Genomic DNA, 57671 nt, shown 5'->3' with positions numbered 1-57671 from the left:
AACGTTCCTAAACCATTCAGGAGGGGTGTTTGACGATGGCAAGAAACAAATTATTAGTGCCTGGTGCAGAAAATGCTCTGAATTCCATGAAACAGGAAATTGCGAATGAATTAGGGGTTGAACTTGGTGCCGATACGACAGCTCGTGCAAATGGTTCTGTAGGTGGGGAGATGACAAAGCGCTTAATCGCGATGGCTGAAAACCAACTTCAGAATCATACACATTAATTTTCCAAAGATTTTTATAAGGAGCCTCAATATAGAGGTTCCTTTTTAAAAACTAAATAATATTAGCCTTAGCCAAATCAAAAAAGTCTTCTCGAAATAGGCCACAATAAAAAGAAGTGCATTTAAAAGCAATTAAACACATGATGTTTTGCTGCTTTTAAGTGCACTTCTTTTATTTTTTAAAGTAAGTAATATCATACATTTACTTCTTTCGAATAGTTAAGAAAGAATTGATGTCTTCGTTTGGCTTGAGAAATAATCATTTTTATTTCGTTTTTATAAAAGTTCAAATGTGCAAGTGTTAGCGCGGAAAGCATTTCTGTTTCTAATTTAGCAACGATTTCTTGTTCTGCTTTTGTTAACAATCCTTTTTCAACATTCATCTTTTTCACCTCTTTTATCATTTGGCCAAAAAGTGTTTACAATAATATGTATTCGTTTGTTTGAATTGTTTTATGTCGGTATTACAATTTTGTCCCTTTATGAAAACGAAACCAGCCCATTTTGTAGAAAAACCAAATCATTGCAACACTAATGGCTAGCATGATGCCCAATACAATAAAATAACTATATTTACCCGCCAATTCGGGCATATAATCAAAATTCATTCCATAGACCCCTGCAATAAATGTTAAAGGTAAAAAGATCGACGACATCACTGTCAATGTCATCATTACGCGATTCATTCGATCTGAATTAATAGACAAATAACTATCCCTAATATCTGCAGACAATTCTCGATTAGCATCAATCATTTCAACAAGCTTTAATAGATGATCATAAATATCGTGAAAATAAACCTGCTTCTCCTTTAACGTATTCAATCTAGAGGATGAAATAATACGGTATAAGAGATCACGCATAGGGATTATCGTTCTTCTTAGTTTATTTAGCTCAGACCGAATGTCAAAAACCTGCTCCATTAATTCACTAATTGTTCGATCACTTGTATTATCTTCAATTTGATTAATTAAATCTTCTAATTTATAGATTGGTGGAAAATAATCATCAACAAGATGATCGATAATATGATACATTATTTGCATTGCGTTATTTTGTAAAGTTTTCTCTTTTTTTACACGGAACCAGATATTATTTATATCTCTGATTGGCTTTTTATGAAATGTCACAACATAGTTGTCTGAGACAAATAAATCTACCTCATCCGCTTCAAACGTTTTTTGATTAATGGCATGAACAACAATAAAAAGATAATGATCATAAAAATCCATCTTTGGTCGTTGGATATATTCTATACAATCTTCAATAGCTAGTGGATGAAAGTGAAAAAAATTTGATAAAAGCTTAACCTCTTCATTTGATGGCTCCTGAAAATCTACCCAATACCAGTGAATATGCTGTTTTTTTAGCGATTTTAGAGGTAAATCATAAACAACTTCATTGTCTGTTGTAATTGCTAATGTACGAATCAATACCTTCACTACTCTCTTTAACTATGTCTTTAAAACTATTCCCCCTTATTACGTTCACTAAACTTAGTGTAAATTTTTTAAAAAAAGCAGTATTCGAGAATGAATATTGTTATTCATTCATAGCTCTATTTCACGGCTTTAGCCTTTCTTTGTGATCTTTTCACTTATTAGTCGTATTCTTCCGAAATAGCATGAAGTAGCTTATAAGCAAACTTTTAGAAAAGAGCCTAGAAATATGATGACAACTGCACAGAAGATGGTAAAATAACACCTATATATTTATTTTAAGGATAATAATAACCAATTAACTTTTTAATAATGACAAAATCCGAGTGGTGGCTAAAGCACCCTCGAAAAATGGAGGTAATGATGGAACACTTAGTAAATTCACGTGTTAAACAAATTGAACTCTCAGGGATTAGAAAATTCTTTAATATGGTAGCAGATTATGAAGATGTTATTTCTCTCACGATAGGTCAACCTGACTTTGATACTCCAGGACATGTAAAAAATGCTGGAATAGAAGCGATACAACAAAATTTCACTACATATACTCACAATGCTGGTTTTATCCAACTTCGCGAGGCAGCCAGTCAATTCTTATTTAAGAAGTATGGTCTTACATACTCTCCTGAAAATGAAGTAATCGTGACAGTAGGGGCAAGTCAAGCAATCGATTGTACGTTTCGTACATTATTAGAAGAAGGCAGTGAAGTTATATTACCGAGTCCTGTTTATCCTGGTTATGAACCACTGATTAAGCTTGCTGGAGGGACACCTGTTTATGTGGACACAACAACTAATCAGTTTAAGCTAACGGCTGAATTACTTGCTCCATATATAACTGAAAAAACAAGGTGTATCGTACTCCCATATCCATCAAACCCTACAGGAGTCACGTTGGATGAGGATGAGTTACAAGAAATTGCTGAATTAGTTAGAGGTAAGAACATATTTATCTTATCAGACGAAATTTATAGTGAGCTTGTTTATGGAAAGCACCATCATTCTATTGCTCGCTTTTTACGAGAACAAACAATAGTGATAAACGGACTTTCTAAATCACATAGTATGACTGGATGGCGAGTAGGTTTATTATTTGCCCCAGAAGGTGTTGCCAAACACTTATTAAAGGTTCATCAATATAATGTGTCATGTGCAACCTCTATCTCACAAAAGGCCGCATATGAGGCACTTACTACAGGTATTGATGATGCAACAGTTATGAAGGATGCATATCAAGAACGATTAGAATATGTATATAATCGTTTGGTTACGATGGGTTTTGAAGTTGTTAAACCAGATGGAGCTTTTTATTTGTTTCCTTCTATAAAAAAATTCAAGCAATCTTCCTTCGATTTTGCATTATCACTTGTTAAGAATGCTGGAGTAGCACTAGTTCCTGGTAGTGCGTTTTCTGAATATGGAGAAGGCTATGTTCGACTTTCCTATGCATATGCCATGGAACAACTAATTGAAGCGATGGACCGGATCGAAAGTTATGTGAAAAGTTTATAAGATTTTAACTAAAACAGCGGCGAAAAGCCGTTGTTTTAGTATGAAGGAAAGGGTTTGAAGCCGCATAAACTAGTTATTTTGTTTTATTCAAGATCATCCACATGGAATTTCAACTGTAAACGTACTACCTTCCCCTAATTTACTTTCAACAAAAATGGTCCCATTATGATCCTCAATGATTTTATATGTAATCATTAACCCTAAACCATTTCCTTTTTCTTTTGTTGTCAAAAAGGGCTCACCTATGCGTTCAATTAGTTCAGAAGGTATTCCTTCTCCTTCATCTTTGACAACAATACTGACATTATTTTCATATCGTTTTGTGTGAACTGTAACCTTTCCACCCTTAGGCATCGCATCAATTGCATTTTTAAATAAATTGATGAATACTTGCTTAAGTTGATTTTGATCACAATTTATCATTATATTTGAATTCTCATGTTTCTGTTCAATCGAAACACTATTCAAATTAGCCTGTGTTTCCAAAAGCATCGAAACATCCTGCAGTAATGTTACTAGATTGGCTTGCTTAAATTTCGTTTCCTGTGGCTTTGCAAGCATAAGCAACTCACTCAATATCATCTCAATACGATTTAATTCTGAAAAAATAATATGAAAATATTGATTGTGATTTTTCAACTCAGGATGCATAATTTGTAAAAACCCCTTGATTGCAGTTAAGGGATTCCTGATTTCATGAGCAATTCCAGCTGCTAGTTGCCCAGCAATGGAAAGTTTCTCAGAGCGAAGCATTAATTCTTCAGTTTTTTTACGATCTGAAATATCTCGTAAAATGACTTGAACAGCTTGCTCGCCGAAATAGGTTGTTGGAATACACACCATTTCTGTATAAATTGTTTTATTCTTAGAAATCGTCCATGATTGATTTGTTACATTAACTTCTGATTTTCCCGTTAAAATACTTTCTAACGATTCCTTCATGTGCTTATGATCAGTTGGATGTAAATGTTCAAAAATATTTTTCCCAAGCATTTCTGGATAATCTCCAGCTTCGAAGAGCTTTACACCAGATTCATTCACAAACACCCATTTATCCTGGTGAATTACTGCAATTGTATCAATCGAATTGTCGATTAATCGTTGGTAACGTTCCCTACTTTTCTGGAGGATTTTTTGAAAGTTTCTCCTTGAAGAAATATCAGTTAATACGATTAATTCTGCTTTTTGATTTTTGAAGGTTGTTAGATTAGCTGTTACTTCAACACTAATCTCAGTACCATCAAGTCTTCTCCACATTTGTTCAATAATGCCTATTTTTTCGCCATTATGTAATCTTTGGATTCGATTTTTAACAATATCATGGTAACTTTTATCAATAAAATCAGCCGTATGCTTACCAATTAGTTGATCCTTAGAGCTTGCACCAAGTAAATCCTTAAACGCCTTATTTACATAGCAAATTTCACCAAAAATTGACAAATACAATGGACTAGGTAAATCCTCAAGTAAAAGATCACCATCCACATTACCAATTGTATGATCACTATTACTTTCAATACGATCACTTGATTGATTAATAACCAAATTAGTTTTCAACGCTCTCATTTTAAGAACAATTTCTTGCCCTTGCTTAGAGACATTACTTCGAATGAAATCCACAGTTGCTTCAAACCAAATATACCTTCCGTCTTCATGTAAAAAGCGAAATGTACAGGGGTTCAGATGATGCTCATTAAAAAAATAACTCTCAATTAAAAACAAATCCTCACTATGTATAAAATCTTTCATATATTTTCCGACTAAATCGTCATTTGGATAACCCATTTGTTCAATCGAATTTGAAGAAATATATTGGAAGCGTCCGTTTGATGAAACTACAGCATATACTTCTACATCCTGTATTACTGTATCTACATTTGTTGCTTTACGATCCATAGCTTCCCCTCCTTTTTCATTACCTCTTCACTAGGGAATAAGTATTAAATAAAGAACATATTAACTGTGAGACGAGATGGATGACGCCTTACGTCACCATTGATAGTAGAACGAACAATCTTGTACTTACGTACCTACCCCTTTAAGATAAGCGTGATGTGGCTAAGAAATTGGATTAAAGCTTGTACCAAACTAGCTTATCCCTTACCAAAAATGTAAAATGTTGCGTTACTATATTATTATTCAATTTCAATTATTAAAAATCCTTTTTTAGGATATTTTTGACTAATATTTAACATTCCTTGAGGTGAAGGCGTTAGTTTTATTTATTCGATTTTTCAAAAATATTGATTTTAATAGGTTAAATTTTATATATAAGTCTTAACGTTAATATTAAGTGTACGTTGTTATAGACTTTTGTCAATATAGAAAGCTTTATCCCTTTATAATTAGCGACCATTCTACCAATTGAATGTTCATCATTTAGCGTAAAAAACCCTTTATTACTCCTACTTTTTATCTACTAATCAAAACTGCAATGATTTTCACTTTAGAAAACCAAAATTAATTTTATTTCATTTTCCTATCTTTTAATGATAGAGACATATTTTCACGAAAAAGTCCTTAGGTAAAAATAATGCCAAACCTCAAAAAAGGTCTGACATTATTTTTACCTATCATTATTACAACAATCAACTAGACATGGCTGGCCGTATCTTAAAAGCCTTACTAATAGATTTATAGGCTTATTGCTTTTTAACCGTTTCATCTCTTAACGCTCTACGCAAAATCTTACCTACATTCGTTTTTGGAAGTGCTTCTCTAAAATCAATATATTTCGGAACCTTAAAGGCCGCTAAATGCTGGCGACAGTAAAGAATAATTTCATCACTTGTTGCTGTTTTTCCTGCTTTTAATACGATAAATGCCTTAACTGTCTCACCACGATATTGATCTGGCACCCCAATAACAACTGCTTCCTGTACGCTCGGATGCTCGTAAAGAACTTCTTCAATATCACGAGGATAAATATTATAACCACTCGCAATAATCAGATCTTTTTTACGGTCAACAATCGATAAATAGCCCTCTTTATCCATTCTTGCGATATCTCCTGTAAATAACCAACCATTACGAAGAGTGACTGCCGTTTCCTCAGGCATATTCCAATAACCTTTCATCACTTGTGGTCCTTTAATGATAAGTTCACCTAGCTTACCTATAGGAACTTCCTGTGTCCCTGTTCCAACATCAACGATTTTATATGCCGTACTTGGCATTCCCAAGCCAACAGTACCCGGTTTTCGTTTCTCGAACGCCGGATTGCAGTGTGTTATCGGTGATGCTTCTGAAAGACCATAGCCTTCCAAAATTTTCGCCCCAGTTTTCCGTTCAAATTCATTTAAAAGCTCAACTGGCATTGGTGCACTGCCACTATTACAAATTCGAATTGAATCAATACCATAGTCTTCAGCATTAGGGTGATTTGAAATTGCTACATACATTGTTGGTACACCTGGAAAGAGTGAAGGCTGCTCACGTTTGATCGTTTGAAGCACTTCATCCAAATCAAACCTCGGTAGCATAATCATAGAATTACCACAGAGAATTGATAGATTCATACAGCTAGACATTCCAAAAACATGGAATAATGGAATGACAGTTAAACACTTTTCTTTCCCTAGTACGATCTCATCTTTAAAAAACTCATATGATTGAACAGCATTTGCTACAATATTTTTATGTGAAAGCATCGCACCCTTTGATCGACCAGTTGTTCCGCCTGTATACTGGAGAACAGCGATATCATGCTCTGGTTCACATTCAACTGGAAATACTTGACCAGTTTGTTTAGCTAAAAAGCTATCAAATGTATAATCCTCAGGTTGATTTTTTTCTGAAGGTTGAAGGCTAACTGTAATAATATTTCTTAAATTTGTCTTTAATTGAATGGCTTTTATTCTTGGATAGAGGGCATCTAATACAACGATCGTTGCAGAACCAGAATCATTTACAATATACTCAAGTTCCCTTTCAACAAGCATTGGGTTAATTTGTGTGACGATCGTACCTGCTGTTAGTGCGCCAAAGTAAGAAACGATATACTGAGGGCAGTTCGGGAGCATAATTGCTACACGATCTCCCTTTTGAACACCTGATTGCTGTAAAGAGGATGCAAACGCAAATACCATTTTTGCAATCTCGTTATATGATAAACGAATTCCATAAAATGAAACAGCTTCATGATCTCCATAGATTTGAACAGTTTGCTGAAGCATTTCAGGAACGGAAATTGGAGGTATTACCACCTCGTTTGGAATATGCTCCGGATAAGTTGAATACCATTGCTTTAGATCTTCCATTAATAGTTCCTCCTTTTAAAAATTTCTCGAAATCAAGTAATAATTAATTAGCTATATCTGTTTGAATGAATTCAACTAAAAATTTTTAAAAGAATCCTATACATCGTAATGCCCTCTATTTTTGTATGCGTTTTCATTTTTATTTCAAGAGCATTTTCCTCTTTTCAAATTTAACCGAACAGCAGTCAATATTTCCTACCCCTCGTTGATAATGCAAGGAATTTTGACCACGCTTTTCTCTGCAGATTGAAGTGCCGATAAAGAAGATTCTTTTGGGTAAATATATTCGACCATAGAAATATGTATTCGCTCTTAAAGGTTAATTACCTTTTCTAAATTAGAAAAAGTTCACATATATGCTCTTTTCAGATTTACGAATCAGCTACTATTATCTGATTATGAATCTCACAAACTCTTCATCTTCTCATAGCGGAAACAATGTAAAAACTAAAAAAAAAAAAGAGACACATGGTCTCTCTTAATGACTTCCTTTATATTCTCCATTATTTTTGGATGCCTTTTCTTTTTTCGCTTTGTCTTTATGAATTTTATTTGTTGCTGCACTACCTAGCTCATGACTAAATTCTGAATCAATGACTGCTGAATCAAAGCCTTTTTTATTTTTTTGTTGTGGATCGTTTTTCTTTGTACGTTTTGCCAAATTATTTCACTCCTTTTATTTTATAACAAGCTTATTTTGTGAAAAATAAAAGGAATTTATGTGTGGGAGTAAGTAAAGAAATATATGTTAAAGTGTTTAGTTGTTATAAGTGAAATTCTAAATTCTGCACTATCCAATATAAAAAAACAGAGTCTAATTCATGAGATTTAGACTCTGTTTTTTTAAAAAATTCACTTTGAGTTAACCCTATGCCCAAAAGAAAATAGCTATTAATCCTCTTCTTTTGTACTTTCTTTCATGTCTATTTCAGTTGTTGTTACGTATTTCTTTTGAAGATCTATATAAGCTTTGACGATTCGATTAGCAATATGTTTGTTTACAGCATCACTATCATTACTTGCCCATGGAACAACAACACTAAATGCTACCTGAGGATTTTCTGATGGATAATATCCAACGAAATTTAAGTTATTCGTTTCTTTTCCCCAGTATTGACGTTTCGGTCCATAATAATTAGTTTGTGATGTACCGGTTTTACCAGCTACATCATATTTAATATATGCCCTAGCTGTCCCACGACTTCCGGAAACTACACGTTTAAATCCTTCTTGTACTCGTTCAATATCTTCTGATGAGTTGTTTACTTTATTTAATATGTTAGGAGATTTATCAACAGCTATTGGACCAAGTTCTCCGTTAATAACCGGTGCATGAATACTTGTTACAATTCGTGGTTGAACACGATAACCACCATTCGCAATAGCCGATACATATTGAGCTAATTGAAGTGGAGTATATGTGTCAAATTGGCCAATAGCAATATCTAAAAGTTTACCACCAGTATCTGGGGTACTTATTAAACCTGCAGACTCTTGTGGTAAATCTATACCTGTTGGAACCCCTAAACCAAATTGCGCAAAATAATTTCTTAACTTCTGAAAATCTTCTTGTGTGACATTTATCGGTTCATTTTTTCCATACGTAACGTCAGCGATTCTCATTGCTACATAAAACATATAAACGTTAGAAGAACGCTCTAAGGCGCTTAAATCATTTACATATCCAAGATTACTATAAGATCCTTTTGGTGGTGTTCCTTTAATATAAAGAGTTGTATCGTAATAACCTTGATTATGCGGCATACCATCCTGATACCCAGCAAGGACAGTTGCTCCCTTAACTGTGGAGCCGGCTTCATACTGGGTAGCAAATGCCCCGTATGCAAAGTCAAGCATTTCTCCACTTCTATTTTTAGCATTAAGTTGCTTACCAACCATTGCTAAAACATCACCTTGATAAGGATCCATCATCACAACAAACGCTCGATCCATTAAAATGTGACTTGAGCTTGCTTTTCGTAATTCATCCTCTACGATCTCTTCGACCTTCATTTGCAGCTCCATATCAAATGATAGCTTTAGGTCATACCCTCTTTGTCCTTCATCAACAACTTCTTCAGAAACAATGCTTCCAGTTTTATCTGAAACATACTCGACCTTTGCTTTTTGAGGATTTAAGTAATCTTCATATTGATATTCAAGATAGGAGGTTCCTACCCGTTCGTTTCGAGCATAGCCTCTTGCTGTATAATAATCCTCACGCGATTGAAGAATTCCTTGTTCAGGTGAACTAATTCCACCAAAGATCGTTTGCAATGACTCGTAAGGATAAGATCTTCCCCAATCAGTGATTACATCCACACCTGGGAGCACTTCTAAATGCTCTGCAACGAGAGAAACTTCTTTATCTGTTAAATTTAAAGATTTTACAACTTGTGGTTCATATTGATAACCTGAGGAGAAACGTGTATAAATATAGGCAAGTTCTTTTTCTTGATTATTCTTCTTAATATCTGCCACTTCACCTTCAGGTACACGTTCAACTTGTAATTTATACGTTTCTGATGGCTTTAATTCTAATTCTTTTTTTGAAAGCAGATCCTTAGCCTCTTCAGGATGTGACGCTAACCAATAGTCTTTTATATCTCGATCTTTTAGCTCTTCATCTAAAAATTCAGTTTCGTAACTAATATACTCTGCAAGCTTTTTTGCAGTTTCAATTTTGTCTTCAGCCTTTGTTGTTTTGTCAACAGTATATGTAATTGCTGGTACACTCTCGTTGTCAACAACTACTCTATTGTAACGATCATACATTTTCCCGCGAGGAGCAGGTAAGCTTGCATAATCTGATTCAGTTCTTGCTACTTCCTTTGAAAATTCTTCACCTTGTACAATTTGAACGACACCTAAACGAACGATAAGTGCAACGAAAAGTAAGAAGACAAGGAAAAAGAATACGTTAATCCTAACATATCTTGATTTTTTAAGTTTACGATGCTCAGATGCATTTGCGCCTTGTTCTGTCATAGTAGGTTCCTCCCTTTTTGTTTTTTAGAATCTATAAAATAGGCTCATATTATAATTTTAGTCCACCCTTTATTTTACCACTAACATAGGTGTAGTTATAGCCTTAGATTATTAAAATAATGTGAATACAACATGGTACATTGAAAAAGACAATGTGAAGTCACATTGTCTTTTAGACATATATATTTTCCATTTGAATTAGTTTCAAGATGATAAAAATTTTATTATTGCTGATCATTCTTTTTTTAACATAATCATATCCATACATCGTATTCCATTTTCAATAATGACTTCATTATAGTTATCAATAAAATAGTCCTTTTTTATAGCAAATATACGGAATCCACATTTTTGATAAAGTGCCAATTGATCTAAACTAGAATTCCCCGTACCAACTAGCATTTCTATTTTCCCTTTGTCTTTACTATTTTCAACTGCAAATTCAATAAGCTGTTTAGCAATTCCATTTCCTCGAAAATCTTTTCTAACTGCTAAATTGACAATTTCATCTACTATTTCTCCTAAAGGAACAACTATAATAATACCTATGATCTCATGATTATTTTCAGCTATAAAGGTAGTACCCGTTTTTAAATTTGCTTCTACTTTTTCAAGAGAAGGATCTGCTTCAAGTAAGAGCTCAAATGGGGCAGGCTCTTGCATTAGAAGTTTCCTTATTAGGACTTCCATAGCTTAAGTAACGCTTGAGTACCACTGTTCTCTTCTCCTGACTCAGCAAGCTGTTCATAAAGTCTATGGGCAAGCTCTAACCCTGGCGTGTTTACATTCATGTTACCAGATTCTTCTAAAGCAATCCCCATATCCTTTATAAAATGCTTTACAAAAAAGCCTGGTTCAAAATCATCTGCAAGCATTCTAGGCGCTAAATTACTAAGTGACCAACTTCCTGCAGCACCTGTTGAGATACTCTTTAGTACATTGGATGCATCTAAGCCTGATTTTTCTGCATAAGCGATCGCTTCACAAATACCGATCATACCAGAGGCGATTGCAATTTGATTACACATTTTTGTGTGCTGACCAGAACCCGCATCTCCTTGATAAACAATATTTTTCCCCATGAGTTCAAACAGTGGTAAACATGTTTCAAAAGCAGCTTTATCACCACCAACCATAATTGCTAGTCTTGCTTCTCTTGCACCAATATCCCCACCTGAAACTGGTGCATCAAGTGCATATAAATCCCTTTCTCTAGCTTGTTCATAAATTTTTTTAGCTAATGATGGCTGTGATGTCGTCATGTCAATTACATATGTATTCGGTTTTGCTGCTTGTAAAATCCCATTTTCACCTAAATAAACTTCTTCTACATCCTTTGGGTAGCCAATCATTGTAATAATGATATCACTAGCTTTAGAAAGTTCGCTTACAGAATCCTTCCAGCTTGCTCCTGCATTGAGAAGTTCTTCCGCTTTTTCTTTCGACCTTGTATAGACATTTAAAGGATAACCTGCTTTCAAAACATGATTTGCCATACTATTCCCCATAACGCCAAGTCCGATAAATCCAACTGTTGGTTTCATTTTGTTTCCTCCCTATTAGTAATATTTACTTTATGACATCAAATAAAGGATTGACGAATCATAACCTAACCATCTTCTACTTCCAACTATGCAGAGGATGTGCTGACACACCAATTGTCGCACCTTTTTTAAATTTCGGATAAGTTATCATATCTTCACCATTTATATCGACTTCAACATACCACCATCAATTAACAACGTTTGTCCCGTCATATAACTATTGGCATCAGATAATAGGAAGCTTACATAATTTGCAAATTCACTTGGCTCTCCATATCGTCCTAACGGTATCGTCTTCTTCATTTTTTCCTCAATTTCTTGTTTTGTCATTCCTTGTTTTTCCGCTGCATTCGCATCTAAAAATGCTACTCGTTCTGTAGCAATCCTACCTGGTGCAACCGTATTAATTAAGATATTATATGGAGCAAACTCGCTTGCTAGTGTTTTTGTTAAGCCGACTATTCCTGTTCGAAAAGTATTTGACAAGATCAATCCTGGAATCGGTTCTTTTACCGAGGATGAGGCAATATTGACAATTTTCCCTCCGTTTTTCTTCATATGTGGTAAAACTTCTCTCATAATTCTAATATAACTTAATAGATTTAATTCAAAGGCATGTTGCCAATCATCATCTGTCATTTCTTCAAATGTTCCAGCTGGTGGCCCTCCTGCATTATTAACAAGGAAATCAATTGAACCGAATGCGTCTACCGTTGCTTCAATGAGTAGTTTAATATCATTTGTATTTTTTATATTACACGCCTTATATTCTATTTTCCCTTTACTAGAAAGCAATAGTTCGTTTTTTACAGCTTTTAATTTTTCCTGTTCACGGCTGGATATCATGACATTTACACCTTGTGCTGCAAGCTTTTGGGCAATAGCTTTTCCTAATCCTTGGCTTGATGCAATAACAATTGCGTTTTTCCCTTGAAAACCTAGATTCATTTTCCGACACCCCTTATGTAAAAGATACGTTTATTTTATCACTTTCTAAATGACGCATAAAATAAAGTCTCCTGAAAATTAATACTTATTAGAAAATGAAATCTTAGGTTGCTATTCCTTTTTCATACAATTCTTTTAATTGGAGGTAACTGAAATGTTTTGGAAAGAACTTTATTTATTTAATGATGGTATACCTGTTAAGACCGTTTTTCGTCAGTATACACAAACTGATTTTGAACAGTTAATTGCAATTCAACAGGAAAGCTTTCCACCTCCATTTCCTCCTGAGCTATGGTGGAATACAGACCAGCTACAAAATCATGTGAACTTATTTCCTGAAGGGGCCATCTGTGCTGAAATTGCCGGTAAGATTATTGGTTCTATGACAGGATTAATCGTTCATTTTGATCATAACGATCAAAATCATTCTTGGGAGGAGGCCACAGATAATGGGTATATAACTAATCATCTTCCTACAGGTAATTCTTTGTATGTTGTTGATATTTGTGTTGCACCTTCCTATCGGAAATTAGGTGTGGGTAAATGGTTAATGCAATCGATGTATGAAATTGTAATCTCGTTAAATTTGGAAAGATTGTTAGGAGGAGGAAGGTTACCAGGCTATCATAAAGTTAGTAAAGATCTCTCGATTAATGAGTATGTGGACGCAGTATTAACTGGCAAGTTAAAGGATCCAGTTATGTCTTTCTTATTACGATGTGGTAGAACACCGTTGTGTCCTGTGGAAAATTATTTGGAGGACGAGGACTCTTGTCATTATGGTATGCTGATGGAATGGAAAAATCCATTTACATAGAAATGTACCAGCAAAGTCAACTGTGTATAGGCACTACACAGGGACTTTCCCTAGCAAATGTCGGATAACACGGTAGTCATAAAAGAAAGACAGGTCTACTCCCTGCCTTTACGTAAAATATTCAACCTTTGCATTCGGAAAGTAGTGATCGACATAATCCTCAAGTGTTTCACGAAGCTCTTGTTCTTGATCTTTTGGATAAATGTATTTTCCAATTCCATATCTTCCCCATTTGTACCGTCTTTCTTCTTCATTTAATTCAAGTTTTGTTTTGGGGTAGTTTTTTTGGATGACTCGTTTGGCTGGTTTGGTGAACCGATGCTGGATCATTTCAAAGGTGATATCATCTCTTACATCTGATGGAAGTTGGGCATCAAGCTTTTCAAATAATACTTTGTAGCCTTCCTGCCAGTTTTCATGGATATAAATTGGTGCAACTATAAAGCCTAATGGGTAGCCTGCTTTTGCCACTTTTACTGCAGCCTCGATACGTAAATCCAATGATGAGGTTCCTGGTTCAAAATTCTTAATAACATAATCAGCATTAACACTAAATCGGAACCTTGTTTTTCCATTGTGGTTTGCATCTAATAAATGATCGACATGATGAAATTTCGTTACAAAACGCAATCTTCCCATATCAGTTTGACCAAAAAATTCAATGGCTGATTTTAATGAATGTGTTAAATGATCGATCCCAACAATATCTGAAGTACATGATGCTTCAAAACGGGTAATCTGTGGAGCACGCTCTTCCATATAGCTTTGAGCTTGATTAAGGATCTCATCAACATTTACATATGTCCGTATGTATGGCTTACTTCCCATTGTTGTTTGTAAATAGCAATAATGGCAGTGACCCATACAACCAGTTGCGAGTGGAATTGCATATTCTGCTGAAGGTTTGGAGCTATCGAATTCTAATGTTTTTCTCACACCTACTACAAGCGTAGACTTTGCTGTGCGATATTGCTGAAGATGATTATTACCAGGAATATTTCGAACTTGATTGTGAGATGTTGTTTCCCTGATCTCAAGCCCCATTTTCCGAAATTTCTCTTTCAACTCTACACCACGAGGATATTCTAAAGCCCTAGGCTCAATATATACTAATTGTGGTACAAATGGTTTAATCATTTTGATCTCATCTCCTAAATAGAAAAGAACATCTATTTGATTAACCTTTGCTTAACTTCTATTTGTTAATCGAAATAAATATTTCCTGTTAATCGTATTGTTGATAATCAAATAATTGATTGTATAGCTCTTCAGCCTCATCAAAGCTTGAAAAAACAGCATCATCGACAGCTAAAGGGTGATAAGCATCGTGAAGAAACAAGGCTAACTCTTTAGGTTTATTAGGATGCTCTACGATGTCTGCCTTTTCAATATTAGCTACATTGGCAGCATGCGGATTTCTGTAAATAACGTATACCTCTTCACCAATCTGAAAATTGTTTCCTTCCATTGAAACACAACCTCCTAAAATGTACCTTCTTAAGGTAGGTTCCCCAACTTGCTTCATAATATAAAAGCGAAAAATTCATCAGAGAGCAACTCTTTTCGTACCCCAGAAATATTTGAACAACATAAAAAAGGACAGGCTAGTAACCTGTCCTTTGATGTTATGATATATGGAATGTTTCTTTAACAAATTCAACAACTTCTTCAGTTGTGCTCATTGCTAAAACTTTTTCTTTTACGCTTTGAGCTTGCTCTTTAGAAAGCTCTTTAATTTGTGTACGTGCAGGAAGGATCGATGTAGCACTCATTGAGAACTCATCAAGTCCTAGACCAAGTAATAATGGAATGGCAATTTGATCGCCTGCCATTTCTCCACACATACCAGCCCATTTTCCTTCTTTATGTGCTGCATCAATAACCATTGAAATTAGGCGTAAAATCGCTGGATTATAAGGTTGATATAAATATGAAACGCGCTCGTTCATACGGTCAGCAGCCATTGTGTATTGAATCAAATCATTCGTTCCAATACTAAAGAAGTCAACTTCTTTTGCAAATTGATCAGCCATTACAGCTGTAGATGGAATTTCCACCATCATACCAATTTCGATTGAATCTGATACTTGTACACCATTTGCAACTAGCTTTTCTTTTTCTTCTAAAAGAATTTCTTTTGCTTCTCTAAATTCAGAGACAGTTGCAATCATCGGGAACATGATTTTTAAATTACCATAGCTGCTAGCACGTAATAATGCACGTAGCTGAGTACGGAAAATGTCTTGTTCTTCTAAACATAAACGAATCGCTCTAAAGCCTAAGAACGGGTTCATTTCTTTTGGAAGATTTAAGTATGGAAGCTCTTTGTCTCCACCGATATCTAGTGTACGAACAACAACTGGTTTACCTTCCATTCTTTCAAGAACAGTTTTATAGGCATCAAATTGTTCGTCCTCTGTTGGAAGCTGATCTCTACCCATGTAAAGGAACTCAGTACGGTATAGACCGACTGCTTCTCCTCCATTTTCTAATACACCTTTTACATCATCAGGTGTGCCAATGTTCGCTGCAAGCTCTACATGTTTGCCATCTTTTGTAACAGTTGGCTCATTAACTAGCTTCGCCCATTCTGCTTTTTGAGCTTGGTATTTTGCTTTTTTCTCTTCATATTGAGCAATAACTTCTGATGAAGGATCAATAATTACATCTCCATCAAGTCCATCGACAATTACCATGACACCATTCTCGATACTGGATGTAGCTTGTTTCGTACCAACTACTGCTGGTATTTCCATTGAGCGAGCCATAATTGCTGAATGAGAAGTACGTCCACCAATATCTGTTGTAAATCCTTGTACAAATTGACGATTTAACTGTGCAGTATCAGAAGGTGTTAAATCTTCTGCAATAATCACAACTTCCTCAGAAATTAAGCTAGGATTTGGAATTTGAACACCTAACAAATGTGCGATTACACGTTTTGTGACGTCACGGATATCTGCTGCGCGTTCTTTCATATACTCGTTGTCCATTGATTCAAACATTGAAACAAACATATCAGCCGTTTCTTTCATTGCAAATTCAGCATTAACGCCTTCAGTGCTTACCTTATCCAATACAGGATTAAGCAACTCTGGATCACTTAATACTAATAAATGAGCAGCGAAAATTTCAGCTTTATCCGCACCTAACTCACGGTTAGCATGCTCTTTAATTTTTTCAAGCTCAGCTTTTGACTGGGTGATTGCCTGTTCAAAACGCTGCTTTTCAGCTTCTTTGTCTGTTATCTCTTTTTTTTCAATCTTAAGTTCAGGTTCCTCCAAGCGATACGCTTTTGCAATCGCAATACCCGCTGAAGCTCCTATCCCTTTTAAGTTCGCACTCATTATTCGCCAAGCCCCTCATTTTTAAGTGTTTGTTCGATACCTGCGATTGCTTCTTCCGCATCTCCACCTGATGAAATAATTTTAATTTGAGAGCCTTGAGGAATACCTAAAGACATTACACCCATAATTGATTTTAAGTTAACTGTTTTGCCATTGTATTCTAAGTTAACATCTGCATCAAATTTGCTTGCTGTTTGTACTAATACTGTTGCTGGTCTAGCGTGAATTCCTGTTTCTGCTGTTACTGTGAATGTTTTTTCTGCCATTTTTCATCATTCTCCTTTAAGTTACAATATTCTACAAAATACTATTTTATCAGCCACACGAATCAAAAGACAAGTGTGGCGTATTTATTCCTTATTGTTCAATCGAAATTATGTTCTCATCTTTAGCAGTTACATGACCTTTTGCTTGTAGTTTTATTGTTTGGCCTTCTTTAAGGTTAGTGAAAACAATTGGTGTCATAACTGTTGGTGCGTTTTGTTTCACATATTCAAGATCCACTTCAAGCAATTTTTGACCTTGCTCTACAATGTCACCTTCTTGAACAAATGTTTCAAAACCTTCACCTTTAAGATTTACTGTATCAATACCGAAGTGAATTAAGATTTCTTTTCCACCGTCTGATTGAATCCCAATTGCATGCTTTGTAGGGAACACATTTAAAATTTTACCGTTAACAGGTGAAACAACCGTTCCATTTGTTGGTAAGATTGCAAATCCATCACCCATCATTTTTCCTGAAAATACTTGGTCAGGGACTTCAGTAATATCCTTTATTTCTCCTGTAAGAGGTGAAACAAGTGTTTCTTCTACAACATTATTTTTCAAACCGTCTGCCACAACATCTTCAACTTGTTCTTGTACTTCTTGAGTTTGAGAATGTGTTTTATTTACTCTTGGTTTTTTTCCAGCCATTACATCTTGGATTTGAGTTTTCAAGTTATCTGACTTTGGTCCAAAGATTGCTTGAATATTATTACCAACTTCCAATACGCCAGATGCGCCAAGCTTTTTCAATCGGTTTTTATCTACTTCTTTTGCATCATTTACAGTTACACGTAAACGAGTAATACATGCATCAAGATGTTTGATGTTTTCTTGACCACCAAGTGATTCTAAAATTTGGACTGGTAATTCACCAGCAGTTGTTGGTTTTGAATCACCCGAATCAGATGTTTCGACATCAGCATCTTCACGACCAGGTGTTGCAAGATTCCATTTACGGATCGCAAAACGGAATCCGAAGTAGTAAATAACCGCGAGAACTAAACCTACCGGGATTACTAACCACCAATTTGTTTGTGAGTTTAATACCCCAAACAGTAAGAAGTCAATTAGTCCACCAGAGAATGTCATACCTATTTTAACATCTAATAGATGCATGGTCATAAATGATAAACCAGCAAAAATTGCGTGTATTCCAAATAAAACCGGAGCCACAAATAAGAATGAAAATTCAAGTGGTTCTGTAATACCTGTTAAGAATGAAGTTAATGCTGCAGAACCCATTAAACCAGCAACAACTTTTTTATTCTCAGGTTTTGCTTCATGATAAATTGCTAATGCAGCAGCAGGTAATCCAAACATCATGAATGGGAATTTACCAGTCATAAATGTTCCCGCAGTTAAATCTTGTACACCATCTTTAATTTGGTTGAAGAATATCGTCTGGTCACCACGCACAGTATCACCAGCAGCGTTCACATAAGAACCAAATTCAAACCAGAATGGCGAATAGAAAATATGATGTAAACCGAATGGTATTAATGAACGTTCAATCACACCGAAAATAAAAGCAGCTAACGTTCTATTTGCATCTAACAAGTTTGTTGAGAATGCATTTAAGCCAGATTGAATTGGTGGCCATACAAAGTACATGAGAATTCCAAGTAATACAGCTGAGGCTGCTGTTGCAATTGGAACAAATCGTTTTCCGGCAAAGAAGCCTAAGTATTGTGGTAATTCAATTGTAAAGAATTTATTGTACATATAGGATGCTAAAACACCAACAATAATCCCACCGAAAACACCTGTTTGCAATGTTGGGATACCAAGTACATTTCCATAAGCAGCACTATGACTTGCTAAAAACTCTGCTAATGCTGCCGAATCTGTAGGCATTACACCCAAGCCTTTTAAAATACTGCTCATCGTAACATTCATAATTAAATATCCGATTAAAGCAGCAATACCAGCAACACCATCTCCGTTAGCAAGACCAATTGCAACCCCAACGGCGAATAAAACAGGTAGATTTGAGAATACGATATTACCTGCGTTTTCCATTACACTCGCAATTAAAACAACCCAATCGCTAGTTAAAAATGGAGCAAGATTAGTTAAAGTTTCATTTTGTAAAGCATTACCCAATGCCAATAAAAGTCCGGCAGCTGGTAATAATGCAACCGGCAACATTAGAGCACGTCCTATTTTTTGAAGGACGCCGAAAGCATTTTTAAACATGTTGATAACCTCCATATATATTGTGATGACAAAGAGCAACAAAACAACAATGAAATAGTAAAATCACTTTGTGCTTTAACCGTTTACAACCTAGACAGATGTCTAAAAACAAATAAAAAAGGCATGGTGAACAGAGATTTATCTGCTAATAGGTATACTTCCCCAAAATAGCAAATAAAAACACCTCTTGTTCACTCATGCCTGATCGTATCAGTAACACGTGAATAATATCGGTTACATTTATTTTTTTATTTATTAGTTAGACGATATAAGTGCATTGTTAAATAAACAACCTCTGCATCATAAACAGGTTTTTTCAATGACTGTTGCATTACTTTAATCATTTTCCAAGAAGTATTGTAGCACAACGGATATTCCTTTTTCAACAAAAAAGCTAATTTTTCTGGTTCTGCTACTGTTTCGCCAGAGTTAACCCTTTCAATTGTATAACGAAGATGTCGAATTAGCCTTAAATAGTTAACACTTTCTCGATCAACTACAATTTTTAATGATTCCTCAATGACATCTGTTAATTTACTAATTAATTGTGAGTACTGATTGACTTCTGATAGGGGCTTATTTGAAATAGAACTATGAATGTGTAATGCGATAAACCCTATTTCACCATCAGGTAACTGTACATTTAGTCTTTGATTAATTCGTTCGATAACTTCTTTAGCAAGCTGAAATTCAAAGGGATAAAGAGATTTCGTTTCAACTAAGAATGGATTTTTCAGATCCATGCCTTGCTGTAAACGCTTTAAAGCAAATGTTATGTGATCAGTTAATGAGATGTGAATATGTTCGTTTAGTGGCTGCTCAACCCGTTCAGAAATATATTGGATCGCATCTTGAACAACATCAAGCATGTCCTCATCAATATCTGATAATAGCATTTTGTATTGTTCCTGCTCCTTCTGATTGGTTAGCACAAACATTTTTTCATATCCAGAATCCTCAATGATATCGCCTTGCTTTTTCCCAAAACCAATTCCTTTACCTATTAAAACAGCTTCACCGTACGAATTATGCCTGGCAATTAAAACATTGTTATTTAGTGATTTTTTTATTTCAAAGGACTCCTTCACGAAATCCACAGCTCCTTTTCATTGAATCTTATTTATCGTACATAAGTTAACAAGGAACGTCAATGAATTTGTCACTTTTTGTAGAAAAAAATAGTAAAAAAACCCCTTGACAATTATTTGAGTTAAAAAGACTAACGAAAGAGGTTTGACCTATTCTTTTACATTTTAATTAGCCAAAATTTACACATGTAAGGTGGAATTTATAGGGAATGGTATAAACGAGGTGATTAATTTGAGAAAATGCATAAAAATCATTCTATTCCTTTTTTGCATTAGCTTATTTTTAAATATCAAAACGATTGCTGCATCAGATGAAACGATTAAAGTTTTAGATATTGAGACTAGTACAATAATAAAGGAGCTCGATAGTACTGAAGAAGTAGATAAAGATGTAGAGAAAGCAATCAAATCAATAACACGGGTAACTGTGCAAGCAAACCCAATCCCAAAGCAGGGTTACTTAATAAAAATACCTTTAACAAAATCACTAAAAATAAAAAATAAATGGTTTGAAGATATTGTGAGCGAAGTCTTACTATTATATAACCCTACTACAAAAGAACAGGGTAAAATCATTTTATATAACGACGAGAACTCACCTATGTTTTTTGATATCGAATATAATTTTTCGCCACTAATTGAAAAATTAAATTTAAACTAATACGTATATTTCTTTAAGTTTTAACTAACACTTATGAGCGGGTTAAAAATAGTTATTTTCGGAGGTGAAATCAATTGAAGAAAAGTAATGATAGTAAAGAACAACAATTTCAACAACAACAGAATCAAGCTATGGAAACTGAATTCTCAAATGAAATGACACCTAAAAAGCAAAAAAAGAAAAACAAATAAATCTTTTGTAAAAAGGCGGATTAATCCGTCTTTTTCATTTTACAGATCTTTACTGAATCATATTTCTCGATATGATATAATATATGTAATATTGACCGTGGATGTTGCCGCATCCACAGTCTGCAGTCACAATTAGATCACACATAAGATTAGCAGACCTATCCAAGGTCTATTTTTTTTGTGAAAAAGCTAAAATCGTCACAATTAATGAAGCAAAACTAAACATAACAATTAAGCTTTCATATATTGTCAACAAGCATCACCCCCTTTCAAAAGGGGCTTGTTTGATCTAGTTGACTGCAAATTAATTGTATCATAAACTTAACCACTAATGGAACATATGTTCTTATTTAGTTATTTCATCCTAAGTAACAGCTTAAATATACCGCTTTCGTACAACCAAATAACCAATTTTATCATGTGTTTATTCTTGTTACGACAACATTTGTTTTTTTCATTCGATCTAATATATTAAAAGCAATTTTCACTTTGGCAACCGTTCCCTTCAGTGCTTCTTCATGAACCGACTGTGGTGATAAATATAGTGCAGAAAAATCATATAATGCCCTTGCTAATAATTCAACCGCCTTTTCATGGTCACTTTTATTCTTACCTTTTAGATCTTTTACAGAAATTCGAATGATATCCTCTGAGATTTCTTGTATTAACTTTACTTTTTCCTGTTCAGTCATCTTCATTCTCCCCTTTCAACTCTTTAACATGAGGAAGTTGAATACCTAACTAATTCCAGGTATATTCCTTTTATCATCATACGTTCTCAAACTGGAAAATATGGCAAAACTTAATAAGAAATGAGTAAGCGCCTTGCTACCTCATAAAAATTAAACTAAATTCAAAAACACGAACGTATTTTCGTTTTTTTTGCATAAAAGAATGTACGTTCGTGTATAATAAAACTAGATATGTATGGGAGGTGAATTTGTTGAAACAATATCTAAAACTTAGCTTAGAAAATCAGGTACCTATTGAAATTATTTATTTATCAAAATGTGGGGAGTTTTCACAAAGAAAGGTTTTGGTGAGAAGAATAAGCAAAGAAAAAATAGTCGCATATTGTTATTTACGCAATCAAATTCGTAGCTTTTCATTAGAGCAAATTTTATCAGCTAGCTGGAGTAAAAAAACTAAAGTATCTTAAAATAGACAAATACACGGTTTACTTCGCATGATGCTTTACATGCTACATCCCTCCTGAAGTACCTACCAATTTTTTCTTTCAATACTTCTAACATCATTTATCACTTAAAGCAAAATTGAAAAGCTGGCTAACGTTGTTTAGTTAGTCAGCTCATTATTAAATAGTTATTCTGGATTTTCAATTAGTAACACCTCAGCGTTAAACACATATTGTAAAGAAAAGTTATGAATATTGAATTATAGGTTTTCTCAAGAAAAACGAGGGTATTACATAAGTAGCGCGCTACGAAATGATGACTTCAAGAAGATACCTACAGACGCTAGTGTTTAGTGGCGCGGCCTAGGAGCCGTATCGATATAAGAGAGGAAGGGCTTATATCTTAAATGCGTCAAACAATTGGAATGCTTCACTCATCATATTCGTTTCATCTAAACTGCAGCTTTAATGATACCAAAACATGTTTACATAATTATACTAAACAATTGTAAGACTGAACATTAATTTGAGGGTTTTATAATTTGGCTGTTTTCTAAAAGATTGTTGCTTTTAAAGCAAAAACTAATTCAGGTTGATTGGAACGGATTGCGAGACTCCTGAGGGAGCAGCGGGACAGGACTCATGCAGGCGTTTTTACGCCGAGGAGGCTCACCGCCCGCCCCGCGGAAAGCGAGCAACTGTCGCTGCAATCAACCACACCGCATTACTTGGTAAAAAGCAACAAAGTTTGCGAAAACAACTTATAATTTTAATGAACCAACTAAAAAGAAGCTGACTAATCAAAAGTCAGCTTCTTTCCATTTTCCATTCCTAAATCGATAATTGTTGTGATAACGTATAAACACCTTCTGGAAGAGCATCTTTTTGCTTAAGTATTTGAATAATATCGTGGTCAACAATTTCCTGCTTTTGCATTCCGATCGCACGTCCCCCTTTTCCTTCTACCAATAATTCAACTGCTCGTGCCCCTACACGAGAAGCCAAGACACGATCAAAGCCTGTTGGAGAACCACCACGTTGAATATGACCTAACACAGAAATTCGTGTTTCTAATTTGTACTTTTCCATTAATTCATTTGAGAGATCATTAGCAGAACTTACACCTTCTGCAAGGACAATTATGGAATGCTTTTTCCCACGTTCAATCCCTTTTTGAAGTTTCTGAACAACGTCGTCAATTACATAAGGTCGTTCGGGAATTAATATTGTTTCAGCACCTACTGCAAGACCTGAAAAAAGAGCAATATCACCTGCATGTCTTCCCATAACCTCAATAATGAATGTTCGATCATGTGATGTCGCTGTATCACGAATTTTATCAATACTTCCTATAACAGTATTTAATGCTGTATCAAACCCAATTGTGTAATCAGTCCCTGGTATATCATTATCAATCGTTCCTGGTAAACCAACACAAGGAAAACCCTTTTCAGTTAGTTTTGCAGCGCCTCGATATGAACCATCCCCACCAATGACAACAAGTCCTTCAATCCCAAGTTCTCTAAGTTGCTTGATTGCTTTATGTTGTGATTCATCTTTTTTAAATTCTTCCGATCTTGATGAATACAGAATTGTCCCACCCCGATGAATAATGTCACCAACAGAGCCTAATTCAAGCTTTTTTATATTGCCTTCCATTAGACCAGCATAACCATAGTAAACACCATATATCTCTAAACCAGTATAAATTCCTTTCCTAACAACTGCACGGATGGCAGCATTCATACCAGGTGAATCTCCTCCACTTGTTAAAACTGCAATTTTCTTCATAAAATTGCCTCCTTATTAATTAAAAGCAGTTACGTTATTATAGGCCTTCACTATCGTTTTGGTTCAAAATATGTATATTGAAATTACTATATCCCAATTTATAGCGTAGTTAAACCTTACTAATGGGAGTCTCACTATATCGTTTCCTGTTCATAGCTTTCTAAACTATTTAGATAAAGTTTTTCCTACATTAAAAAATGCTGTTTTCGTAAACTTTGTTGCTATTTACCAAGTAATGCGGTGTGGTTGATTGCAGCGAGAGATGCTCGCTTTCCGCGGGGAGGGCGGGTGAGCCTCCTCGTCGTAAACACCTGCATGTGTCTCACCTGTCCCCTCTTCTCCCGCAGGAGTCTCGTAATCCGCTCCAATCAACCTGAAATAGTTTTTGTTTTAAAAGCAACAATCTCTTAGAAAAGAACTTTTAAAAGGGGAATTCTTTAATATAAACAAAATTTTAAATAAAAATTTTGTTACCAAATTGTAAACTTTTAGAAATAATTGAGAGTTAACGGTTATCTGACACGGTTCTTGAATAATAATTCGCACAACTAAGTGCACATTAATGACCCTTCATAGATGTAATCGTTTTACTTTTGGATAAAATTTGATAAAATTAGAAAAATCAAATATTTAGAGAAGTGAGGGGATATAGTTGGACGTTAATTGTCATTCAAATTTTCAACCTCTTTCAATCTATCCTGAAGGATATTTTTCCGTTTTTCCGAATAATGACATGAAATTAATTGAGGTTTTAAATAATCTATATTTTTCTCAAATAACATCTACCCACTATTGTATTGCTTATAAAACGAAAGGAGATCTTAAAGAATACCTTTCATTCATCCACTATGAAATGGATAATATTTCTACATACGAAGGATCTATTCATCAAGAGGAACTCCCAGACTCATTTGACATATATTCATTGAAAACGATTTATGAACATACATTCCATGAAAATACTGTAGATATTATTAAACACGGAGAATTTATCAGTTTTCTTCAACCGATTGTAACCTTGGAAAATGAATCAATTTTAGGTTATGAGTCCCTGCTTCGTGTAAAGGATCAATCGATTTTCCCAAGTCAATTATTCGAGGTGGCTAAAAAAACAAATATGCTATCTCTTTTAGATCAGAAAGCTCAAGAGGTTGCTATACAAGGACGCTACAATAAACTCCCAAAAGGGATTAAAAGCTTTATTAATTTTATTCCGTCTTCTATTTCTAATCCAGAACTTTGTCTCAAACAAACCTATCAAATTGTCGAGAAATACAAAGTTTCGCCTGACGATCTTGTTTTTGAAGTAGCAGAAACAGAGAATATTGTAGATTTAAATCATTTAATAAACATCCTAAAAACATATAAAGATCATGGAATGAAGGTTTCACTTGATGATGTTAGCTCAAACTTCTCTACTTTAGACAAGCTATCAACAATTCAACCAGATTATTTAAGTATTAATAAGAAGTTTATTCAAGAATGTCATCTTAACAAGGATAAACAAACTTTTTTAAAAGATATTCTTCAAGTTGCTAATGAGCTAAATGTTTGTGTCCTTGCTAAGGGGATTGAACAGAAGGGTGAATATGATTATTTAAAATTGCTCGGTGTTCATTTAGGTCAAGGATATTATATTGGTAGACCAAGTGAAACACCGAGTACACTTGGTATTAAAAATGCTAAAATGACTGTGTAGACAAACTAAAGAGGAAGCACCATTACTAATGTGTCATCCTCTTTTTTACGTTACATTTATCTTTTTACTGCTCGGTAACCTGCTGAAATTGCTTCTGCTTCAGAACAAAACATTTCTTCAGGCTTTGTAACTTTATAAGAAGGGGATTCTTCTGTATGATATATCTTCTCCCCTTTGGAATTAATGTTTCCTTTAATTGTGCAGCCTTCAGGTGCTATTACAGTTTCTTCATTTCTATTTTCTTGAATCTCATTATCTGCAAAGCCTTGGTCTGTTGCATAATTCTCAATACTCCAAATTCCAATCCTCTGTTGCTGTGCCTTCTTTTGAATTGCAGAAAAATCGTCAACATATTTTGTATTTGGCTCAAAAACATAAGCTAACCTGGCTAAACCTTTTTCAAGCAGCATTTCATTGACCATTTGATCGTCAATATATACATAGGCTAGCAGTCTCCCATATTTATCACGTTCACCAGCATCCATCTCTAATTGAACGTTTGCTCCATTCAACAACTCATTTACAAAGCTACTAGCCTCGGGACCAAATGGTTGTACTGGTTTAGAAGGATGAACTGTTTCAGGTGTATCAATTAATAAAAGTCTTACTGTTTCCTCTTTCCCATTGATTTGTACATTTACTGTATCACCATCTACAACTCTTAATACTTCAGCGGCAATAAAACGAGAATCATTTTGTTGAAGTGAACAACCAGATGTAAGCATTAAGATGATGACTACGATTATCCATTTTCTCAATATACTTTTCCCCTTCAGAACACTAATTACGATTATTTAATAATAGTAAACTCCTTTGAAAATTTTGTTAATGTTTCAAATCCATTCTTAGTAATGAGCACATCATCTTCAATTCTAACTCCACCAATAGTCGGTATGTATATTCCAGGTTCGATTGTATACACCATGCCTTCCTTTAGTACCTCGTCATTTGTATGACTCATTGACGGATATTCATGAACATTTATCCCCAAACCATGTCCTAGACGATGAGGGAAATAATCTCCATATCCTGCATCAGTTATAATTGCTCTTGCAAGTGAATCAAGCTCACCGATACGATTTCCTGCTTTACTTGCTTGTAGTGCAGCTAATTGCGCTTTTAACACTGTTTCATAGATTTGCCTTTGTTGTTCAGTATGTGATTTATAAACAAATGTCCTCGTAATATCCGAGCAATAGCCATCAAGGATAACACCGAGATCAAATAAAACAAAGTCCCCATCACTTAACATCTTTCCCCCTGGATTCCCATGGGGTTGACCTGATTTTTCTCCAAATAACACCATTGTTGAAAAGGACATTTCACGGATACCCTTTTTCTTTAGTTCGTACTCAATTGTAGCAAGAACTTCCATTTCGGATACACCGTCTTTAAGAGCATTAATCCCAACTTGAACCCCATAGTCTGCAAGTTCTGCAGCTTGTTTTAAGATCGAAACTTCTTTTTCATCTTTAATAACACGAAGCTCATTCAAAATATTTTCAACAGGTACAACTTGACCAGGTTTTATAATTTGTAGCAAGCTTTCAACTCTACTATACGATGTTACTTCTTTTTCAATCGCTAGTGTTTGAATAGATAGTTTCTGTTTTATAACAATTTGTTGTATTAAATCCCATGGATTTTCATGATCACCATAGCCTACAATCTGATAATCCCAGCCTGCATCCTTCGCTTGACTAGCTTCCATTTGCGGACAAACGAAGAACGGCTCAGTATTTTTGAACAAAAATAACCCCATTAATCTTTCATGTGGATCAGTATAAAAGTTTGTTAAATAAAAGACATTTTCCTTAGATTGAATAAAACACATATCAATTTCATTCTCTTTTAACCAATTCGTAAGTTTAGTAAGACGCTTTTGCACATTTCCACTACCTTTCAAACTATATTAATATAATGATATCACATCTAGAGTTGATTAGAAAAAACTGATTCATCAGGAAGGCTCTAGTCCAGGATTCATCACTATTCTTAGTTCACACTTGACACTATAACTCCCTATATAAAAGGGTTTCTGACATATCGATAATCTTTCTTGTTTAGTTTCCCAAAATGATGGACAAAATAGAAAGTTGAAAGCAGATTACTCCATCGTGAAGTGATGATTTACTTCTATTTATGATTGAAGTTAGATTTCTAACTATACCTATTCTTTAACCATTCCCCCGAATTGTCAATCATTCCATATCAAATGATAGGAGGTTTTTAAAATTAAAAAGAAGGTAATTATTATTGGTGGTGGTTTAGGTGGAATGTCAGCTGCAATTCGCCTTGCTGTAGATAATTATGAAGTCACGATCCTTGAAAAAGGTAAGCGACTTGGTGGTAAACTTAATTCACACTGTGGACAGGGGTATACTTTTGATACAGGACCATCAATTCTTACCATGCCATGGGTATTAGAACATCTCTTCCTTAATGCTAATCGAAAGCTATCAGATTACATAACCATAAAAAGAATTGAACCACAAAAGAAAACTTTTTTTGAAGATGGAACATCGATTAATTTAACAAGCGATTTGCCAGAGATGATTAATCAGCTTCAGTCTTTGTGTAAAGAAGATGCCAGTGAACTTTTCAATTATTTGCATTACTGCAACAAAATGTATGACTATCATCTAAAAAGTACATATAAAAAAAGTATAGAGGGTATCCAAGACTTACGTTCAATTCTAAGTGTAAAAGATATGCTATCGATGGACCCAATGAAAACAATGAATCAGAGTACAAAGAAATTTTTTAAGAATAAAAAGATACAGCAGCTTTTTAATTATTTAATTATGCAGAGCGGCTCATCACCTTATCAAGCACCTGCTAGCTTATCACAGTTTGCACATATTCATCTTGGCTTAGGTATTTATTATGTCGAAGGTGGGATGTTTAAAATTGCTGAAGCACTCTCAAAAATACTTCATGAACTGCAAGTAAATATCCATCTTAATTCAAAAGTAAAACGAATAGTTTCACATAATTCTCACGCACAAGCGATCGAGCTTGAAAACGGACGGTTATTTGAAGCAGACATTGTTGTATCCAATTTGGAAGCAGTTCCCACTTATAACACACTATTAAACAACCATCCAATAACTCCTGAGGAAAACAATGAGCAAGAAAAATTTTCACCTACGGTTTCAGGACTCTTATTACTATTAGGTGTAAACAAGTCATATTCGCATTTAGCACATCATAATTTTTTCTTTTCTGAATCTCAAAAGAAGGAGTTCCAACAAATTTTCACAGAAGGAATACCTGCTACAGATCCAACTATTTATGTTGGTATTTCAGCTAAAACAGATCCAAACCAAGCACCCATTGGGAAAGAAAATCTTTACGTATTAACTCATGTGCCTTCACTAAAAAAAGGCGAAACATGGGCTGAAAAGAAAGACGAATACCGTCACATCATTCTAAATAAGCTAGAACGTATGGGAATCGAAGGACTTAAAGAAAATATAGAATATGAATACACATTAACCCCCAACGATTACCAACAAGATTATGGTGCAAACGGGGGCTCCTTATATGGAGTTGTATCAGACCGTAAAAAGAATGGCGGCTTTAAAATCCCAAGTAGAAGTAAGCTTTTAAAAAATTTATACTTTGTTGGTAGATCAACACATCCAGGTGGAGGAATCCCCATGGTTACTTTATCCGGACAACTAACAGCAGATTTAATCTTGAAACAGGATATTAAATACAACAAGGAAATTGGGTAAGAACAAAAGCGCAAGCAACTTTGTCACTCTTTGGCAAAGAAGTTCAATTTTACCTATTTTTAATTAAAACAGTACATTTGTAACATGTTTTTAATATTTCTTATGTACTCGAAATAATTTTTTTCTTGTATAATATCTACTATACATGAGTGTTTTATAAAGGGAGTACAAAAGAGCCGAGGAGCTCAAGAGTTTGTAGCTCTGTGTAGCTACTTCTATTTGTTGGAGGTGCTTGCAGTCCTGAAAATAGGACTGAATACTTTCAGGAAGAAAGACCACTATTGCTTGTACATAAGTAGCAAAATAGAAGACTATATTCAGAGGCTTTATTGCTGATTCTCGGACTTTTTGAACAACCTCTATACATCTATCTTTCTTCCTACTAAGGAGTTGTTGTTCGTGCTTCAATGGGTAAAACGTCACTTGGTTCCGATTCTTTGTATTATTGGATTTATCTCTCCGATTATCGGTATGTCATTAATTGATACTTTTTATTATAGTACAGTGTTTGGCTGGATCTTTGGTTTTTGCTGTTTTGTCATTTCTTATATTATTGTCAGCAAAAGACCTGATGAAGAAGAAACAACTTCTACTCCCTCCGCTACTGAATCTTAAATTAAGCGAGTCTTCAATCAGTGGAGGTTTTACTGCCTATTAAGAAAGAGCTAAATAAAACTAAAAAGCACAAAAAGGACTTACCATGATCGCAGTCCTTTTTTGCGCTGTAGCTTTTTAATTCCCTCTTAGTAAACGTAGGCCATTTAAGATAACAAGAATTGTACTTCCTTCATGACCGATTACACCTAATGGAAGATCTAATACTTGGATAAAATTCGAGCAAATAAGTAGCGCAATAACAGCCATTGAAAAAACTATATTCTGCTTTACTATACGATTCATCTTTTTCGACAGCTTAACAGCCTTTGTAAGCTTAGATAGTTCATTTTTCATTAAAATAATATCCGCTGTTTCAAGGGCAACATCTGTCCCTTCTCCCATCGCAATACCTACATCTGATGTAGCAAGAGCTGGAGCATCATTGATTCCATCCCCAATCATCGTAACATTACCATATTTTTCTTTCAGTTCTTTAATCTCATTTACTTTATCTTCTGGTAAGCACTCACTAATAAAGTGGTCAATCTGCAATTCTTTTGCAATTGCTTCAGCAGTTGACTTGCTATCACCTGTAAGCATAATCGTTCTAATTCCATTTTGTCGTAATGTATGGATAGTAGATTTCGCTTCTTCTCTAACAACATCTTTTAGGGCTAAAAGTCCGACAATTTGTTCTTCACGAACAACATAGACAATTGTTTTCCCTTCCTCTGCAAGCTTCTCACTTACTGCATTTTCATACTCTAATGCTTCTAGACGACCTACAAAGTCTGCTTTTCCAATTTTCCAATTTATGTCATCCAAAACAGCAATAACTCCAAAACCTGATTTTTCATCCACTGAAGTCATATTCGCTATTCGCTTTGGATAATCCTTTTGTATTTTTGCAACGATCGCTTTTGCTAATGGATGATTTGATTGGTTTTCAATTGATAGGACAGCCTCATAAAATGAGTCTTCATCCACTGTGTCCGAAACGATTATATCTGTTACTGTAGGTTCCCCTTTTGTTAACGTACCAGTTTTATCGAACACAACAACTTTTGTTTTACTTAATTGTTCTAAATGAACTCCTCCCTTAAATAAAAGTCCATTTCTAGCTCCATTAGATATTGCCGATAAAGTAGCCGGCATAATCGAGGCAACTAACGCACAAGGTGAAGCTACTACCATTAATACAAGTGCTCGATAGATCGTTTCGTTCCAGCTCCAACCTAATGCGAAATGTGGGAGCACCATCATGATCGCAACAAGCGCTAATACTGTTTTTACATATGTTCCTTCAAATTTTTCAATAAATTGTTGTGATGGTGATTTTTCTGATTGAGCTGATTGAACAAGATCCAGTATCTTTTGAAACATTGTTTCTGTACTTTTTTTCGTTACTGTTACTGTGATCGAACCGTTCCCATTCACAGTTCCTGCAAATACTTCATCATTACTCTCTCTTTCAACAGGCATTGATTCACCAGTTATGGCTGATTGATCGATATTCGTTTTCCCCGTAACGATAATTCCGTCTGTCGGAATTCTTTCTCCAGGTTTTACTAGGATTGTATCTCCAATATGTAATGAAGATACATGGACTCTCCTTTCATTTCCATTTTCAATCAAAAGGGCCTCTTCAGGCTGAAGGCTCATTAATGCAGAAATTTCTCGCTGACTTTTATTCATCGTATACGTTTCAAGTGCACCGCTTAACGCAAAGATAAAGATTAAGATGGCTCCTTCCGTCCAATATCCAATCATAGCTGAGCCAACTGCCGCAAATATCATTAGCAGTTCAACATTTAAGTTTCTTTCTGCAATGGTTTCTTCAATACCTTCCTTCGCTTTTGCATAGCCACCAATTACAAATGCTAATATAAACAACGGTATCGCAACTGTATCATTCCCTTGGCTTTCAAAGAACCACCCGAATCCAATAAGGATCCCTGAAATAATCGCATTTATAAGTTCAATCTGTTCGCTCCATTTCGCAAAAAGCCCACTGTCTTTATTTGACTGAACTGAATTTGTTATTTGACCAACACTGTTTAGTTCCATTAAAATCACTCCCTCTAATTGAGAATAGAATTCACTATAATCATTTCAATATTTAGATATAAAACACAGGAAATTGAATAAATCCATTGAATTATTTAATATATTTTTAATTATACCAAACAAACTTATATTTTAAAATAATAATTATTATAATTACTAAATAATAATTATTATAATTAATGATAACTTTTCTCAGTTGTTTTTCGTAATGACCAATCAGACATTTTATGAATTTTACTTTTCGATATTAATAGGAGAGCGTTACTCTAAACCATACCCTTTAGTATAATGAATGAAGCTTGGAAAAGTTCGATAAAACCAAAGCGTAAAGAGTGCTTAATATATGATAATAACACCACGAAGAGCACATGGAGTTCTATGTAGACTCGCAGTTGAACCTCCGCAATATCCACATTTTGTAATTTTTCTAAATTCAAAATAAAAAAGCCAGAAGATCGAAGGTGTTGACTTCGATCTTCTAGCTCTTCAATTTACCATTTACATTATTACTGTGTAATCAATTCTTTGAGCATATCTGAGGTAACTGGCCCTATCAGCTTTTTTTTAACAATCCCCTTTTTATCAATAATAAAGGTTGTCGGTATCCCGATTATTTGATAAGTCTTTGAAACTTCCCCATGCACATCTAGTCCAACTTGAAATGGAAGATCGATGCCTTTAACAAAATGAATGACTGCTTTTTCACTTTGTTCTGATGATGTAACATTCACACCTAAAAGCTCAACGTTTAATGAATTAGCCTCTTTCCGAAATTTAATGAGCTCTTCCATTTCTTCTTGACAATATGTACACCAAGTAGTCCAAAAATTCACAATAACAATTTTCCCAGCATAATCAGATAAATTGAATACTTTCCCATCAACTGTTTTTAATGTGAAATCAACTGCCTTTTCCCCTTCAATCACAAACCTATTTTCAGCTGCATCGACAATTTCTGATGAAATAAACAAATTACTTATAAGAAAACTCAAGATCATGCTTATCAACAATTTTTTACTCAGTTCTATCACCCTTTTGACAATAATTTATCAACAACTAATTCTTAGTTTCTTCTAAATTGAACTTAACATACAATTCGATTAGAACTATTCACATTACCTTCAATAATCATAATTTTCCTCTGGGCGCTAAGTTGGATTTCAAAGCACTTCACGGGACAAGAATTTTATTATTTCCTGAAGAACAAAAAGACGGTTCGCCATAACGCTCACCATCTACCAAAAATTAATATGTAAATTTTCTTTTCATGAAGTATACACTAATTCCTAATTTTCTACAGATTGTAACATAATGCATTAGCATCATGAGCACAGCACCCATGTTCATACCTAGAATGATTCCTTTCATATGTAGAAACTCTAATGACCCCAATACATACATCATTCCAAATGATATCACATGCGACCATATCGTATGAAAGAGCGCATCCTTTACTAGACCTAATCCAATTAAATAAGCTTGCATTGGAATAATAAAGAAATGAAAGAGAAAATATGGCCAAAGTAGTTTTAAGTAAAATGAAGCTGAGGTTGACTCAAAAAATAAATGTGTTAAAGGCTCTGCAAACATATACATAGCAACAACAGCAATTGTACCGTACACCATCGTAATCATCATTGCCTGCTTTAATAAACGAATTAGCTTGCTAGAATCATTATTTGCATATGCTTCAGAAACATTCGGTATAAGCATGATCATTAAAGAATGGCCAATAAATGCAGGGAAAAAGCCAATCGACATTGCCACTCCTGCAAGCATTCCATAATGTTCATTTGCCATTACACTTGAAAACCCAGCACCAATTAATGCTGCTTTTACTAAAAACGGCTGGATAGCATGTGTAAATGAATGGAACAGCCTTAATCCAGTTGTTGGAAAAGAAACTGCAAATAGTGCTTTTCTCACCTTTTTTCCTTTTATAAATTGCTTAGGTTCTTTTCGTAACATTTGATATTGAAGAAAGTATACAGCAACTAAATAGGTGCATACAAGAAGTTCACTTGCTATTAGAGTTGCTAAGGCAATTAGTAATGCCATCTGTAAATCAAATTGGAAGGTTTGATATACCCAATATAAAAGTAAAAGCTGGCCAACCTTTTTAATAAAATTAGAGAATGCAATCTTTCCCATATGCTGCACTCCCATAAAATAACCCCTTGCAATCGAAGAGAATGAAACAATTGGAATGAGTAGTACAACCAACCACTTTACGTAAGGATGATATCCTTGAAAAACTGGTATATATGGGATAAGCAGTGTAGTAGCTATGACAAAAACAATTGTAAATAATAAGGTTAAAAAAATCGTATGCTTTAGCATATGGTAATGTGTTTCACGTTGTTTCTCAGCAATAAATTTCGAAATTGAAATTGGAAGCTCTAAACTGGCAATAATGACGACAAAAAAGATCATCGGAAGTATAGTCATATATAAGCCCATTCCTTCCTCCCCTAACTCTCTAGCCAAAATCATATTAACAAAAAACTCAAGACACTCTCCAAAAAAGGCTGCTATCACAAGCAATAATGTACCTTTAACAAATGAATTCATGATGTCGTCCCCTCATATTAAACTAGTCCATATTTAAAACATATGAGACAAGGCATCAAAATATTATTGGAATACGCAAGCATTTAGGAGAGTTCATCTAAAATAGATTGACATTAAGGCTAATCGATTACACCTGTTTCCGAAATGACAACGTCAGCTTTGACATCTACGGTTAATTCTGGAATCCTATCTCGCCACTCATCGATGTTAAAGCCTCGTGATTGTGAGCGAATATCATCGCCAATTCCTAGCGGGTCAATTTTTAATTCTTTAAATTTCTCAATTAGTGCTATAGATTCCTTTTCTACTTCATCCTTAAAAGATTTTCTAACGTCTTTAACAATTTTTGGAGTGATCTTCTTTCCTGAATATTCATGAATAAAACCTTCTATATGTACAGAAATTTCTACTTTAAGTGGCTCAGTCGAGACTAATTTTAACTTTCTTGAAGTTGATATACTCTTAATCCCTGCTTTTTCTCCAGACTCTGGAATTTGTAAGGTATATGAACCTTTCGAATATTGATCTGCTAATACCTTAAAGAAAAGTAATTTTTCATTTGATATTTCACCAACTAGCTTTACATTATCAAATAATGCTAAGCCGTCAATTTCAATTCTATTATTATTATTTTTAAGAATAGGCAAATATGGATTCTGACCTTTGGAATAATATTGAAACAAAAACAAATGTAAATTTGACCTTGGTAAATCACGATATAATGTATTTTGCATGATTAAGTCTGATAAAAATCTGGAAGCACCTTGAGTTCCAAAGTCTGCTTCTAAAATATTTTTAGAATCCCCTCTCGTAACTGCTAAAAGAAGTCTTTCACTGATTGACGCATCACGTTGTAGTGTATCAACAAGATCCGTTACACCAGATTTTGATAATGATTCACCAAATAAAACAATTTGAAGCTTTCCTAAAACTAGTGGATCTGGGGATTTTTTTTGCATTTCAGATATTACATCTCTACTCATATCAGACTTTCCCTCTAATTGATAATCCTGTACAGGCTGATCCTTCAAATAGGTATTAATAATAGCAGTTCCTTTAATTTGATTATCTTCCGTACTATCAAAACCAGTAACAGTAATCAGATTTACATCATCGATTATTTCCTTTTCCACACAACCTGTTAATATTAATTGAAGGATAAAAACTAAAAGGAAGAATTTTTTCATGAATTTTCCTCCCTTCCTTTACGAACTTTTCGAATGATTAAAGTTAGAAAAAACATGATTGGAATATAGACAAACATAATATAAAAACCTATTTGACCAACGATATCATTCATTAAACTAATTTCTCCCCTTGTTTGTGATAAATTCACGCTAAAATAAGCAATAATAAGTACCATTAAGAGAGTATATTTTTGATTAAAAGCAAATGCATCTTTTAAACTTCGACTTGCAGCCCAGAGGGCTAAACAAATATTTGGTAGAATAATGATACTCCAATTTGCAATTCCTATGTATTCAAATCTCTCAACAAACGGCAATTCAATAATTTTCCATATTGTTAAAGTAGCCCAGACATTTTTCCCTAGCTGTTCTTCACTATAATAAATGATTGTAACGATACAAATGAAGGTATATACAAATGTACTAAAGGCAACTGCAAGGTGCGCCCATTTTTTTGATTCTTGAGTATTTTTTATAAACGGATAGTAAACAAGTAGTGCTTCAAACCCAATTATCGTTAATGACATCTTTTTAGTTGATATGGCTATGTCCTTTACCGAATGATCAAATATCGGAAATAAGTTCTTTATATCAGCAAATTGGAGTGGAAATAAGAAAGTAAAAAATAAATAAAAAGGTAGCACTACTCCAAAAAAACATATTCCTGTTACTACTCGAAAACCTCCACTAATGATGTAATAGACTAATAAAAAAAAGATAAATGAAAACACCCAGGTATTAAGGTCAGGAAACATCCATACTTCAACAATTTCAATATAAGTTCTAATTACAGTGATCGCCATAAGACTAAAATATCCAGCTAAAAGACAGCTGAAAAATCTACCAATCCATTTTCCAAATATCTCCTTATGAACCGTCACAATATTACCATTAGAATTCTGTAAAATTCGATAAATCATCCATAATGAAGCATGTACGAGAAGGCCTGACAAAACAACAGCAATCCAAGCATCTCTTCCAGCATTTTCTGCAATTATTCTTTGAAATCCTAGTACACCTACTCCGAATTGCAATGAATGGATTAAATAAAACACCAAAAAATGTGATACTTGAAAACGCTCTGCAATTTTAATCATAGACCTTTCACCTCACTTACTCATCAATGTCTTTGTTCTTTTTGGCATTAATAGATGAAAAACGGTTTGGTTTTTTAGTACGTAATTGCTGTGGACGTTTTGACATTAATGAAAATGGAAGCCTTATAAGAGCATCTTTCATATCAATCGTTCTGGGAGGATAAATAGGCTCTAAAAATGGTCTTCCTAAAGATGTCAATCTTAACAAATGAGCAGTCAAAAAACTAAAGCATAAAACAATGCCAAGTAAACCAAACCATTGTGCTAAGAGTAAAAATGGAAATCTAAGCATACGGATCGTATTACCCATAGCATAAATGGGCGTTGTAAATGAAGCTAGTGCAGATAGAGCTACAATAATAAGCAAAATGTTACTCGTTAAACCAGCCTCAACCGAAGCTGTTCCGATAACAATCCCTCCAACGATACCAATTGTCTGACCAACCTTCGTTGGCAATCTTGCTCCTGCCTCTCTTAATAATTCAATAGTTAATTCCAAAAATAATGCTTCTAATATAGGTGGCAATGGAACATCCCTACGAGAGGAGATAAGTGTGTTTAATAAATCACTTGGTATTAATTCATAATGATAGGTTAAAGCCGCTACATAAACAGGTGTTACCAGTATCGAGAATGCAACAGCAAATAGGCGAATTAAACGAAAAAATGAGGCACTAAGCCAATTATAAAAATAGTCATCAAAAGCTGAAAAAAATTCAACTAATGTAGTTGGTCCAATAAGTACATGAGGAGAACCATCTACAATGATCCCAATCTTCCCTTCAGCAAGTATTGATGAAACCCTGTCAGGTCGTTCTGTATCCAAAAGCTGAGGAAAAGGTGAATTGTGATTATCAGAGATCATCTGTGAAATAAAAGAGCTATCACTGATTTGATCGAATTGAATATCTTTAATTCGCTGTATAACTGTATGTACATTCTGTTCATCACATATATCCTCAACATACAAAATTGCAAGCTTCGTATTAGATAAATCCCCAACCTTCATTTCAAATATTCGCAATTTATCACTAGTAACCCGTTTTCGAATCAAGTTAATATTAGACTCAATCGATTCAACGAATGCCTCTTTTGGTCCAACAACACTAAATTCCACTTCTGGTAGTGATACATCACGAGCCTTATTTATTGTTGCCTTAACAAGTGCACAAGGCAGGCCATATTCAGACAAACAAATTACTAGATAGCCTTCAAGAAGTTTTTCCTTAATCACATCTGTATCAATTGTAAGTAAGATATTTTCAATAGGAATCCCTTTCTTTAACTCCTCTAACGTTTCCCATTGATCACTTTTCAAGAAAGGCATGATTGTTTGTTGAAGTGTTTGTACATCGACTAATGTTCTTATATATGAAACCCAATATTTGACCCTATTTGTACCAGCTTGATATTGAAGAAAATCAGATGATGTTCTAAATCGTGCAAATACTGTTGCTAATGAAGGCTTTTCTTTACCACTTTCATATTTCATTTTATCCATTTGTCACTCCACACGCTTCCGTATTCTTAACAAATTGTTAGCTTATTCAACAAGTAAGACCGTTTATATTTAATTTTTTATAGCATTCCAACTATGTATGGAATTATGCACCAGTAATAAAACACCTTGCTTAGCGTCTTGAAAACCTTAATTGAAAAATTAATGGTTATCCTTTTAAAAAAACAACAAAAAAGGATGACCTTATTAGATCATCCTCCTTAGTGATAAAGCTTTATTTCAAGAATTACTTTGCAAATACATGGTTACCAATTCTTACTGTTACTTCCCGTGATGTAATCCACGTACTTTTTGCTGTTTTAGGGTTATAGAAGTACAATGAATGATTACCCATACCACGGAATGCTAGTGCTTCCTGAACAGCTTCTTTTGATTGCGCATCTGCTGGTTCATTAATTGCACCATCTTGTACTGGTGAAAATGCATAATAACCTTGATCTTTTTGATAAATAACACTCTTAATATCATTTGGGAATAATTTACTGTCAACACGATTTAATACAACAGATGCAACTGCGACCTTACCTGCATAGGATTCTCCTTTCGCTTCTGCATGTACAAGTCTTGCTAATAAATCTTTTTCTGCTGGTGTAATTGTTTGAGGTATAACTAATTTCTCTCCTACAAATAGTAATGGTGTTGATTTTTTATTTGTCGACATTAACGATTTGACTGATACTCCATGTTTCTTACCAATTAACCAGAACGTATCACCGGATTCAACTTGGTGTGTTGTTGCAGCACTAGCTTTTGATTGTGGAGCAGTCATCGCAACGAGCGATAAAGCTAATGTTGAAACAGCAACAAGTTTTAAGATTGTCTTTTTCATATTTTTGTAACCTCCTAAGGTTTCAAATTTTTAATTTTATTAAGCTATCGTTGTCTTGGCTACATGAACAAGACTAACAGGTTTATCCTTGCAGAACATCCCTCAATTTATGGTAGGTATTCCAAAACTTTTATGATCTTGTCACGGTCATAAAACTTAAATAACTCATGTTCCTTGCTATACTCAAGTCAATATGAATCATTTTTTCTTTCAAATGATTCAATCAAAAAATAATTTTTTCTCTAGCAATCTTCTTCCTTTTAAAATTTTAATGATAAAAAAGGAGAATTTAAATCATATGCTTAATAAGTAAAAAGCCAAGAAGTTAATTCCTTAACTTCTCGGCTCTTGCAAATATCGATAGATGATACTTCCACCTTGTTGTGCGATTCCGCGAAAGTGCTTAAAATCTGATCGATCAATTAATATTTTTCGAAAGCTTAGAAACTGATCCTTCCCAACGTGATATTCATGTAATTCACCATCTTTAAGCTTATCTAATATCTCATGAATCGTTCGTTCATCCATAGCCATACCCTCCTATATTCCAATCAAAATTTTCTTATATTTTATTTTATCATTCCTAAAACAAACACTTGTACACCAATTCAATTAAATCTTAAAATGCGCCATTCCACTTATGCAGTATTATCAGTCTTGTAACCAGCTTTTTAATCGAGCAAATTCTCTTGTTGCATCCTGCATGCCTAGTGAATATAATTGTTCAAGCTTTTTGGGATTCCGTTCGATTCTACCCACTTTAAGATTATTACTAGGTCTAATCACAAAAACAGATCCATTCTTCTCCTGCTTTTCAATATAAGCAACTGTTTCATTATACATCTCATACCTTGTTAAAACCGCTTCAATGAGCTTTGGATACTCGCGATAGGAACGATTAAGAAGCCAGCGAATATTTGACTTTTTCTTTATGTAAGAACCCTCTTTCGTTAATATGACCACATTCTTTTTGTTTCCATCTCTTTCCGCTTTCTTTATAGGAATAGAGTCTACTATGCCACCATCTAATAACGCTTTACCATTGTATTCAACAATTGGCGCTATAAAGGGTAATGAACTAGATGCTCGAATAATGGTTAATAGATCCTTTCCATAGTCTTCTCTGTTAAAATAAAGCGGTAACCCTGAATGACAATCTGTTGTAGCTATTACAAACTCCTCAGACCCACGATAAAACATATCAAAGTCAAATGGAACGATTCTTTTTGGCATTTCGTCAAAAAGAAAATCCATTCCAAATAGTTGACGGTGCTTTAAAAAATTTTGAAATGATAGATAGTTAGGATGTGTAATATAATCAATATTGACTTTACGATTTCTACCTTTTTGTCTTGAAAGATATGATGCCCCAAAGCAAGCACCTGCTGATACCCCAATAACATAAGGAAAATATAGATCTCGTTCCATAAAACACTCTAAGACACCAGCAGTATAAATTCCTCTCATCCCTCCGCCTTCTAATACTAAACCTGCCTCTGTCATAATAAACGCTCCCTTGAATCAATAGTTATTTAAATATATCATACATAACCATTTCCCTCTTATAAAACATGTTGATTATTGTCAATAAATGTAGGTTAATGATGAATATCCATCATCTGTAAAGTTTTTTTAACTAAATAGAATGAAAGGCTTTACTTACTAGAAAAAATAGTGTTAAATAATGCTAATAAAGTGTTTTACAGTTTATAAATTAGTGCCTATGGCTCAAGGCGCCAGCAAATACTTAGATTGATTAGAGTAAGACAAATAGAGATCCTGATCGTCGAAGAATATGTAAAGGAGCGAGGCAATGAAAATCGCTAAGGTAGGAAGTATCATTGAATTTAGAGAAGGATTAACAGGTGTTGTTGAAAAGGTTAATGAAAATTCTGTAATTGTTGACTTAACCTATATGGAAAACTTCAGAGATTTAGATCTTGATAGACGTACAGTTGTAAATCACAAAAACTATAAAATTGTAAAAGACTCATTCTCTTAATATAATGTAAAACGCGAAGAATAATTTCATTCTTCGCGTTTTGCTTTTCAAAAAACATCACTTATCGATTATCAACCGTTTCAGGATACAAGTCATGATTCATTAAGCGATAGTTCGCCATTTCCTCATATTTTGTTCCCGGCTTACCATAGTTTGTATATGGGTCAATTGAAATCCCACCTCTTGGCGTGAATTTCCCCCATACTTCAATATATCGTGGATCCATTAACTCAATTAGATCATTCATGATGATATTTATGCAGTCTTCATGGAAATCCCCGTGGTTTCTAAAACTGAATAGATATAATTTTAATGATTTACTTTCAACCATTTTTTGATCTGGGATATAGCTAATGTAAATCGTTGCAAAATCTGGTTGATTTGTTATCGGGCATAAAGATGTAAATTCAGGACAATTGAATTTTACAAAATAATCCCGATTAGGATGTTTATTATCAAATGATTCTAAAATTTGTGGTGAATATTCAAATAAGTAGTTTACTCCTTGATTACCAAGTAGTGTAACATCTTTCAATTCTTCATTTTTTCTACCGGCCAATTTTCCATTCCTCTTTTCTATATTTATTAAACTCCGCGCTTATTTCCCCAGACTAACGTATGAAGTTGAGGTAATACACGGACATTATTAAGTTGTGAATCTTCAATCACTTGATCGATTAACCATTCATATTTTTCTAATAAAGTTTGTACAAGACGATCCGTTTCTGTTGTGTGAACATTTTCATTACCTACTTGTAGATAAAATGGTATCTCAGGATAACGCATATGAACACATTTGGCATAATTCAAGTCTTCTGTATGAAATACAACTACCTTTAAGCTTAACGAATTTTGCTTATTTGAATTAGTCAGCGTATTGATAATTTCATCTAGCTTCGTAAAGTCAGTCTTCATTCCAGAACTAGGTGGTTTTGGAGAAATTGTTAGATCATCGATATTTTTCAGCCATTCTTGATATCTACTGCCCTGTGTTTCAATCGCGATGTTCTTCCCTTTTTCCTTAAGAAGATGAACAAAATCATCCAAATTTGCTAATAGAGCAGGATTCCCACCAGAGATCGTCACATGAGAAAAACGATTACCACCTAATTTAGAAAGCTCTGACCAAATTTCCTCTGCTGTCATCTGTCTGATATCATTTTTCGCTGAGCCATCCCATGTAAAAGCAGAATCACACCAGCTGCAGGAATAATCACATCCAGCAGTTCGAACAAACATTGTCTTTTGTCCAATCACCATCCCCTCACCTTGGATGGTCGGACCGAATATTTCTAATACAGGAATTTTTTTCACTGCTGTTCCTCCTTTTGTTTTGGACGGAACACGACATAACTTGTTGGTGTTTCCCTTACAAATACTTGGACACATTTCGGTTTATTTGCTTTTGTATCAAGCTCTCTTTGAATCACTTCCCAAACCGCTCGTGCCATTCCTTCAGTTGTTGGAAAATAATTCGGGTCCTTTTCAGAAAATAACTCTGTATGATCATTTAAAAGAGTGTGGTCAAAACGATCATGAATCAATTTTTTGATACTTGAAAAATTCACTAAAAAGCCAGAATCATCAAGATCATCACCTGCAATGGTTACATTCACAAAATACGTATGGCCATGAACTTTTTGGCATTTTCCAGCATCTTCATGTGGGATATAATGTGCTGCTGCAATATGCATATCCTTATTTAGTTCAAATTGATAATTGTGTTGTACTTGAGGGTATATTTGTTGAATCATTTATCAACCACACCTTTTTCGAGTAAATAGTCATCTAGACCATTTTTTCTTAATTTACATGCAGGGCATTCTCCACAGCCTTCAGCAATTATACCGTTATAGCAGGTTAATGTTTTCTCACGTATAAAGTCAAGTACACCGAGATCATCTGCAAACTTCCATGTTTCTGCTTTATTAATCCACATTAAAGGTGTATGAATGACAAATGGTTTATCTAATGCTAAATTGAGTGTTACATTACAGGATTTAACAAATGCATCGCGACAATCAGGATATCCACTAAAGTCTGTTTCACACACACCAGTCACAATATGTCTGGCCCCAATTTGATTCGCTAAAATGGTCGCAAATGATAAAAATAGTAGATTTCGACCTGGAACAAATGTTGACGGCAGCTCGCCATCCTTATGTTCTATTTCAATGTCTGCTCTTGTTAAAGCATTTGGTGCAAGCTGATTTAACAAGGACATATCTAAAATATGATGCTTTATTCCAAGTTCTTCTGTTATTGATTTCGCCACATCGATTTCTAAGCTATGGCGTTGATTATAATTAAATGTTACCGCGACAACTTCTTTAAATTGCTTTAATGCCCAAAATAGACATGTTGTACTATCCTGACCGCCACTAAATACAACAACTGCCTTTTCATCTTTCATCAAAAACCGTTCCCTTCTTTTGATGTATAATCAATCCTTCATTACACATAATGTTAAGAGCCTATTATTTTTTCACAATAAAAAAACACCTTCGAAGGAGATTCGAGGTGTCTAGCGCATGGTTCATTCTATAATAAAACTATATCAAAGATATGGTAGTTTTTTATAGAGGGTTGTGCTAGAACCTCTCCCGATCTCAACGAATCGGATTTGTTCTTAAATTTTCAACTTAGAAAATATATCACGAATGAAATTTTTTTGCAATGATATTGTAAGTGGGGTGTATAGATGTCAATTAGACAACTCATCATTCGTGTTCGAACTAGCTTTTGGTATTTGCCAACTGTTTATGGGGTCTTAGCATTTATTTTTGCTATCATGAGCATGATATTTGATCGTTATTTAGCACAACAATCATTTTATTCAAGTATTCCAAACGTATTCTTATCAGATATGAATCTTGCTCAAACAATCTTAAGCTCATTATCTACTTCATTACTAACAATGACAACGATCACCTTTTCATCAATTCTTGTTGTTTTAACAACGTATTTATCCCAATTTTCTCCGAGAGCGCTTCAGAATTTTATAACCGATCATCATACACAGCGAGTATTAGGGATTTTCATTGGAGGGTTTATTTATACGATTATTTTATTGTTATTAGTAAGGGAAAATGATACAAGTACATTATTTATCGTACCTACTTTTGCGATTTTTGTGTCCATTATTTGTTTAGGTATGTTTGTGTTCTTTATTCATCATGTTACTACCTGGATTAAGGTGAGTAATTTAATCTTTCATATTACTACGAAAACAATGAACTCTATACACAGTCATTATGTTGGTGAAAATGAATTTCAAGCTGAATCACCATGGGAGAATTGGGAATATGAAGAATTAGCAACGGTTAAACCTTATTTACTAATTAGTAAAAAGTCTGGCTATATTGAATACATTGAAATAGAGAAAATTATTTCTCAAGCGACACAAGATAATTGTATCGTTAAAATCGAACAGGACTTAGGAAATTACGTTGATCAAACTAGTCCGCTTTTTTCGATTTGGAACCTTGATGATCCAAGCAAAAGTCATCGATATTTATCACTTATTACCATTTCCAATGACCAAGAGCCTGTACAGGACATTAAATTCGGTCTACAAAAATTGGTTGAAATTGCCCTCAGAGCAGTATCACCAGCGATTAATGATCCATATACTGCAATCAACAGTATGAATCATATAACTAAAATTTTGTCCTTATTAGGTCAGAAACATTTAGAAATACCTTTCCATTATGATCAGCACCAACAGCTACGTGTTATTTTTGAAAAGCCTTCGTTCTCTGATTATTTATATGAGTGCTTTTATCAAATTCGTCATTATGCAAAAGAGGATGTTTCAGTAATGGCAGCCCTATTAATGGGATTATCATTTATCGCTCAAGGTAATTCACCATTAATTAAAGGTGTGATATGGGAGTTTTCTCTTTATATCGTCGAAGGTTTAAGGGAAGTTAATTGGTTGTCTAAAGATAGGGAATTTTTAAATATGCAATTAATAAAGCTTTCAAAGGTGTGTAATAAACAAAAACGCGAGAAGGAGTTGATATTAAAGTAAATAAGAATATCATACGGATTTTTTATGATTTTAGTGCTTTTAGGCACATACCAACAACCATTATAACTAATTTATACTGCTGTGATAAGAACATCACCCAGTTTTCTAGCCTACTCTTCACTCCCACCTATCTTCTTAGTTCCTCTAGAATATTGAAATAGGGTTTTTCTTGCCCGTTAAGAATGGAAAAAATGTAAATCCAACATAAATACAGGTGTGGTGAATTTCACTACACCTGTTTTTTATACTTAGGCTGTTTTCGCAAACTTTGTTGCTATTTACCAAGTAATGCGGTGATGTTGATTGCAGCGAGAGATGCTCGCTTTCCGCGGGGCGGGCGGTGAGCCTCCTCGGCGTAAACGCCTGCATGAGTCTCACCTGTCCCGCTACTCCCGCAGGAGTCTCGCACTCCGTTCCAATCAACTTGAATTAGTTTTTGTTTTAAAAGCAACAATCTCTTAGAAAAGAGCCTATATTTATAACACTATTTATTCTCTTTTTTTCCCGCTTCACCAGCAAGTTGGTCAAACGATTTCACTTTACCATGAGGATTTTGGGATTGTTTACGGACAGCCCATTGACGTTCTTGTTGAGATTTTGATTGTGTCATTGTTAAACTCCTTTATTATCGATTTTATTAATAAGTTGACAGGAAGGCCTCGTTGAAGAAGCTTCTTTTTATTTTCTCCTGTAGCTTCATTTTAATTCTTATAGATCTTTTGAGGAATCATTGCTTTTAGCGAAGATCAGGAACAGTCCGACGATAATTAATAAACTGGCCAAAATGATAAAACAATAAAATGAAAGTAAATTCTGTAAAATAAACACAGTTCCCAAACAAGATAAAATGAAGATCGGGATTAAGAGACCAAATTTACGCCCGCCAAATAACCAAAGTTCAAATAAACCAAACGCAATAGCAAATAAATAAATAGGCCAAGTATTGTCTGAGAAACTCCATACTGTCATCTCCTCAAACATAAAAAGAATACTTAAAACAAATAAAATTCCACCAGGAACTAATAACCCTGCTTGCTGTTTCCGTGCTCCTGAAAGAAAAAAGCCAAGATGAAATCCAACAGAGATATACAGTAAGATAAGTGGCTATGAAAAACTCCAAAAATCACCAATTAATCCCAATGATGGCAAAGAGAATAAAATACCTAAAGCTACTAAAAAAAATCCATAAATACCCTTGCCATTTTTCAATTTATTATCCCCTTTTAGATATGTAGTATAAGCACCATAACTATATGTAAGGATAAGACCATAGTAGAACCCTATGTCATATCCTTATTTCCCACTACACATACGATGAAAATATTTTCCCTTTAATTAAGACTTTTTATGGGTTCAATAGGTTTCATAAAATTCAGTTAATTTTAAAAAGAAAAAGAACTTACAAATGTAAGTCCTTTATGAGGTGGCTATTTTTTTTTCAAGTAAAGCCGGATTCGGTAATGCTTCTTGTTGTTTTTTGGTGATTTCCAGGTATCTGATATGATGGTTTTCCATTTCAGTTACCTTAAAGGTATGTGAGCCAAATTCTACAAATCCACCCGTTTTAATATCATATTGCTCTGTTAAAACCCAACCACCAATTGTATCAACGTCAGAATCATCAATCTCTATACTAAATAACTCGTTTATTTCACTAACAAGTACTTTACCGTCAATAATATATTTTGAATCGTTGACCTTTTGGATAAGCGGGACCTCATCCGCATCAAATTCATCACGAATCTCACCAACGATTTCTTCTAAAATATCTTCTACGGTAACAAGACCAGCAGTACCGCCATATTCGTCAATTAAAATTGACATATGAATTCTCTCTTTTTGCATTTTCAATAATAATTCCTGAATTGGAATAGACTCAGGCACTTGAATAATCGGTCGAATATACGTGTCAATGGAAAAAGAATGTTGATCATTTAGATGAATTAGATCTGTAAAAATTTCTTTAATATTTACAATTCCTATAATATGGTCTTTGTCTCCATCTACAATCGGATAACGAGTATATTTTTCATCTTTAATTATCTCTAACTGCTCCTTGATAGATGCATCAATTGATAAGGAAATAATTTCTGTACGAGGTACCATAATTTCTTTTGCAATCCGATTATCAAATTCAAAGATTTTATTCACATACTTAAATTCAGACTGATTAATTTCTCCGCTTTTATAACTTTCAGATAAAATGATTCTAAGCTCTTCTTCACTATGAGCAAGTTCATGTTCTGAAACAGGCTTAAAACCAAATATTCCTGTAATAAATCGAGCAGATCCGTTTAAAGCCCAAATAAACGGGTACATTATACGATAGAAGGCCATTAATGGTCGAGCGAACCATATGCTAATTGCTTCAGCCTGTTGAATAGCAACCGTTTTTGGTGCTAACTCACCAACTACAACATGTAAAAAGGTAATGGTAGAAAACGCGATAACAAATGATAAAACAGTAGCTACAGAAACTGGCAGCTCAAAACGTTCAAATACTGGTGTTAACAAATGTTCAATCGTCGGTTCTCCAAGCCACCCTAATCCTAATGCTGTAATTGTTATTCCTAACTGACAAGCAGACAAATATTCATCAAGATTATCAATGACTTGTCTTGCCGCACTTGCCTGTTTGTTTCCTTCTGCAATTAATTGGTCAATACGAGAGCTCCTAATTTTAATAATCGCAAATTCAGAAGCAACGAAAAAACCCGTAAGAGCGATCAAAATTGCAACAAGCAACAAATTTACTATGTCCAAATAAGCTTCCTTACTCCGTCCTAAAAACGGAAAAGGAGTCACCTCCTGAGAGTTAAATCTTAACTATTTATTCAATTACTATGAATCTTTTATATAGCGTCCGCTTGGAGTACAATAAGGGATGCTATTAGTCTATTTAATTTTAACTCTGCCCCATATTATCACCCCACAGTTTTTATTAGAATAATCATAATACGAATTAAAGCAAACAGTCAAACGTAACACTTAGCCGATTTCTTAAATAAATATGTGATAAACCGTTTAAAAATACCTTTTTCAATGAAAAATCACGTATTATGACCTTAAATGAGTGATACAGCTTAAAATGTTAAACTTTTACTCTTTTTTCGTGTAACTTCCCTGAATTTTTATCGTTCTTTTGTGTTAAATTTATTGCTTTAATAGCGCTCTGTTTTGTAATAGTTGAATTATTAGTCTTACATTTAAACCAATTATTAGTTATTCTTCCTAAGTAAAAACAATCTTAAAAAACATAGTAATCACAATTGAATGGAAAATAGGTACCCATTTACTTTTTCAAGTATGTTATCTAACCTTTTTGAAGACCTCAAATTTTGAATAAACTAAAAAATAGAGTAACCAATTAATTATTGATCACTCTATTTGAACAGGTTTATATACGTTTTTGAACGATTTAAAGTATTAAATTTTTCTCATTTAATTTTTATTTTTTGATAAAAATCTTCATATGTATCCAAATAGAAGTCTGCCCCTACTGCTTCATTCTGAAACAAGCATGTATGCAGGCCAATTTCTTTTGCTGGGACTATATCTAGCACACGATCCCCTACAGCTAAATCTAAATTATACTTATCATGTAAGTAACAATATGATGTCGGATCAGGTTTTCTTGGGAACCCATCATCACCGGCTACAATTTCTTGAAAGTAATGATTCCAACCAAAATAATTAAGAATTGTGTGAACCTCTTCTCTCGGCTTATGTGTCATAATGACATTTAGATTTGATTGTTTTAATACGTCTTCAACAAATGGAAATGGTTGTTTCTTTTCTGGCGATATTGCTCTTTCCTTCTGTTTAAATTCAATGATTTGATCATCTGATAGTTGAAAGAAAGCTGTTGCATGTGTGAAAGATTTCTTAAGTTCTAAAAAAATTTCTTCAGGTGGAACACTCCCATTTAATACCTCATGCATAACATTAGTAAATGCTTTGTACGTATCAAATAGTGTTCCATCGAAGTCCCATAAGATGTTCAACATTGTCTTCCTTTCATTGTAAAAATCTATTTTTTAATTCCACGATAACGAGCAGTAGTAAGCTCAATAATATATGGCTCAAGATCTGGCATTTTCGCAACTTTAGCTAATTGAATTGCAAATTCTATATCATATGGTACTCGTACAAATTGAATTGAGAAGCTTGAACTTTTCTCAGAACCATATTGGCCCTCCAAAATAACATAAGAAGCTTGTGTTACATCAAGAGGATTACCCACACTACCAGTATTAAATAACGTTTTACCTTGAATATGCTGAATAAAGGCGTTGTGAACATCACCATAGCCAACGATATCTGGCTGTTTATTTTTCACCCCTGTATGTACAGAATTCTCAAACATACTTAATCGTTTTTCAACAGAGTCCCAAGGTTGAATCCGTGTATATAAGCTAAATGGTGATGCATGGAATAATCGAATGAACCTACCACTCATATAAAAATCAAACGAAAATGGAAGATTTTCTAGATATATGCATTGTTCATTTCTAAGTTTGTTTTGGTGCCATTTTAATGTTTCAAATTCGGTTTCCTTCGTAATAAAGTCGTCCCAATTTCCTTTGACAACAACCTCACAAATCTCTCGTATCCTATCAATCGCAGCGCTTGAATCGGGACCTTTCCCTACTAAATCACCTAAACAAAAAACCCGTTGGATTTGCCTGGAATGAATATCCTTTAAAACTGCATCAAGAGCAGGGATGTTCCCATGTATATCAGATATTATCGCAATACGTTCCAAAATACCCCTCCAAATCAAATAATAAAAACGTTTAGATCTCTTAATATTACCATACAGTAACTACTTTCTCGGTACTTTTTTTACTATTAATAAAGCAAGCATTCCTAAACAAACATAACCAAAAATAGGGTATAATGAGGAAATCAGTGAACTGTACCCGATCTTACTAATAAATGCAGCGATACATAAAATTGTACATACGATTATCATGCGCGGAATTTTTATGTAAGTTGCCACTTGTTTTTCAAGTCCAAATAGATTGCCAATAACTGATGTGAAGACCTCACCATAAATAATAGCTATATATATGAAGTAAAATGCATAAAACGTTGTTTTCATTACTTCTGCCATTGGGATATCAAACTGCGTTAAATTTGGCAAAGTTGAAAGTGCGATATGACTACTAATTAATATAACTGTTAATAAAAAACCGCCTAGCATTCCACCTCTTTTTAAAACTTTCTCATCATTAATCTCACTAGCTAGTGGAACAAGAACTGCTGAAGCCATCGTCAAATTAAAGGCCGCATAAGAAAATGCTGATAAAATCCATTTAAATGAAGCAGATGATTCAGAAGGTATGAAATATAATGGGTCAATGGAAAATGATTGGACCGCTAGCAAAACACTAAATAAAATTAACATTGGAACCACAATGATGTTTACGCTAAATAACCCCTTAACACCAAAAGCCATTACCGCAATTGTTAGCAAGATCGTAATGATCACTCCTAACCTTACAGAAAGGTCAAGCTGTTCCTTAAAGATCGCTCCTGCACCTGATAACATGATCGATGTTAAGCCTATTAGAACGACCAACATAAAAACATTCACAAAGCCGCCAATCTTAGCTCCAAATAAAAAAGTCATTAAATCTTGATAGGATGCTGCCTTTATTCTTTTTGATAAGATGAGCATTTTCGTTCCGATTGATATAAAAAGAATGCCGACTAGTAGAATTCCTGCTAGTCCAAAAACACCGTACTTCGTGAAAAATTCAACGATTTCCCTACCTGTCGCAAACCCAGCACCAACAACAGTACCAACGTAAACAGCTGCAACCTGAAAGGAAGAAACCCAAGATCTTCTCATCTAACACACCTCACTCAAGTTAAACAAATCTTGTATCATTATATGAAGAAAACGCTAGATGATTCTTTCCACTTCGAAACTATGAATTTGGTAATACTTACAAATAAATTTTTAGAGTCTAAATACTTGAAAGTCAAAAAAGGTCAAAGTATACTATGGTCAAGAAAGGTCAAATCAATGATCCTGTTTTTTATTCACTCATTGGTCAGATAAGATCAAAGCTTCTTATAAAAAAGCTCTGTTAAACTTGGTTGTTGATTTCTCTGCAGGCGTTCACTCCAATCAACAGAGTGCAAAAATCAACAGTAAGATATAACAGAGCCTATAAAAAAAATAAAATTCAAAATTGAAAAGGGGTTTTCATTTATGATGTGTGAAAATTGCAAAAAAAACCACGCTACTGTACATGTAAACTTTCAAATAAATAAACAACAAAAACAAATCACATTGTGTCAGGACTGCTTCTCAACTTATAAACAAACAATTCCTACTGGTGGTCCAAATGAATTTTTTTCATTTCCATATGATTTATTTTTAAATGGATTTCATTCAAGTCAACAATCACAAGGGGCACAACCACAAGCTCAACCTAACCATGGTAGTGGAATCCTTGATCAACTTGGTCGAAATTTAACACATGCTGCCCGTGCCGGATTGATTGATCCAGTGATTGGCCGTGATGAAGAAGTAGAGCGTGTAATCGAGATTTTAAATCGACGCAATAAAAACAATCCAGTATTAATTGGGGAACCTGGTGTTGGTAAAACAGCTGTTGTTGAGGGTCTTGCGTTACAAATTGCGAATGGGACTGTTCCATCTAAATTAAGTAACAAAGAAGTGTACCTTTTAGACGTTGCTTCACTTGTGGCAAGCACCGGGATTAGAGGTCAATTTGAAGAACGTATGAAAAAAATCATAGATGAGCTACAAAACCGTAAAAATATCATTTTATTCATTGATGAAATTCATCAGCTTGTAGGAGCTGGTTCTGCAGAAGGTTCTATGGATGCTGGGAACATTTTAAAACCAGCATTAGCACGAGGAGAGCTTCAGGTTGTGGGAGCAACAACTCTAAAAGAATATCGTACTATTGAAAAAGATGCTGCCTTAGAACGACGCTTTCAGCCTATTATTGTACAAGAGCCTTCAATCGATAAAGCTGTAAGCATTCTGAAAGGAATCCAAGCAAAATATGAAAACTTTCATCATGTAACATACACAGATGAAGCGATAAATGCCTGTGTAACATTATCACATCGCTACATTCAGGACAGATTTCTTCCTGATAAAGCAATTGATCTCCTAGATGAAGCAGGATCTAATAAGAACTTAGCTCTATCTAACGTAAATGATGAACAGGTTAAGGCACGCTTAGTTCAATTATCTAAACAAAAACAAGATGCAACAGAAAACGAAAACTATGAGTTAGCTGCTAAATTAAGAGATGAAGAGGTCTGTTTAGAATCTCAATTAGACCAAAAGGAAAATCCTGAAAAACTGCTCGTAGATGTAGATGATATTGAAGCGATCATCGAGAAGAAAACGGGAATCCCAGTTGGAAAGCTTCATGAAAATGAACAATCAAAAATGAAACATTTAGAACAAAATCTTTCAGAAAAGGTGATTGGCCAAGCAGAAGCGGTTAAAAAGGTAACAAAGGCAATTAGAAGAAGCCGTGCTGGTTTAAAATCGAAAACAAGACCAATTGGTTCCTTCCTCTTTGTTGGACCTACTGGAGTCGGTAAAACTGAATTAACAAAAACATTGGCAGAAGAATTATTCGGTTCAAAAGATGCGATGATCCGTCTTGACATGAGTGAATATATGGAAAAACATACTGTATCAAAAATTATTGGCTCCCCTCCTGGCTATGTTGGTCATGATGAGGCAGGACAACTAACGGAAAAGGTTCGCCGAAACCCTTACAGTATTATCTTATTGGATGAAATTGAAAAAGCTCATCCTGATGTTCAGCATATGTTCCTGCAAATATTAGAAGACGGTAGACTAACAGATAGTCAAGGTCGTACAGTTAGCTTCAAAGACACTGTTATTATTATGACAAGTAATGCAGGCGTAGGAGAAAAGCGAATAAAAGTAGGCTTCGAAACGTCTACAAATGTAGCAATAGAAGAAAGCCAGCTTTTACAAACATTAGGCTCTTTCTTTAAGCCAGAATTCTTAAACCGCTTTGATAACATTATTGAATTTTCTTCTCTTGAAAAGGATGATCTATTCAAAATAGTTACATTAATGCTGGATGAATTATCTAACACACTTGCTGAGCAAGAGGTCTCTTTAACAGTTACAGATCAAGCAAAAGAAAAGCTTGCATTATTAGGCTATCATCCTGCATTCGGAGCAAGACCACTTCGTCGCGTGATTCAAGAACATGTAGAAGATAAGATAACAGATCTTCTTTTAGATGAAGGTCAAGTAACAAGAGTAATTGTTGATGTAAAAAATGACGAAATTGTAATATCTCAATAAATATGAGGAGGATGACTTATAAGGTCAGCCTCCTCCTTTTTTCCTCTAGATCCTCATTACAACCTAAAACAATTATGTTAAAATTTTCATATGCCATATAGAATACATATTCAATAAGCGTATTTTTAACAAGGATTACATAGTATAAGAGCTCTAAGAAAGGAGCACATATGATTTTTTTCAGACGATTCTTCCTAAAAGTTGTACAAATGAATAATTGGATTCTCATATTCGCAACACTAACCTTGGTATTATCCAGCAGTTACTTCATTTATTTTTTAGAACCAGCGACGTTTACAAGTCCCTTTGAAGGACTATGGTGGACGATGACAACCGTTGCGACAGTTGGATATGGAGATGTGTCACCTACAACTGTTAATGGAAAAATATTTGCGATGTTTTTATATGTTGTCGGCATTGGACTCATGACGATTTTCATTGGGAAAGTGATTGATTTCTTTAGTATTCGAAAACGTTTGAAGGAGGAAGGAAAATTGAAGGTCACAACGGAGAATCACATTATTTTAATTAACTGGACGAAAAAAGCTGAAATTACATTAGAGGAGCTATTAAAAACGTTCCAAAATATCCGTATCGTTATTATTGATGAAAGTTTACCTAAAACACCTATCCTTCATGAGCAAGTTGAATTTGTAAATGGGAATCCAGCTAATCATGATGTTCTCAATCAGGCAAATCTGCTTAAATGTAAATCGGTTATGGTGTTTTCACCAGATGGTTTAATGACAGCATCTCAATCAGATGGTCATACTTTATTAATTGCCTCAATGATCGAAGGTATAGGAAAGGAATATAACCATAATATATACACCATTTGCGAGGTATCAGATTCAAAGCATATTAACGCATTTGTTCATGCGAATGTTGAAGAATTTATTACTGCTAACGACACTGCTGCAAACCTTGCAGCACGTTCCATCCTTTTTAATGGATCAAGTGAAATTATTAGACAGCTAACAAGTCATCAAGGCTATGATCTTTATTCAATTCCTAAAGAAAAGGAATGGCAAACCTATGCAGATGCTAGTCAAGCCCTTTCTTCTAAAGGCGCGCTTCTTATTGCAAATGGAAATGATTTATCTATTATTAATCATCTAGATCATTCCATTCCAGACAATGCGCAACTCTTTATTATTTGCAATCATACAACCTACCAACAGATTGTATCTTAAATTTTGCTATTAAGCATATAATACAGGCAGGCCAAAGCTGAGCCTCTTTTGTCATTGTTTCCCTTTTTAGCACATATACATGCTATGAGGTGTTGACAATGCAAAAATACTCAATCTTCTTCCTATTCATATCCTTCATTTTTCTTGTATTTAATGGATCTGCCCTTGGATTTATTTTCTATCAAGAACGTCTTGGTGATTTATTCGGAATTATTTTATATTTTGGTACAAGTTTTCTTGGAGCATTGTGTGCATCCATTGCCTTTGAAAAGAAATCATCTTATTACTCTAATCTCTTTTTTTATGGTCATCTTGTTGTCACATTTCTCCCTTTCTATTATTGGGGGATTTCGAGACTATTATTGACTATTCCCTGATACGTCTTAAGGCTGACTTTTCTAAGACACTTTTATGATGAAAACATCCTCCATGCACCTGACGAAAAAGGAATAATCTTCCTCTATGATAAAGGTAATACCATCATAGATATGGAGGATGAAAAAATGTTTGTAAATGAGTACACTCTAAAGAAATTATTTGAAGAAAGAAATGATCAACTTGAAAAAGAAGTAATAGAAAATCTGCTAAGAAATGAGAAAAAAAAGTCATTTTTCAATCCTAAAAACAATAAATAATAATGTCAAGAATGGCACGGTGTAAGTAGACACCGTGCTTTTTTTCGTCATAAAATGATAATTTTTTTATCCCTCAAAAAGAACTTCTACAAGAACCCTTAAAGTTTTCTAAAATCCTCCGATATAATAAATAAGAAAATAAATAGGAAATATGGTGATTTACGATGGATAAAACGTCAATAATTGGATTAATACTTGCCATCATTGCAGTTGGTGTCGGGATGTTTATGAAGGGTGTTAGTCCCTCTGTTTTACTTAACCCAGCAGCATTATTAATTATTATTTTAGGTACAATTGCAGCTGTTACAATTGCATTCCCAACAAGTGAAATAAAGAAGGTTCCTAAATTATTCGGAATCATTTTTAAAGAAGAAAAAATACCTACAATTCAAGAGTTGATTCCATTGTTCTCTGATTGGGCTCAAGTTGCTCGTAAAGAGGGTTTACTTGCTCTTGAAGCAAAGCTATCTGAAATTGATGATCCCTTTTTAAAAAATGGATTACTAATGGCTGTAGATGGCCAAAATGCAGAGTTCATTCGAGATGTAATGAGTGAAGAAATTGCTGCGATGGAGGAGCGCCACCAAGCTTCTGCAACCATCTTTACACAAGCAGGAACTTATGCCCCTACACTTGGGGTGCTTGGTGCTGTTGTTGGGTTAATTGCAGCCCTTTCTCATATGGATAATACCGAAGAACTAGGAAAAGCAATTGGAGCAGCTTTCGTTGCAACAATGATGGGTATTTTCACCGGATATGTACTTTGGCATCCCTTTGCAAATAAATTAAAGCGTAAATCTAAGCAAGAAGTGAAAGTAAAAGAAGTAATGATCGAAGGTGTTCTTTCTGTTTTAGAAGGACAAGCACCTAAAGCTATTGAGCAAAAACTAGCTACCTATTTACCTGTTAATGAACGAAATAAATTAAACGCTGCGATCACTGAGGGAGAGAGCGTAAATGGCTAGAAAAAAGAAGCATAAACATGAAGATGAGCATATGGATGAATCTTGGCTTGTTCCTTACGCTGATTTACTAACACTTGTTCTAGCACTATTTATTGTTTTATTTGCAATGAGTTCAGTTGATGCTCAGAAATTTCAGCAGATGGCAAGAGCATTTAACTCTACATTTACAGGCGGAACAGGCGTACTAGAATATCCAAGCCCTACTCCAGATGGAGAGATGGAACAACTTGATGTACAAAAAGATCAAACACCCCAAGAGGATGCTGAAGAGGCTCAAAAACAACTGGAGCAACAAAAGCTAAAAGAAATACAAGATAAAATTAATACGTATATTAAAAATAATAAACTTGAAACAAAGTTAAAGACAACACTAACAGATGAGGGTTTGCTCATAACCATTTTAAATGATATCTTTTTTGATTCCGGCAAAGCAGACATTCGAAACAAAGATAAACAGCTAGCAATGGAAATCTCAGAACTACTTGTCATGAACCCTCCTAGGAATATCATTGTAAGTGGGCATACTGATAATATTCCGATTAAGAACTCAGAGTATGATTCAAACTGGCATTTAAGTGTTATGCGTGCCGTTAACTTCATGAAAATATTAATCGATAACGAAAATTTAGATCCTAAGGTCTTTAGTGCAAAAGGTTTTGGAGAATATAATCCTGTTGCATCTAATGATTCAAAAGAAGGAAGACAGAAGAACAGACGTGTTGAAGTGTTGATTTTACCGTACGAGCAATGAGAAGAGCTCAGGGCGCCTTGATAGAC

Annotated in this window: 54 protein-coding genes; 16 read left to right on the top strand and 38 right to left on the bottom strand. The window is 34.4% G+C overall.

Annotated elements, in window-relative coordinates; genetic code table 11:
• Positions 1-35: 35 nt before the first annotated feature.
• Positions 36-227, top strand: coding sequence for an alpha/beta-type small acid-soluble spore protein (locus I7822_RS23105; RefSeq protein ID WP_066330858.1), 192 nt, complete (start codon positions 36-38; stop codon positions 225-227).
• A 194-nt stretch (positions 228-421) separates the two neighbouring features.
• Here the strand turns inward: I7822_RS23105 and I7822_RS23100 are convergent, their stop codons facing one another.
• Positions 422-610, bottom strand: coding sequence for a hypothetical protein (locus I7822_RS23100; RefSeq protein ID WP_207981423.1), 189 nt, complete (start codon positions 608-610; stop codon positions 422-424).
• Between the two features lie 81 nt (positions 611-691).
• Complete coding sequence (gene corA, locus I7822_RS23095) at positions 692-1669, bottom strand: magnesium/cobalt transporter CorA (RefSeq protein WP_207981422.1); 978 nt, start codon at positions 1667-1669, stop codon at positions 692-694.
• A 360-nt stretch (positions 1670-2029) separates the two neighbouring features.
• Between corA and I7822_RS23090 the strand changes: the two genes are divergently transcribed.
• A complete protein-coding gene (locus I7822_RS23090) occupies positions 2030-3178 on the top strand; it encodes an aminotransferase A (protein WP_207981421.1) in 1149 nt (382 codons plus the stop codon).
• A 93-nt stretch (positions 3179-3271) separates the two neighbouring features.
• Here the strand turns inward: I7822_RS23090 and I7822_RS23085 are convergent, their stop codons facing one another.
• The 7 genes from I7822_RS23085 to I7822_RS23055 all read right to left on the bottom strand — a co-directional run bounded on the left by I7822_RS23085 (position 3272) and on the right by I7822_RS23055 (position 12917).
• Complete coding sequence (locus tag I7822_RS23085) at positions 3272-5074, bottom strand: PAS domain S-box protein (RefSeq protein ID WP_207981420.1); 1803 nt, start codon at positions 5072-5074, stop codon at positions 3272-3274.
• Between the two features lie 746 nt (positions 5075-5820).
• Positions 5821-7437, bottom strand: a complete 1617-nt coding sequence (locus tag I7822_RS23080; RefSeq protein ID WP_207981419.1) for a long-chain-fatty-acid--CoA ligase — start codon at positions 7435-7437, stop codon at positions 5821-5823.
• Positions 7438-7915: 478 nt separating this feature from the next.
• Positions 7916-8098, bottom strand: a complete 183-nt coding sequence (locus I7822_RS23075) for a hypothetical protein (RefSeq protein WP_066330880.1) — start codon at positions 8096-8098, stop codon at positions 7916-7918.
• 230 nt (positions 8099-8328) lie between these two features.
• On the bottom strand, positions 8329-10425 hold the full coding sequence (locus tag I7822_RS23070; protein ID WP_207981418.1) for a peptidoglycan D,D-transpeptidase FtsI family protein: 2097 nt from the start codon (positions 10423-10425) through the stop codon (positions 8329-8331).
• 234 nt (positions 10426-10659) lie between these two features.
• The gene (locus tag I7822_RS23065) at positions 10660-11088 is read right to left on the bottom strand and encodes a GNAT family N-acetyltransferase (RefSeq protein WP_243459635.1); all 429 of its coding nucleotides are present in this window, start codon (positions 11086-11088) and stop codon (positions 10660-10662) included.
• A 14-nt stretch (positions 11089-11102) separates the two neighbouring features.
• Entirely contained in the window at positions 11103-11969 is an 867-nt protein-coding gene (locus I7822_RS23060) for an NAD(P)-dependent oxidoreductase (protein ID WP_207981416.1), read from the bottom strand.
• A gap of 162 nt (positions 11970-12131) precedes the next feature.
• Entirely contained in the window at positions 12132-12917 is a 786-nt protein-coding gene (locus I7822_RS23055) for an SDR family oxidoreductase (protein ID WP_207981415.1), read from the bottom strand.
• Positions 12918-13071: 154 nt separating this feature from the next.
• Here I7822_RS23055 and I7822_RS23050 point away from each other — a divergent pair, with 154 nt between their 5' ends.
• The gene (locus I7822_RS23050; RefSeq protein WP_207981414.1) at positions 13072-13734 is read left to right on the top strand and encodes a GNAT family N-acetyltransferase; all 663 of its coding nucleotides are present in this window, start codon (positions 13072-13074) and stop codon (positions 13732-13734) included.
• 108 nt (positions 13735-13842) lie between these two features.
• Here I7822_RS23050 and splB read toward each other — a convergent pair whose 3' ends face one another.
• The 6 genes from splB to glcT form a co-directional block, all read right to left on the bottom strand.
• The gene (gene splB, locus I7822_RS23045) at positions 13843-14871 is read right to left on the bottom strand and encodes a spore photoproduct lyase (RefSeq protein ID WP_207981413.1); all 1029 of its coding nucleotides are present in this window, start codon (positions 14869-14871) and stop codon (positions 13843-13845) included.
• Positions 14872-14959: 88 nt separating this feature from the next.
• Entirely contained in the window at positions 14960-15202 is a 243-nt protein-coding gene (locus I7822_RS23040) for a transcriptional regulator SplA domain-containing protein (protein WP_207981412.1), read from the bottom strand.
• Between the two features lie 157 nt (positions 15203-15359).
• Entirely contained in the window at positions 15360-17081 is a 1722-nt protein-coding gene (gene ptsP, locus I7822_RS23035) for a phosphoenolpyruvate--protein phosphotransferase (protein WP_207981411.1), read from the bottom strand.
• A complete protein-coding gene (locus I7822_RS23030) occupies positions 17081-17347 on the bottom strand; it encodes a phosphocarrier protein HPr (RefSeq protein WP_207981410.1) in 267 nt (88 codons plus the stop codon). Before I7822_RS23030 ends, ptsP begins: the two co-directional genes overlap by 1 nt.
• 91 nt (positions 17348-17438) lie before the next feature.
• Positions 17439-19547: a glucose-specific PTS transporter subunit IIBC gene (gene ptsG, locus I7822_RS23025; protein ID WP_207981409.1), complete on the bottom strand. Its 2109-nt coding sequence runs from the start codon at positions 19545-19547 to the stop codon at positions 17439-17441.
• 248 nt (positions 19548-19795) lie between these two features.
• Entirely contained in the window at positions 19796-20635 is an 840-nt protein-coding gene (glcT, locus tag I7822_RS23020; RefSeq protein WP_207981408.1) for a glucose PTS transporter transcription antiterminator GlcT, read from the bottom strand.
• Between the two features lie 232 nt (positions 20636-20867).
• On the opposite strand from glcT, the gene I7822_RS23015 reads away from it, so the two are divergent.
• Positions 20868-21296: a hypothetical protein gene (locus I7822_RS23015; protein WP_207981407.1), complete on the top strand. Its 429-nt coding sequence runs from the start codon at positions 20868-20870 to the stop codon at positions 21294-21296.
• Positions 21297-21656: 360 nt separating this feature from the next.
• Here I7822_RS23015 and I7822_RS30745 read toward each other — a convergent pair whose 3' ends face one another.
• Entirely contained in the window at positions 21657-21740 is an 84-nt protein-coding gene (locus I7822_RS30745) for a putative holin-like toxin (protein WP_372442211.1), read from the bottom strand.
• A 163-nt stretch (positions 21741-21903) separates the two neighbouring features.
• Positions 21904-22179 (bottom strand): hypothetical protein, encoded by a 276-nt coding sequence (locus I7822_RS23010; RefSeq protein WP_207981406.1) that lies wholly within the window; start codon positions 22177-22179, stop codon positions 21904-21906.
• A 251-nt stretch (positions 22180-22430) separates the two neighbouring features.
• On the opposite strand from I7822_RS23010, the gene I7822_RS23005 reads away from it, so the two are divergent.
• Positions 22431-22646, top strand: coding sequence for a hypothetical protein (locus I7822_RS23005; protein WP_207981405.1), 216 nt, complete (start codon positions 22431-22433; stop codon positions 22644-22646).
• Between the two features lie 807 nt (positions 22647-23453).
• On the opposite strand, the gene pfkA is transcribed toward I7822_RS23005, so the two are convergent.
• On the bottom strand, positions 23454-24413 hold the full coding sequence (gene pfkA / locus I7822_RS23000; protein WP_207981404.1) for a 6-phosphofructokinase: 960 nt from the start codon (positions 24411-24413) through the stop codon (positions 23454-23456).
• Positions 24414-25065: 652 nt separating this feature from the next.
• Here pfkA and I7822_RS22995 point away from each other — a divergent pair.
• The gene (locus I7822_RS22995; protein WP_207981403.1) at positions 25066-26112 is read left to right on the top strand and encodes an EAL domain-containing protein; all 1047 of its coding nucleotides are present in this window, start codon (positions 25066-25068) and stop codon (positions 26110-26112) included.
• 56 nt (positions 26113-26168) lie between these two features.
• Here I7822_RS22995 and I7822_RS22990 read toward each other — a convergent pair whose 3' ends face one another.
• Positions 26169-26870 carry a thermonuclease family protein gene (locus I7822_RS22990; RefSeq protein WP_243459634.1) on the bottom strand — a complete coding sequence of 234 codons (702 nt, stop codon included), beginning with the start codon at positions 26868-26870 and terminating at the stop codon, positions 26169-26171.
• A gap of 32 nt (positions 26871-26902) precedes the next feature.
• The gene (locus I7822_RS22985) at positions 26903-28000 is read right to left on the bottom strand and encodes a M24 family metallopeptidase (RefSeq protein ID WP_207981402.1); all 1098 of its coding nucleotides are present in this window, start codon (positions 27998-28000) and stop codon (positions 26903-26905) included.
• A 346-nt stretch (positions 28001-28346) separates the two neighbouring features.
• Here I7822_RS22985 and I7822_RS22980 point away from each other — a divergent pair, with 346 nt between their 5' ends.
• Positions 28347-29852, top strand: coding sequence for a phytoene desaturase family protein (locus I7822_RS22980; RefSeq protein WP_207981433.1), 1506 nt, complete (start codon positions 28347-28349; stop codon positions 29850-29852).
• A gap of 399 nt (positions 29853-30251) precedes the next feature.
• Positions 30252-30467 carry a hypothetical protein gene (locus I7822_RS22975; RefSeq protein ID WP_207981401.1) on the top strand — a complete coding sequence of 72 codons (216 nt, stop codon included), beginning with the start codon at positions 30252-30254 and terminating at the stop codon, positions 30465-30467.
• Positions 30468-30584: 117 nt separating this feature from the next.
• Here I7822_RS22975 and I7822_RS22970 read toward each other — a convergent pair whose 3' ends face one another.
• The 9 genes from I7822_RS22970 to I7822_RS22930 all read right to left on the bottom strand — a co-directional run bounded on the left by I7822_RS22970 (position 30585) and on the right by I7822_RS22930 (position 41225).
• A complete protein-coding gene (locus I7822_RS22970) occupies positions 30585-32516 on the bottom strand; it encodes a heavy metal translocating P-type ATPase (RefSeq protein WP_207981400.1) in 1932 nt (643 codons plus the stop codon).
• 506 nt (positions 32517-33022) lie between these two features.
• The gene (locus tag I7822_RS22965) at positions 33023-33514 is read right to left on the bottom strand and encodes a peroxiredoxin family protein (RefSeq protein ID WP_207981399.1); all 492 of its coding nucleotides are present in this window, start codon (positions 33512-33514) and stop codon (positions 33023-33025) included.
• Between the two features lie 247 nt (positions 33515-33761).
• Positions 33762-35087, bottom strand: a complete 1326-nt coding sequence (locus I7822_RS22960; protein WP_207981398.1) for a polysaccharide biosynthesis protein — start codon at positions 35085-35087, stop codon at positions 33762-33764.
• A 119-nt stretch (positions 35088-35206) separates the two neighbouring features.
• The gene (locus I7822_RS22955; RefSeq protein WP_207981397.1) at positions 35207-36274 is read right to left on the bottom strand and encodes a Ger(x)C family spore germination protein; all 1068 of its coding nucleotides are present in this window, start codon (positions 36272-36274) and stop codon (positions 35207-35209) included.
• Positions 36271-37371, bottom strand: a complete 1101-nt coding sequence (locus I7822_RS22950; protein ID WP_207981396.1) for a GerAB/ArcD/ProY family transporter — start codon at positions 37369-37371, stop codon at positions 36271-36273. The genes I7822_RS22955 and I7822_RS22950 overlap by 4 nt, the downstream gene beginning before the upstream one ends.
• 16 nt (positions 37372-37387) lie before the next feature.
• Complete coding sequence (locus I7822_RS22945; protein WP_372442210.1) at positions 37388-38872, bottom strand: spore germination protein; 1485 nt, start codon at positions 38870-38872, stop codon at positions 37388-37390.
• A 244-nt stretch (positions 38873-39116) separates the two neighbouring features.
• The gene (locus tag I7822_RS22940) at positions 39117-39659 is read right to left on the bottom strand and encodes a cell wall hydrolase (RefSeq protein ID WP_243459639.1); all 543 of its coding nucleotides are present in this window, start codon (positions 39657-39659) and stop codon (positions 39117-39119) included.
• Between the two features lie 393 nt (positions 39660-40052).
• On the bottom strand, positions 40053-40247 hold the full coding sequence (gene ykzS / locus I7822_RS22935) for a protein YkzS (protein WP_207981394.1): 195 nt from the start codon (positions 40245-40247) through the stop codon (positions 40053-40055).
• Between the two features lie 123 nt (positions 40248-40370).
• Positions 40371-41225, bottom strand: a complete 855-nt coding sequence (locus tag I7822_RS22930) for a patatin-like phospholipase family protein (protein ID WP_207981431.1) — start codon at positions 41223-41225, stop codon at positions 40371-40373.
• Positions 41226-41532: 307 nt separating this feature from the next.
• Between I7822_RS22930 and I7822_RS22925 the strand changes: the two genes are divergently transcribed.
• Positions 41533-41721 carry a YkvS family protein gene (locus I7822_RS22925; RefSeq protein ID WP_066330978.1) on the top strand — a complete coding sequence of 63 codons (189 nt, stop codon included), beginning with the start codon at positions 41533-41535 and terminating at the stop codon, positions 41719-41721.
• A 61-nt stretch (positions 41722-41782) separates the two neighbouring features.
• Here I7822_RS22925 and queF read toward each other — a convergent pair whose 3' ends face one another.
• From queF to queC, 4 genes are read right to left on the bottom strand one after another with little or no spacing between them, the layout of a single operon-like run.
• Positions 41783-42280, bottom strand: coding sequence for a preQ(1) synthase (queF, locus tag I7822_RS22920; RefSeq protein ID WP_207981393.1), 498 nt, complete (start codon positions 42278-42280; stop codon positions 41783-41785).
• A 26-nt stretch (positions 42281-42306) separates the two neighbouring features.
• Positions 42307-43035, bottom strand: coding sequence for a 7-carboxy-7-deazaguanine synthase QueE (gene queE, locus I7822_RS22915; protein WP_307847855.1), 729 nt, complete (start codon positions 43033-43035; stop codon positions 42307-42309).
• Positions 43032-43475 carry a 6-carboxytetrahydropterin synthase QueD gene (gene queD, locus I7822_RS22910; RefSeq protein ID WP_207981391.1) on the bottom strand — a complete coding sequence of 148 codons (444 nt, stop codon included), beginning with the start codon at positions 43473-43475 and terminating at the stop codon, positions 43032-43034. Before queD ends, queE begins: the two co-directional genes overlap by 4 nt.
• The gene (queC, locus tag I7822_RS22905; RefSeq protein WP_207981430.1) at positions 43472-44134 is read right to left on the bottom strand and encodes a 7-cyano-7-deazaguanine synthase QueC; all 663 of its coding nucleotides are present in this window, start codon (positions 44132-44134) and stop codon (positions 43472-43474) included. The genes queD and queC overlap by 4 nt, the downstream gene beginning before the upstream one ends.
• A gap of 288 nt (positions 44135-44422) precedes the next feature.
• Between queC and I7822_RS22900 the strand changes: the two genes are divergently transcribed.
• Positions 44423-45754 (top strand): DUF2254 domain-containing protein, encoded by a 1332-nt coding sequence (locus I7822_RS22900; RefSeq protein WP_207981390.1) that lies wholly within the window; start codon positions 44423-44425, stop codon positions 45752-45754.
• A 484-nt stretch (positions 45755-46238) separates the two neighbouring features.
• Here the strand turns inward: I7822_RS22900 and I7822_RS30000 are convergent, their stop codons facing one another.
• From I7822_RS30000 to I7822_RS22880, 5 genes are all read right to left on the bottom strand, one after another.
• A complete protein-coding gene (locus I7822_RS30000; RefSeq protein ID WP_243459631.1) occupies positions 46239-46364 on the bottom strand; it encodes a DUF6254 family protein in 126 nt (41 codons plus the stop codon).
• Between the two features lie 806 nt (positions 46365-47170).
• Positions 47171-48517 (bottom strand): hemolysin family protein, encoded by a 1347-nt coding sequence (locus I7822_RS22895; RefSeq protein ID WP_207981389.1) that lies wholly within the window; start codon positions 48515-48517, stop codon positions 47171-47173.
• Between the two features lie 674 nt (positions 48518-49191).
• The gene (locus I7822_RS22890; protein WP_307847854.1) at positions 49192-49761 is read right to left on the bottom strand and encodes an HAD-IA family hydrolase; all 570 of its coding nucleotides are present in this window, start codon (positions 49759-49761) and stop codon (positions 49192-49194) included.
• Between the two features lie 23 nt (positions 49762-49784).
• The gene (locus tag I7822_RS22885) at positions 49785-50519 is read right to left on the bottom strand and encodes a metallophosphoesterase family protein (protein WP_207981387.1); all 735 of its coding nucleotides are present in this window, start codon (positions 50517-50519) and stop codon (positions 49785-49787) included.
• Positions 50520-50579: 60 nt separating this feature from the next.
• A complete protein-coding gene (locus I7822_RS22880; RefSeq protein WP_207981386.1) occupies positions 50580-51611 on the bottom strand; it encodes a YkvI family membrane protein in 1032 nt (343 codons plus the stop codon).
• Between the two features lie 366 nt (positions 51612-51977).
• On the opposite strand from I7822_RS22880, the gene I7822_RS22875 reads away from it, so the two are divergent.
• The 6 genes from I7822_RS22875 (at position 51978) to motB (ending at position 57645) form a co-directional block, all read left to right on the top strand.
• Positions 51978-54101 (top strand): ATP-dependent Clp protease ATP-binding subunit, encoded by a 2124-nt coding sequence (locus I7822_RS22875; protein WP_207981385.1) that lies wholly within the window; start codon positions 51978-51980, stop codon positions 54099-54101.
• Between the two features lie 170 nt (positions 54102-54271).
• The gene (locus I7822_RS22870; protein ID WP_207981384.1) at positions 54272-55294 is read left to right on the top strand and encodes a potassium channel family protein; all 1023 of its coding nucleotides are present in this window, start codon (positions 54272-54274) and stop codon (positions 55292-55294) included.
• 98 nt (positions 55295-55392) lie between these two features.
• Positions 55393-55671 (top strand): hypothetical protein, encoded by a 279-nt coding sequence (locus I7822_RS22865; RefSeq protein WP_207981383.1) that lies wholly within the window; start codon positions 55393-55395, stop codon positions 55669-55671.
• A gap of 126 nt (positions 55672-55797) precedes the next feature.
• Positions 55798-55929, top strand: coding sequence for a hypothetical protein (locus I7822_RS30325; protein ID WP_279382013.1), 132 nt, complete (start codon positions 55798-55800; stop codon positions 55927-55929).
• A 164-nt stretch (positions 55930-56093) separates the two neighbouring features.
• Positions 56094-56894 carry a flagellar motor stator protein MotA gene (gene motA, locus I7822_RS22860; RefSeq protein WP_207981382.1) on the top strand — a complete coding sequence of 267 codons (801 nt, stop codon included), beginning with the start codon at positions 56094-56096 and terminating at the stop codon, positions 56892-56894.
• Positions 56887-57645 carry a flagellar motor protein MotB gene (motB, locus tag I7822_RS22855; RefSeq protein WP_207981381.1) on the top strand — a complete coding sequence of 253 codons (759 nt, stop codon included), beginning with the start codon at positions 56887-56889 and terminating at the stop codon, positions 57643-57645. The genes motA and motB overlap by 8 nt, the downstream gene beginning before the upstream one ends.
• The last annotated feature ends 26 nt before the right edge of the window (positions 57646-57671 follow it).

The organism is Metabacillus bambusae, from assembly GCF_017497975.1.
Lineage (GTDB): Bacteria > Bacillota > Bacilli > Bacillales > Bacillaceae > Metabacillus > Metabacillus bambusae.
This window is presented reverse-complemented; position numbering and strand designations above follow the sequence as displayed.

Coding starts and splice junctions, on each gene's coding strand:
- I7822_RS23105 (WP_066330858.1), top strand. CDS start 36: ATGGCAAGAAACAAATTATTAGTGCCTGGTGCAGAAAATGCTCTGAAT.
- I7822_RS23100 (WP_207981423.1), bottom strand. CDS start 610: ATGAATGTTGAAAAAGGATTGTTAACAAAAGCAGAACAAGAAATCGTT.
- I7822_RS23090 (WP_207981421.1), top strand. CDS start 2,030: ATGGAACACTTAGTAAATTCACGTGTTAAACAAATTGAACTCTCAGGG.
- I7822_RS23085 (WP_207981420.1), bottom strand. CDS start 5,074: ATGGATCGTAAAGCAACAAATGTAGATACAGTAATACAGGATGTAGAA.
- I7822_RS23080 (WP_207981419.1), bottom strand. CDS start 7,437: ATGGAAGATCTAAAGCAATGGTATTCAACTTATCCGGAGCATATTCCA.
- I7822_RS23070 (WP_207981418.1), bottom strand. CDS start 10,425: ATGACAGAACAAGGCGCAAATGCATCTGAGCATCGTAAACTTAAAAAA.
- I7822_RS23065 (WP_243459635.1), bottom strand. CDS start 11,088: ATGCAAGAGCCTGCCCCATTTGAGCTCTTACTTGAAGCAGATCCTTCT.
- I7822_RS23060 (WP_207981416.1), bottom strand. CDS start 11,969: ATGAAACCAACAGTTGGATTTATCGGACTTGGCGTTATGGGGAATAGT.
- I7822_RS23055 (WP_207981415.1), bottom strand. CDS start 12,917: ATGAATCTAGGTTTTCAAGGGAAAAACGCAATTGTTATTGCATCAAGC.
- I7822_RS23050 (WP_207981414.1), top strand. CDS start 13,072: ATGTTTTGGAAAGAACTTTATTTATTTAATGATGGTATACCTGTTAAG.
- splB (WP_207981413.1), bottom strand. CDS start 14,871: ATGATTAAACCATTTGTACCACAATTAGTATATATTGAGCCTAGGGCT.
- I7822_RS23040 (WP_207981412.1), bottom strand. CDS start 15,202: ATGGAAGGAAACAATTTTCAGATTGGTGAAGAGGTATACGTTATTTAC.
- ptsP (WP_207981411.1), bottom strand. CDS start 17,081: ATGAGTGCGAACTTAAAAGGGATAGGAGCTTCAGCGGGTATTGCGATT.
- I7822_RS23030 (WP_207981410.1), bottom strand. CDS start 17,347: ATGGCAGAAAAAACATTCACAGTAACAGCAGAAACAGGAATTCACGCT.
- ptsG (WP_207981409.1), bottom strand. CDS start 19,547: ATGTTTAAAAATGCTTTCGGCGTCCTTCAAAAAATAGGACGTGCTCTA.
- I7822_RS23010 (WP_207981406.1), bottom strand. CDS start 22,179: ATGACTGAACAGGAAAAAGTAAAGTTAATACAAGAAATCTCAGAGGAT.
- pfkA (WP_207981404.1), bottom strand. CDS start 24,413: ATGAAGAAAATTGCAGTTTTAACAAGTGGAGGAGATTCACCTGGTATG.
- I7822_RS22970 (WP_207981400.1), bottom strand. CDS start 32,516: ATGGAACTAAACAGTGTTGGTCAAATAACAAATTCAGTTCAGTCAAAT.
- I7822_RS22965 (WP_207981399.1), bottom strand. CDS start 33,514: ATGATCTTGAGTTTTCTTATAAGTAATTTGTTTATTTCATCAGAAATT.
- I7822_RS22960 (WP_207981398.1), bottom strand. CDS start 35,087: ATGAATTCATTTGTTAAAGGTACATTATTGCTTGTGATAGCAGCCTTT.
- I7822_RS22955 (WP_207981397.1), bottom strand. CDS start 36,274: ATGAAAAAATTCTTCCTTTTAGTTTTTATCCTTCAATTAATATTAACA.
- I7822_RS22950 (WP_207981396.1), bottom strand. CDS start 37,371: ATGATTAAAATTGCAGAGCGTTTTCAAGTATCACATTTTTTGGTGTTT.
- I7822_RS22945 (WP_372442210.1), bottom strand. CDS start 38,872: ATGGATAAAATGAAATATGAAAGTGGTAAAGAAAAGCCTTCATTAGCA.
- I7822_RS22940 (WP_243459639.1), bottom strand. CDS start 39,659: ATGACTGCTCCACAATCAAAAGCTAGTGCTGCAACAACACACCAAGTT.
- ykzS (WP_207981394.1), bottom strand. CDS start 40,247: ATGGATGAACGAACGATTCATGAGATATTAGATAAGCTTAAAGATGGT.
- I7822_RS22925 (WP_066330978.1), top strand. CDS start 41,533: ATGAAAATCGCTAAGGTAGGAAGTATCATTGAATTTAGAGAAGGATTA.
- queD (WP_207981391.1), bottom strand. CDS start 43,475: ATGATTCAACAAATATACCCTCAAGTACAACACAATTATCAATTTGAA.
- queC (WP_207981430.1), bottom strand. CDS start 44,134: ATGAAAGATGAAAAGGCAGTTGTTGTATTTAGTGGCGGTCAGGATAGT.
- I7822_RS22900 (WP_207981390.1), top strand. CDS start 44,423: ATGTCAATTAGACAACTCATCATTCGTGTTCGAACTAGCTTTTGGTAT.
- I7822_RS30000 (WP_243459631.1), bottom strand. CDS start 46,364: ATGACACAATCAAAATCTCAACAAGAACGTCAATGGGCTGTCCGTAAA.
- I7822_RS22890 (WP_307847854.1), bottom strand. CDS start 49,761: ATGTTGAACATCTTATGGGACTTCGATGGAACACTATTTGATACGTAC.
- I7822_RS22880 (WP_207981386.1), bottom strand. CDS start 51,611: ATGAGAAGATCTTGGGTTTCTTCCTTTCAGGTTGCAGCTGTTTACGTT.
- I7822_RS22875 (WP_207981385.1), top strand. CDS start 51,978: ATGATGTGTGAAAATTGCAAAAAAAACCACGCTACTGTACATGTAAAC.
- I7822_RS22870 (WP_207981384.1), top strand. CDS start 54,272: ATGATTTTTTTCAGACGATTCTTCCTAAAAGTTGTACAAATGAATAAT.
- I7822_RS22865 (WP_207981383.1), top strand. CDS start 55,393: ATGCAAAAATACTCAATCTTCTTCCTATTCATATCCTTCATTTTTCTT.
- I7822_RS30325 (WP_279382013.1), top strand. CDS start 55,798: ATGTTTGTAAATGAGTACACTCTAAAGAAATTATTTGAAGAAAGAAAT.
- motA (WP_207981382.1), top strand. CDS start 56,094: ATGGATAAAACGTCAATAATTGGATTAATACTTGCCATCATTGCAGTT.
- motB (WP_207981381.1), top strand. CDS start 56,887: ATGGCTAGAAAAAAGAAGCATAAACATGAAGATGAGCATATGGATGAA.